A 40,914-nucleotide genomic window follows, 5' to 3' on the forward strand; every position below is an offset into this window, starting at 1 on the left:
CTGCTCGACCGGGTCGGCGTGGCCACCCAGGCGGACAAGTACCCCGCACAGCTCTCCGGCGGCCAGCAGCAGCGCGTCGCCATCGCGCGGGCCCTGGCCATGGACCCGAAGGTCATGCTCTTCGACGAGCCGACGTCGGCTCTCGACCCGGAGATGATCAACGAGGTCCTCGAGGTCATGCAGCAGCTCGCCCGCGACGGCATGACCATGATCGTCGTCACCCATGAGATGGGCTTCGCACGATCGGCTGCAAACCGCGTGGTGTTCATGGCGGACGGCCGAATCGTCGAGGAGGCTGCGCCAGACCAGTTCTTCAGCAATCCGCGCAGCGACCGGGCGAAGGACTTCCTGTCGAAGATCCTTCACCACTGACGGTTCGCCTCGCTCAGCCGGCCACCGCCGGCCCCTCTCTCTTCACCAGCCAAAGGATGTTCACCATGAAGCTCCGCAAGGTCACCGCCGCTTCGGCCGCCGTGCTCGCCCTCGCTGTGGGTGCCACGGCTTGTGGGTCGAGCGACAACAACAGCAGCAGTTCGTCCGGTGGCGGCAAGAAGATCAAGATCGGCATCAAGTACGACCAGCCGGGCCTCGGCCTGAAGGAGCCGAACGGTTCCTTCTCCGGCTTCGACGTGGACGTGGCGACCTATGTGGCCGGGAAGCTCGGCTACAAGCCGAACCAGATCGAATTCGTCGAGACCAAGAGCGCCGACCGCGAGAACGCGCTGCAGCGCGGCGACGTCAAGTTCATCGTTGCCTCGTACTCGATCACCGACGAGCGCAAGCAGAAGGTCGACTTCGCCGGCCCCTACTTCCTGGCCCACCAGGACCTGCTGGTCAAGAGCGACTCGAAGATCACCAAGGGCACGGACCTCAACGGCAAGAAGCTGTGCTCCGTGACCGGCTCCACCTCGGCGCAGAAGATTGTGAAGATCGCTCCCAAGGTCAACCTCAAGGAGAACAGCGGCTACTCGGAGTGCGTCTCCAGCCTCCAGAGCGGCGCCGTGGACGCGCTGACCACAGACGACTCGATCCTCGCGGGCTACGCCTCGCAGGCCCAGTACAAGGGCCAGTTCAAGCTCCTCGGGCTCAAGCTCAGCAACGAGAACTACGGCATCGGCGTGAAGAAGGGTGACACCGCGACCGTCAACAAGATCAACGACGCCCTGACGAGCATGGTCAGCGACGGCACCTGGAAGAAGGACGTCGAGAAGAACTTCGGCCCGGCCAACTACAAGTACGAGCCCGCCCCGAAGATCGGCGTCATCGTCCAGTAGTCCAGGAAACCGCAGCCACCGCAGGGTTCCACAGGGGCGCGCCGCCGCCAGCCGCGATCACGGCGGCGGCGCGCCACACCCTCCTCGTACGCCACACACCCGGAAGCGCGGGAGATCGTGTTCGACTTTCTTCAAGGTTATGACGTCCTGGGGGCGTTCTGGATGACGGTGAAACTCACCGCCATCTCCGCCCTCGGCTCCCTGGTCTGGGGCACCCTGCTGGCCGGGATGCGGGTCAGCCCTGTCCCGCTGATGCGCGGGTTCGGCACCGCCTACGTCAACATCGTCCGGAACATCCCCCTGACGGTCATCATCGTCTTCAACTCGCTCGGCCTCGCCGACATCTTCGGCGTGACGCTGGGCGCTTCCGACTTCAAGGTGCAGGGCTTCAGGCTGGCGGTGCTCGGATTCATCGCCTACACCTCTGCCTTTGTCTGTGAGGCGCTGCGGTCCGGCATCAACACGGTCCCGCTCGGGCAGGCCGAGGCGGCCCGCGCCATCGGCCTGAGCTTCAGTCAGACCCTCCGGCTCATCGTGCTGCCGCAGGCGTTCCGTTCGGTCATCGGCCCGCTGGCCAACGTGCTGATCGCGCTGACCAAGAACACCACCGTCGCGGCCGCGATCAGCGTGGCCGAGGCCGCCGCTCTGATGAAGACAATGTTCGAGAACGAGGCTCAGACGCTGCTCATCGCCGCGGTCTTCGCCTTCGGGTTCGTGGTTCTGACCCTTCCCACCGGCCTCATCCTCGGCTGGCTGGGCAAGCGACTGGCGGTGAAGCGATGAGCTCGGTCCTCTACGACGCCCCCGGCCCCCGGGCCAAGCGGCGCAACGTCCTCCTGTCGGTGGTCTTCGTCGCTCTACTCGCCCTCCTGGCGTGGTGGATCTGGCGAGTGATGGACGACAAGGGCCAGCTGAAGTGGTCCCTGTGGCAGCCGTTCACCACATCCGACGCGTGGACGACGTATCTGCTGCCCGGCCTCGGCAACACCCTGAAGGCCGCGGCACTCGCCATGATCATCGCCCTTCCGCTGGGCGCCTTCTTCGGCATCTCGCGTATGTCCGACCACCGGTGGGTGCGGGTGCCGGCCGGAGTGGTGGTCGAGTTCTTCCGCTCGATCCCGGTGCTCCTGCTGATGCTGTTCGCGAACGAGTTCTACGCCCGCTACACGAACGTAACCGCCGAGGACCGGCCCCTGTTCGCGGTCGTGACCGGCCTGGTGCTCTACAATGCCTCGGTCCTCGCCGAGATCGTCCGGGCCGGCATCCTGGCGCTCCCGAAGGGGCAGACGGAGGCCGCGTACGCGATCGGTCTGCGCAAGGGCCAGACGATGACCAGCATCCTGCTTCCGCAGGCGGTGACGGCCATGCTGCCGGCCATCGTCAGCCAGCTGGTGGTCATCGTGAAGGACACCGCGCTGGGTGGCGTCCTGCTCGGCTACGCGGAGCTGCTCAACGCACGCAGCACCTTCGCCGCCAACTACGCCGACGTCATCCAGAGCTTCATCGGAGTGGCGATCATCTACATCGTGGTCAACTTCCTCCTCACCAGCTTCGCGAGCTGGCTGGAGGGCAGGCTGCGGCGCAGCAAGAGGAGCACGGGCGCGGTCCTCAGCGAGGACACGGTGGAGGTCAATCCGGCCGCGGTGGGCGGTGGCTTCGGGACCGGTGGGGAAGGCGGCGGCCTCCCCGGTACCCGGACCTATCTCTGACGGCCAGTCAAACAGCACGGACGACACGGAGGCAGTGGCATGATCGCCACTGCCTCCGTCGCTTGACGCAAACCCCGCCAATGGGTTGCATACGTTCTGTGATCGTGCACCCTGCTCCAACTTCCTGTTCACATACGTCCGTCAGGACGCCGCCGCGGGCAGGGGGCGCCGCGCCGTGGACCCGGTGATCATCGTCGGAGCGGGACCCGTCGGGCTCACGCTCGCCCTGGCGTTGGCCCGTCAGGAAGTGCCCTGCGTCGTGCTGGACGAAGGCCCCGGCAAGGACGAACCACGCCCCGCGCGCACCGTGGTCCTGCGCGAGGACACCGCCGCCCTGATGGAGCGGCTGACCGGCCAGCCGCTCGCGCGGGAAGGGGCCCACTGGGCCGGATGGCGGTCGATGCGACGCAAGCAGGTGATGCGCGAAGTCACCTTCGGCGACCATGAACCCGCCCCCCTGCACATCGCCCAGCACGTCCTGACCGGCGCCCTGCGCGCCGCCCTGGCCACCGAGCCCCTCGTCGAGGTCGCCGTGGACAGCCGCCTCGACACTGTCGAGCAGGAGGCCTCGGGGGTCACCGCCCACACCCGCGGCCCCAAGGGCACCTGGTGGCGCGGCAGTTACCTGGTCGGCTGCGACGGCCCGCGCTCCACCGTGCGCAAACTCCAGGACATCCGTTTCCCGGGCCGTACCGCGGTGGAGCGACACGCCGTGGCCGCGCTGCGCACGGAACTTCCGTGGGCGGACGAAGCATTGCTCCACCGGATGCCGCCGTGGCGGACGTCCGGGCCCTCGGCCGGGGAGGTGACCGCCCGCCCCCTCCCGGACGGCGTGTGGCGCCTGGACTGGCTGCTGCCGCCGGGCAAGGACCTGGTCACGCCCGAGCTGCTGCTCGCCCGCATCCGGGAGACCCTGGCCGGCTGGACCGGGGGCCCGACGCCGCCGTACGAACTCCTCGACACCGGTGTCCACACGGTCCACCACCGTCTGGCCCGCCGCTGGCGGGTCCGCCGGGTTTTCCTCGCGGGGGACGCGGCGCACCTGCTCGGCGCGCTGGGCGCGCAGGGGCTCGACGAGGGGCTCAGGGACGCCGACAACCTGGCCTGGAAGCTGGCGCTCGCCTGGCACCACGGGCCGCACGAGGCGCTGCTCGACAGCTACCAGGCGGAGCGACGCGGCGTCGTCGCGGGCCGGCTGCGCGCGGCCGACCAGGCGTTGCCGCTGCTGCGCGGCGGCGGAGGGCTGCGCCTGCCCGGCTCGGCCCGCGGCCACGACGCGCTACTCACGGACGGTCACCTGGGACGCGGGACGCTTGGTGCGCCGGGAGCGTACGCCGCCTCCCCGCTCGCGCCCCGGCACCTCGAAGCCGAGGTCCCCGTGGACACGGCGCCCGGCGAGCCGGTCACCGATGTGCGGGTCACAGCGGAGGACGGCACCTTCGTGCAGCTGCGGGACCGGCTCGGGCGCGACGCCCTGCTGGTGGTGCTGATCGCGCCGGGTACGGGGGTGTGGGACCGCAAGCACTGGATGTCCGCCGGGATCATGCCCCGGCTGGCGGCCGCGGTGGCCGCGCTGCCGCACCACGCCGAGCTGCTGGTCGCCGAGAGCTATCCCGGTGCGGCCGCCCACACCGTGCTGCTGGTACGCCCGGACGGGCGCCTGGTCACGGCGCTGGGCGGGGTGCGCCCGGCCGACCTCTACTCGGCGGCGGAGGCGACGCTGGGAGGACCGGCGAAGGCGGAGGCCGAAGCCAAGGCCGGATCGCGCTGATGAGCCCCAGAGCATCGTCATGCGGCCGCGGCAGAATCATCAATCAGCGGCCACACTCTATGGCGAGTACTGCCCCGCGCACGGAATCAGTCCCTACGGTCCACATATTGACTGCTCCCCTCCAGAGAGATGCATGCTCCCTCAGGCATAAGTGGGGATCCCTGACTCACGCTGCCTGATCGCTCAGCGAGCGACCAGGTCTGACACGATCGACACCAGCCGGGGCCAGACCAGCCCGGACGAGCATCACGCGGGCGGAGTTCTTGTCTCTCGGTGAGACAGCGCCACACGCGGTGCATGTGTAGGTGCGCTCACCCAGCGGCAGTGCGTGCTTGGCTCTCGCTCCGCAGCGTCCGCAGTCCATCGTGGTGTGCGCAGGATGTACCAGGTGCACGGATCGCCCGTGCTTACGCCCCATCTCGATCAGAGCTGTCTTGGTAGCTCCGATGGCGGCGTCGGCGGCCTTGCGGGCCATCATCGTCTTCGAAAGGAATTTCGGCTTGAAGTCCTCGACCGCAAGGGCATCGTGATCGAGAACGACTCTCTTGGCCCATTTACGACCCGTGTCCTGGCGCTGCCGGGCGACCTTCTTGTGCAGCTTGACACACGGACGTTTGACCTTTCGGTAACCCTTGGAGCTCGCCTGCCCCCTCTTCGACTTACGCCGAGCCATCATTCGGTCGTACCGGCTCAGCTTCTCTTTAGCCTTCCTGCCGTGCGCAGGATGGGGTAGGTCATGCATGGCGCTGGTGGTGGTCGCGGTCACCCTCACACCCCAGTCGATGCCGATCACGCAGCCGGTCTCCGGCAGCGGTTGCACACAGACAGGGACGACGAACGAGCAGTACCAGTGCCTGATGCTGTCCTGATACACGCGGACGGACGTCGGTGCAGCGGGAAGGTCACGCGACCACACAACAGTCAGGATGATTCCGCCAGCGAGATGCAGCTTGCCATCCTTGAGCCGGAAACCGCGCTTTGTGTAGTTCAGCGTTGGCAGAGCTTTGCGCTTCCTCTTCCACCTCGGCATCCCTGCCCGCCGATGCATCGGCAACCGGTCCTTGATGTCCTTGATCGCCTTGGACCGGGCCTTGCCGAAGTCACGGATGAGCTGCTGCTGCGGCACGCTACTGCCTTCACGGAGCCACGGAGTGACTGCCCGCGCCTCGGTCAACATCCTGTCCAGTGCGGCCGGGCCGATCTTCTCACCGTTGGCGTACGCGTTCTTCGAGCGGGCCACGCACTCGTTCCAAATCCAGCGGCACCGGTCCCACTCACCGAGCAGGGCCGCTTGAGCGCCGCCCGACACGCGGAGCCGATAGGCGTATCGGGCATGTCCGACATCCCGGTCTGTTGGTGACGTCGCCATGATGTCAAACTAGCATCATGATTCGATTTGCGTTGCGCATTCCTGAAGATCTGCATGCCCGGCTAACTGCACGGGCAGCCGCCGACCGGCGCTCCATCAATTCGGAAATCCTGCACCTGTTGGACGCCGCTCTCAGTACTCCTACGGAGACCGCCGACGCGCCCGATGCCAAACCGACCAGTGCTCCGCAGCACGAGAACCCGGGCTCTTCACCTGCCTGAACACAGGAGACATCCCATGACGGTGAGTTGACCGCTCTGCACCGTCAATGGTGTACTCCGGATCGTGACCGACACCTTTGCGCGCCTGTGGCGGAGGGTCCATATGGACCTCGTCCGCTACGCGGGCTGCGTGTGTCGCCCGTCCTGCTGAATTCGCATCCCACTCCTTCCGCGCGCCTTCCAGTGCTGACGCGCGCCCCCGCGAACTCTTCTTCAGGACGGTGCCACGTGTCTGTCTCTCCTTCTGCCCCTCCCTCCACCGCCGCCCCCGCCCAGGTCCCGACGCAGGCGGACCTCCTCGACTTCGTACGGCGTACGGCCGCCGACGCGGAGCTGATCGCCTCACTCCCGCTCGATCCCGAGGGCCGCACCTGGGTGCGCCTGGAGGGGCCCGGCGGCAGCGAGGCCTGGCTGATCGGCTGGCCGCCAGGCACGGGCACCGGCTGGCACGACCACGCCGAGTCCGTCGGCGCCTTCGTGACGGCGGCCGGTGAGCTCAAGGAGAACTCGCTCGCCGCCCGTCTGCCCGCCGACGGCTGGAAGACCCTGGAGCTCACCGAGGGCGTGGACCGCGAGCGGCGGCTGCCGACCGGCAAGGGGCGTGCCTTCGGGCGCCATCACGTCCACGAGGTGCTCAACGAGTCCACCGACCAGCACGCGGTCTCCGTTCACGCCTACTACCCGCCGCTGCCGCAGATCCGCCGCTACAGCCGCGTCGGCCAGGTCCTGCGCCTGGAGCAGGTCGAGCGCCCGGAGGACTGGCAGTGAGCGGCGACGGTCCGGTCCGCGGGCAAGCGGGCGGTGCGGGCGATCAGCCCGTCGGCATCGACGAGCTGCTGGAGCGGGTGCGCGGGGGCTACGAGCGGATCGAGCCGAAGGAGGCGTACGACGCTGCTCGCGCCGGCGAGGCCCTCCTGGTCGACATCCGATACGCCGCCCTGCGCGAGCGGGACGGCCTCATCCCGGGCGCCCTCGTCGTCGAGCGCAACGAGCTGGAGTGGCGCCTCGACCCGCAGGGCAGCCACCGCGTGCCGGAGGCCACGAGTCACGAGGTGCGGGTCGTGGTGATCTGCAACGAGGGGTACGCCTCGAGCCTCGCGGCGGCATCGCTGCACGGCTTGGGGTTGGGACGGGCCACCGATCTCGTCGGCGGGTTCCAGGCGTGGAAGGCGGCGGGGCTGCCAGTGGCGTCATAGGCGCTCGGTCGGCCTATCGGTCGTCGCCGACGCCGGTACTCACTCGCCGTCCGACATGGCCTCGATGCGGGCGACGAAAGCACTGGCTAGAAAAGGGAACGCCGCCGGGTTCGACGGTCACGCCCTACTGAGCGTGGCAGGCATCCCGGCGGCCACGCCTCGATGGCTCCTGCCCCGTCAGAACCCCTCCTCCCCGAGGAACTCCGTGTCCTCCCCCTCCTCCTCCAGCGCTTGCCGGACCACCCGCAGCGCCATGCCCTCGGAGTAGCCCTTGCGGGCGAGCATGCCCGCGAGGCGGCGCAGCCGCTTTTCGCGGTCGAGGCCGCGCGTGGAGCGCAACTTGCGGGCGACTAGTTCGCGTGCCGTCGCTTCTTCCTGCTCCGAGTCGAGCTGGGAGACTGCCGCGTCGATCAGCGTGGAGTCGACGCCCTTGGTCCGCAGCTCCTGGGCCAGCGCCCGCCGGGCGAGCCCCCGGCCGTGGTGCCGGGACTCCACCCAGGCGTCCGCGAACGCGCTGTCGTTGATCAGCCCGACTTCCTCGAACCGCGACAGCACCTCCTCCGCGGCCGCGTCCGGAATCTCCCGCTTGCGCAGCGCGTCGGCGAGTTGCTTGCGCGTGCGCGGGGTCCCGGTGAGCAGGCGCAAGCAGATCGCCCGCGCTCGCTCCACCGGGTCCCCTGAGGACTCCTCCTGCTCGGCCCTCGACGAGGAGGAGGTGCCCCCGTCCTCACCGGACGGCTCGCCACGACGTCGCTGCCGACGTCCGCGGGAACCGCCCGCACCACGCCCCGCGCCATCACGGGCCGCGCCGCCACGACGGCGCGAGCGACCGCCGGACGGGCCGGAGCCACGCACCGAGCCATCGTCCGGCCACTCCCCGCCCCCGGACGACTCGCCCTCGCCGTACGACCGGTCGTCCCCGTACGACCCGCCGTCCCGGTATGCGCTGTCGCCGTGCGAGCCCCCCGTGCCGTACGACTCCGCGCGGCCGTGTCCCCCGTCCGTGCCGCGCCCCGCATTGTCCTCGTATGCATCGCCGCCCAGCCCGGCAGAACCCCCGTCGCCTCCCCCGCCCCGCATGCGCGGAGTGTCCTGGTCGGCGTACTCGGCCCAGTCGGTTCGCCGTGTCACGGGGTCAGCTCTTGGCAGCCGGGGCCTTGGCCTTCGCCGCCTTGGCCGGCGCCGGGGCCGGCACCTTCGCGGCCTCGTCCGCGGTGGCGGAGACGGCAGCGTCCGCGCCCGGCTCAGCGGTGGGCTCCTGCGGACGTACGCCGACGCCCAGCTTCTCCTTGATCTTCTTCTCGATCTCGTTGGCCAGGTCGGGGTTGTCCTTCAGGAAGTTGCGCGCGTTCTCCTTGCCCTGGCCGAGCTGGTCGCCCTCGTACGTGTACCAGGCGCCGGCCTTGCGGACGAAGCCGTGCTCCACGCCCATGTCGATCAGGCCGCCCTCGCGGCTGATGCCCTGGCCGTAGAGGATGTCGAACTCGGCCTGCTTGAAGGGCGGGGCGACCTTGTTCTTGACGACCTTGACCCGGGTGCGGTTGCCGACCGCGTCCGTGCCGTCCTTCAGGGTCTCGATGCGGCGGATGTCCATGCGCACCGAGGCGTAGAACTTCAGCGCCCGGCCACCGGTCGTGGTCTCCGGGGAGCCGAACATCACGCCGATCTTCTCGCGGAGCTGGTTGATGAAGATCGCCGTGGTCTTGGACTGGTTGAGCGCACTGGTGATCTTCCGCAGCGCCTGGCTCATCAGACGGGCCTGCAGACCCACGTGGGAGTCGCCCATCTCGCCCTCGATCTCCGCGCGCGGGACGAGCGCGGCGACGGAGTCGATGACGATCAGGTCGAGGGCGCCGGAGCGGACCAGCATGTCCACGATTTCCAGAGCCTGCTCGCCGTTGTCCGGCTGGGACAGGATCAGGTTGTCGACGTCGACGCCGAGCTTTCGCGCGTACTCGGGGTCGAGGGCGTGCTCCGCGTCCACGAAGGCCACCTGGCCTCCGGCCCGCTGCGCATTCGCCACCGCGTGCAGGGTCAGGGTCGTCTTGCCGGAGGACTCCGGGCCGTACACCTCCACCACTCGGCCGCGGGGAATGCCGCCGACGCCGAGCGCGACGTCGAGTGCGGTCGACCCGGTGGGGATGACCTCGATGGGCTCGTTCGGCCGCTCGCCCATGCGCATTACTGCGCCCTTGCCGAACTGCCGTTCAATCTGTGCGAGCGCGGCGTCCAGGGCCTTCTCGCGGTCGGTTCCTGCCATGGGTTCCACCCGATTTGCTTGAGTCGATCGCTTCACGTCAAAGACGCTAACGCCTGCCACTGACAATGCGCCCCGACGCCCGTCCGGCCTGTGGATAACTCGGGTACATCTCTTTCAAAACCGTGTCGAATCACCCGTGGAGAGCTTCGCCGGAGCCTCCATAAGAATGGATGTTCGATTTTTGTGTCAAGCGCCCCACGCGACACCTCCGACCCTACGTCCGCGGTCCGACAACAGGCCGGACTCCTGGCCATGCGGCCGCTGTTCGTGCCTGCGTCCCCGTTCGGCTACTCCCCGCGGCGTACGGCGGGTGTCTTCGGTCGGACGATGACCGGAGGGGGCGGTCTCACAAGGCTGAAGGCATGGAGACCAAGAAACCCGTCCGAGCGTGCGGCAGGGCAGCACGCGGAAGTCGCGCTACGGACGGGAGGGCGGGCCTGATGACAGCCTCCACGGTGCCGACGCGCCCGTCGGCCCCGGTGGCCTGGTGGTCGGGATCCCGCCCGGCGGAGCTCCTCTGCCACGCCGTCGGCCTTCTCCTGATCCTCTCCGGCCTCGTGCACCTGGTGGTGTTCGCCGTCGACGGCGGCTCCTGGGACGGGCCCGTCTCCTGGCGCAAGCCCGTCACGTTCGGGCTTTCCTTCGGGGCGACGCTGATCGCGGTGACCTGGGTGACGTCGTATCTGCGCATCGGTTCGCGGCTGCGCGCCCTGCTGCTCGTCGTGTTCGCCGCCGACTGCGTCGTGGAGGTCGGCGGCATCACCCTTCAGGCCTGGCGCCGGGTGCCCTCGCACCTCGACATGGAGACACCGTTCGACACCGCGGTGTCCATGACGCTCGCGGTGGGCGGTGGCGTCCTCGTGGTGCTGCTCACCGTGTTCGCTGTCACCTCGTTCCGCCACCGGCCCGCAGGTCCCGCGGGGATGGCGCTCGCGGTGCGCTCCGGCTTCGCGATCCTGCTCGTCGCGCTCGCTTCGGGCGCCGCGATGATCGCGCGCGGTGTCGTGCTCACCCGTACCGGCCACCAGGAGGCGGCCTACCACTCGACGGCCCCGCTCAAGCCTCTGCACGGAGTCAGCCTGCACGCGGTGCTCGTCCTGCCGGTGCTGGCACGGCTGCTGTCCGGCACGTCCTGGAGCGAGCCGGTGCGGAGGCGGATCGTGGCCGCGGCGACCGGTTGCTACGTGGCTGCCGTCATCGGCGCTGGGGTGTGGGCCGTTCTCACGTACTGAGTGAGTGGCGCCCGCTCATCGGGCCGTGCCTCAGGAGGAGGAACCCTCCCCGGCTTCCACCGCTTCGTCCTGTGCCGGCCCCGGCCGCCGTATCCACAACTGCCGCGCGCGCGTGAGCAGACCCGGCCTTGATCCGCCTCGCCGGTGCCCGTGGACACGAGGATCGTCCGTGACGGCGTACCGCTTCACATACGCCCCCAGGAACGCCTGCAACGTGGCGACCGCGGGGATGGCGATCAGCGCGCCCACGGCGCCGAGGAGCGCGGTGCCGGCGATGACCGAACCGAAGGCGACGGCCGGGTGGATGTCGACGGTCTTCGCGGTCAGCTTGGGCTGCAGCATGTAGTTCTCGAACTGCTGGTACACCACGACGAAGATCAGCACCCACAGCGCGTACCAGGGATCGACCGTGAAGGCGATCAGCATGGGCAGGGCGCCCGCGAGGTAGGTGCCGATGGTCGGGATGAACTGGGAGACCAGGCCCACCCAGACGCCGAGCACGGGCGCGTAGGGCACCCCCAGGATCTGCAGCAGGATGTAGTGCGCTATGCCGGAGATGAGCGCCATCAGGCCGCGCGAGTAGATGTAACCGCCGGTCTTGTTGACGGCAATCTCCCACGCACGCAGCACCTCGGCCTGGCGCGCGGGCGGCAGTACGGAGCAGATCGCGCGGCGCAGCCGCGGGCCGTCCGCGGCGAAGTAGAACGAGAACAGCGTGATCGTCAGCAGCTGGAAGAGACCGCCGATGACCTGGGCGGACACGTCCAGTACACCGGTGGCGCTGTTCTGCACGTAGTTGCGCAGCCAGTTGGAGCGGAGCAGGCCCTCCTGGACGTCAACGCGTCTGAGTTCGGTGTGGAAGTGCGTGTTGATCCAGTTGATGACGGAGTCGAGGTAGTTCGGGAACTCCTCGACGATCTTGATGATCTGGCCCGCGAGCATGGAACCGAGAAGGGTGACGAAGCCCGCCGCCATGATCATTACGGCCAGGAAGACGAAGCCTGTCGCCAGCCCCCTGCGTATACCGCGCGAGGCCATCCAGCTCACCGCGGGCTCGATGGCCAGAGCCAGGAAGAACGCGATGAGGATATTGATCAGCAGGCCGGTGAGCTGATGGAAGGCCCAAGTGCCCAGCTGGAACGCCGCGTAGAGGGCGAGGACGAGCACCACGGCGCGCGGCAGCCAGCGCGGCATGCTGGCGCTCGGCCCGGCGGCGTCGGCCGGGGGCCGACCGGGCGGCGTCGTGCCGAACGGGGATGCGTGCTGGGGCGTCTGCCCGGCCTCGTCAGTGGGTGCCACGGATCAAGTCTCGCCCACTGGTCTGACAATCAACTACCGTCCTGCGATCTTCGTGACCGATCAGTGCTTCTCCCGCGGAACGTCCATGACCGTGCAGACCACTCGCCACACGTCCTTGGCATCCCAGCCTGCGTCCAGCGCTCCGTGCACCGTGCGACCGCCGAGCTCCGCCATCACGTGGTCGCGTGCGAAGGTGTCGGCGTATCCCGGACCGAAGTGATCCGCCATCCGCTGCCAGAAGACCGTCAACCGCATGACTCCAGTATCCCGCCCCTGGGGGTGGGCCTGAGCCGGGACCCCTTGCCGAGACCGCTTTCCGCCCTACGGTCTGACGCATGTCCGAAACAGGAGCTTCCCCACTCCCTGCCACTCCCCCGGCACGCTCCCCGCTCTTCCGCGCCGAGCACTTCGTCTGGCTCACCGCGCGCGTGCTGGAACAGCGCCTCTTCGCGTACCACTTCCTGAACGGGGGCGCCGACCCGGTGGAGACCGCGCTGGACGCGTACCGCAACGAGGACGGCGGGTACGGCCATGCGCTGGAGCCCGATCTGCGCGGCCCCGTCAGCCAGCCGCTGCACACCGTGCACGCGCTGCGTGTTCTGGACGCCATCGGGCGCTGTGGCGGACAGCGGGTCGAGCGTGTGTGCCGCTATCTGACCGCCGTGTCCACGACAGATGGTGCCCTGCCGGCGATCCATCCCAGCCAGCGCGGCTATCCGGCGGCCCCCTTCATGCCCATCGTGGACGATCCGCCCAGCGAACTCCTCACCACGGGGCCGGTGGTGGGCCTGCTGCACCGCAACGAGGTGTGGCACGCCTGGCTGTTCAGGGCCACCGACTTCTGCTGGCATGCGGTCGAGTCGCTGGAGAAGTCCCACCCCTACGAGATCGAGGCCGCCGTGGCCTTCCTGGACTCCGCTCCCGACCGCCCGCGCGCGGAGGCGGCCGCCGACCGCCTCGGCCGCCTGGTGCGTGAACACCGGCTCGCGGCTCTGGAGCCCGACCGTCTCGACGCGTACCCGGTCGCCCCCGGATACGGGCCCGACGAGCACCACTTCCCGCACGACTATGCGAAGACACCGAGCTCTCTGGCGCGCGCGTGGTTCACGGATGCGGAGATGACGCGTTCCCTCGACTTCCTCGCGGACGCGCAGCACGAGGACGGCGGCTGGCCTGTCCGGTGGCGCCAGTGGGCGCCGGGGACCACCCTCGAGGCTCGCCCCATGGCGACGATCGAGGCGCTTCACACCCTCAGGGCGCACGGGCGTCCCATCGGCTGACCTGGGCGCCGTCACCCGCCCATGGCACGCACCCCGGCGGTCACCACTACAGCCGCCGCCACGACGAGGAGGAACGGGGCGCGCAGGACCAGCGCCAGGGCGGCTGCGGCGAGCCCTGCAACCCGCGCGTCGAGCACCAGGGCGTGCCCGTCGGCGAAGGTCTGCTGGGCCGTGAGGGCGGCGAGAAGGGCCACCGGCAACAGCGCGGCCAGACGCCTGACGAGCGGCTTCTCGAGCGCACCCGCGGGTACGAGCAGTCCGGCGAGCTTGACGGCGTAACAACCCAAGGCGGTCGCGCCGATCGCGATCCAGGTGTTCAACGGTCTTCCTCTGGTACGTCGGTCTCGTGTGTTTCCTTGCGTGACGTGCCCCTGCGGCGACCCTCCAGGCAGAGAACGGCGGGCGCTGCCAGCGCGGCCACCAGGACGGGCACTCCGGCGGGCAGCACGGGCAGCAGACCGAGCCCCAGAAGGACGGCGAGGCCGGCCACCGCGCGCTCGGTGGTGGTCTTGAGCATCGGCGCGAGCAGAGCGAGGAAGACGGCCGGCCCGGCGGCGTCGAGGCCCCATGCGTCGGTGTCCCCGATGGCGTCGGCGCCCAGTGCACCGAGGAACGTGGTGAGGTTCCACAGCAGGTACAGACTGAGCCCGGTGACGGCGAACCCGATGCGCGTACCCCGCCGCGTGGGCTGCGCCAGCGCGACCGCGGTCGTCTCGTCGATGACCCACTGGGCCGCGAACGGCCGCACCGCGCGCGGGAGTGCCAGCAACTGGGACAGCCGGAGTCCGTAGAAGGCGTTGCGCACCCCCAGGAAGAAGGCGCCCGCCGCTGCCGTGAGCGGGTTGCCCCCGGCCGCGAGCGCCCCCACAAGGGCGAACTGGGATGCGCCGGTGAACACGAGGAGGCTGAGCGCGCATGTCTGCAGCAGCGTGAGCCCGCTGCCGGCCGAGGTCACCCCGAAGGCGAAGCCGGACAGTCCTACGGCGACGCCGACTCCGAGGGCGTCCCGTACGACGGCGGAGTCCGCCTTTCCTCCGGCTTCCGGACGTTTGCCTGCGAAAGCTGTCTGTTCTGCCACGCACCGGACGGTAGGAGCAGTCGCCCCCGCGCGTCTTGTACGTTCTTGCGCTCACGCCGGTACGCCCCAGGGGGCACGCCGACGATCCGGGTGAAGTGCCGGTTCAGGTGCGGCTGATCGGTGAACCCGACGGCGACGGCAGCCTCCGCGGGCGTTGTACCGGCGTCCAGCAGCCGCCGCGCCCGCCGCACCCGCGCGTCCGTGGCATGAGGCGGCATCCCGTAGGCCTCCCGGAACGCCCGCAGCAGCGCGAACGGACTGGTGCCGAGATCGGCCGCAAGCCTCTCCAGAGTCGGAGGCTCGGCCAGCCGCTCCTCCAACACGGCACGCGCGCGTGCCGCCATCCGGGCACCCGCCGTCCGCACCTTGCGCTGTGGCAACGACCCACCATTGAGCCGTAGGAGCCTCGTCACAGCGACCCGCAGCAGCGTGTCGGCGGCCAGGGCATTGCCGTCCTCCGCGGCCCGCAGCACCTGATGTACGAGCGCCCCGGTGTACGAATCGTCGAGCACTGGCAGGACAAACCCCGGCGTCCCGCGGATGAGAGTGGTCTCAGCCGCGATCCCGGCCACCACCTCCGGCGACGGATACACGGCCCCGTACCGCCACCCCTCAGGCACCCCGGCCCGCCCGGTATGCGGCGTATCAGGATTGACGAGCGCGAGCGCCCCCGCCCCCGCGTACTGATCGGCCCCGCGATGGTGAAAGACCTCGACCCCGTCGGCGATGGCGGCAATGACGAAGTTCTCGTGCGTGTGCCGCACGAACTCCTTGCGGACGTACCGGGCGCGCAGCAGATCGACCCCGGGCAGTTCGGCGTACTGCCAGTGCCGAGCCAACTCCTTTTCCGACCCCGCCATACCTCCATTCTCCGCCAGCCCGATACAAAGCAGCCCTCACGTCCGCACCCACCCCCACCCACCGCAGCCGCCGACGCACGGGAGCGGGTCGCGGCGGTGCGGCGCAGCCCGCCGCTTACTTCATCCCGCCGCCGGCGCCCTCGGACGCCAGGCCGATCTCCCGCGGGCGGCGGGCTCGCCGCACCGCCGCGACCCCGACCCACGACGAACCACATCGCGCCCGGCCCTGACCCAGCACAGGGCAGCGCCACGCAGCGAACCCGCAGGCCAGAGCCATTGTCAGTGGCCGGGTGCAGGATGGACGCATGGTCAGCTCCGCACACCGAGCCCTCGACGGCTTCTCCCCCGCGACCCGCGGCTGGTTCACGGGGGCCTTCTCCGCGCCCACCGCGGCCCAGGCGGGCGCGTGGCAGGCCATCAGAGAGGGCTCGGACGTGCTGGTGGTCGCCCCCACCGGTTCCGGGAAGACCCTTGCCGCGTTCCTCGCCGCCCTGGACCAGCTGGCCTCCACACCGCCGCCCGCAGACCCCAGGAAGCGCTGCCGCGTCCTGTACGTGTCGCCGCTCAAGGCCCTCGCGGTCGACGTCGAGCGCAACCTCCGCAGCCCCCTGACCGGTATCCGCCAGGAATCCGTGCGCCGGGGCCTGCCCGAGCCCGAGGTGAAGGTGGGCATCCGCTCCGGCGACACCCCGGCCGCCGAGCGCCGCGCCCTGTCCACCCGGCCCCCGGACATCCTGATCACCACCCCGGAGTCGCTGTTCCTGATGCTGACGTCGGCCACGCGCGACGCGCTGACCGGCATCGAGACGGTGATCCTCGACGAGGTGCACGCGGTGGCGGGCACCAAGCGCGGCGCGCACCTCGCGCTCTCCCTGGAGCGGCTGGACGAGATCCTGCCGAAGCCGGCCCGCCGCATCGGCCTGTCGGCGACGGTCCGCCCGGTCGACGAGGTCGCGCGCTATCTGTCACCGCGCCGCAAGGTGGAGATCGTCCAGCCGAAGTCGGGCAAGGAGTTCGACCTCTCGGTCGTCGTCCCGGTCGAGGACCTGGGCGAGCTGGGCGGCTCCCCGGTCGCCGACGGATCGGAGGGCACGGAGCGCCCCTCGATCTGGCCGCATGTCGAGGAGCGGATCACCGACCTCGTCCAGGCCCACCGTTCCACGATCGTGTTCGCCAACTCCCGCCGGCTCGCGGAGCGTCTGTGCAACAGGCTCAACGAGATCGCGTACGAGCGGGCCACCGGCGAAACCCTGGACGAGCACCACGCCCCCGCCGAGCTCATGGGCGGCTCCGGAGCCGCCCAGGGCGCACCACCCGTCATCGCCCGTGCCCACCACGGCTCGGTCTCCAAGGAGCAGCGTGCCCTCGTCGAGGAGGACCTCAAGGCGGGCCGCCTGCCCGCCGTGGTCGCCACCTCCAGCCTCGAGCTGGGCATCGACATGGGCGCGGTCGACCTCGTCGTCCAAGTGGAGTCCCCGCCGTCCGTCGCCTCCGGCCTGCAGCGCGTGGGCCGCGCGGGCCACCAGGTGGGCGCGGTCTCCACGGGCGTGGTCTTCCCGAAGTACCGAGGCGACCTCGTCCAGGCGGCGGTGGTCACCGAGCGCATGCGCACCGGCTCCATCGAATCCCTGAAGGTCCCCGCCAACCCTCTGGACGTGCTGGCGCAGCAACTCGTGGCGATGACGGCCCTGGACACCTGGCAGGTCGACGACCTGCTCGCCACGGTCCGCCGGGCCGCCCCCTTCGCCTCGCTCCCGGAGTCGGCGTTCACGGCGGTCCTCGACATGCTCGCGGGCCGCTACCCGTCCGACGCGTTCGCCGAGCTGCGCCCGCGCGTGGTGTGGGACCGCGTCGCCGGCACGGTCACCGGCCGGCCCGGCGCTCAGCGCCTCGCCGTCACCTCCGGCGGCACCATCCCCGACCGGGGGCTCTTCGGGGTCTTCCTCGCCGGAGCCGACCCCAAGAAGGGCGGCGGCCGGGTCGGCGAGCTCGACGAGGAGATGGTCTACGAGTCGCGTGTGGGCGATGTCTTCACGCTCGGCACCAGCTCCTGGCGCATCGAGGACATCACGCGCGACCGCGTCCTGGTCTCCCCCGCGCCGGGCGTACCGGGCCGGCTCCCCTTCTGGAAGGGCGACCAGCTCGGCCGCCCGCTCGAACTGGGCCGCGCGGTGGGCCAGTTCCTGCGCGAGGTCGGCTCGCTGCCCAAGGAGGACGCCCGCCTGCGTCTCCTCGCGGCGGGCCTGGACGCCTGGGCCGCGGACAACGTCCTGTCCTACCTGGACGAGCAGCGCGAGGCCTGCGGCCATGTCCCGGACGACCGCACCATCGTCGTGGAGCGCTTCCGCGACGAGCTCGGCGACTGGCGGGTCGTCGTCCACTCCCCCTTCGGCGCCCAGGTACACGCGCCGTGGGCACTCGCCCTCGGCGCCAAGCTCTCCGAGCGGTACGGCATGGACGCCCAGGTCATGCACGCCGACGACGGCATCGTGCTGCGCCTCCCGGACGCCGATCTCATGGGCCTGGACCTGCTCGACCAGGAGCCGATGAAGGCGGGCACGGAGTACGACGCAGATCAGGCACCCGTCGGCGCCGCGGACGTCGTCTTCGACAAGGGCGAGGTCGACCAGGTCGTCACCGACCAGGTGGGCAGCTCCGCCCTGTTCGCGTCCCGATTCCGCGAGTGCGCAGCTCGCGCGCTGCTGCTGCCGCGCCGCAATCCAGGCAAGCGCACCCCGTTGTGGCAGCAACGCCAGCGCGCCTCCCAACTGCTCCAGGTGGCCAGCGAGTTCGGCTCGTTCCCGATCGTCCTGGAAGCGGTCCGCGAGTGTCTCCAGGACGTCTTCGACGTCCCCGGCCTGGTCGAGCTGATGGGCGACCTGGAGTCCCGGAAGGTGCGCCTGGTCGAGGTCACCACCCCCGAGCCCTCCCCCTTCGCCCGCTCCCTCCTGTTCGGGTACGTCGCCCAGTTCCTCTACGAGGGAGACTCACCGCTCGCCGAGCGCCGCGCCGCCGCGCTCTCCCTGGACTCGCGGCTGCTGGCCGAGCTGCTGGGCCAGGCGGAGCTGCGCGAACTGCTCGACGCCGAGGTGCTGACCGAGCTGGAGCGGGAACTCCAGTGGGTCACCGAGGACCGGCGTGTCAAGGACGCCGAGGGTGTCGCCGACCTCCTGCGCCTGCTGGGCCCGTTGACCGACGCCGAGCTGGCCGAGCGCGGCGCCGAGCCGCACTGGGCGCAAGAGCTGGCCGGCGCCCGCCGCGCGATCAAGGTCCGCGTCGCCGGCGCGGACCACTGGGCGGCGATCGAGGACGCGGGCCGCCTGCGCGACGCCCTCGGCACTGCCCTGCCAGTCGGCGTCCCGGAGGCTTTCACAGAGCCGGTGAAGGACCCCCTCGGCGACCTCCTCGCGCGCTACGCCCGCGCCCATGGCCCCTTCACATCGGCCACAGCGGCGGCTCGCTTCGGCCTGGGCGTGGCCGTGACGGAAGGCGCACTGCAGCGCCTCGCGGCCAACGGCCGTGTCGTGCAGGGCGAGTTCCATCCGGCAGGCATCGGCCAGGAGTGGTGCGACGCGGCAGTGCTGCGCCGACTGCGCCGTCGTTCCCTGGCGGCGTTGCGGCACGAGCTGGAGCCGGTGGCACCGGCGGCGCTCGCCCAGTTCCTGCCGCAGTGGCAGCACATCGGCAAGGGGCACGGGCTGCGCGGTGCCGACGGACTGGTGCGTGCCTTGGAGCAGTTGCAGGGTGCATCCGTGCCCGCGTCGGCCCTGGAGAAGCTGGTGCTGCCGTCCCGCGTCGCCAACTACACGCCCGCGATGCTCGACGAGCTCACCGCCGCCGGAGAGGTCGTCTGGGCCGGCGCAGGCGCCCTTCCGGGCAAGGACGGCTGGGTCTCCCTGTACTTGGCGGACGCTGCTCCCCTGCTGCAGCCCCCACCGCACCCTCTGGAACTGACGGCGCTCCACCAGTCCGTACTGGACGCCCTCTCCGGGGGCTACGGCCTGTTCTTCCGCCAGATCGCCGACCAGGTCCGCGCGACCACCCACCCCGACGTCACCGATCCCCAACTCGCCGACACTGTCTGGGATCTGGCCTGGTCCGGACACCTCACGAACGACACGCTGGCCCCCATGCGCTCCCTGCTGGGCTCGGGCCGCACCGCGGGCTCCACGGCCCACCGTGCCAAGCGCAGCGTCCCTCGTGGGCGTTACGGCTCCCTGACCGCCGCGGCCCGGCCCGCCTCCCGCAGTGGTCCACCGACCGTCGCCGGCCGCTGGTCCCTGCTCCCGGCACGCGAGGCCGACCCGACGGTGCGGGCGCACGCCGTCGCCCGCACCCTCCTCGACCGGCACGGCGTGGTAACCCGGGGCGCCGTCTCCGCGGAAGGCGTCGAGGGCGGCTTCTCGGCGACGTATCGCATCTTGTCTGCCTTCGAGGAGAGCGGCCAGGCACGGCGCGGCTATGTGGTGGAGGGGCTCGGCGCGGCGCAGTTCGCGATGGACGGCGCGGTGGACCGCCTGCGCGCGGTGTCCAACGCCCGCGACCGCGGCGAAACCCTGCCGCAGCCGTCGGCCGACGGCACACCGAGCGGCTTCCCCGCCGACCCCTTCAGCTCGTCCCACGCCTTCACCTCGCCTGGCGACCCAAGCGCCGGAACGCCCCACGGCCACACACCCCACGGCTCCGACGATCCCGACACCTTCGACTGGACGGACGGCTTCGACTCGGGGAGCGGCACCGCCCGGAGCGGGGACCGTGCCCGCCGGGACCGGCCCGAGTTCGACATCACCGGCTTCGAGGACGACTTCGGCCTCCCGCCCGCTCGCGCCTCCCGGGACGAATACGTCTCGCCCCGCGACCTCGCGCTCCCGGGCGCAGGCGGCCCCCGAAGCGGCCCCGGCTCGTACGGCTCCGCCTTCCCCGATCGCCGGCTCCGCCCCACTCCCGACTCCCGTGCCGTCGTCCTCGCCGCAGCCGATCCGGCGAACGCGTACGGCGCGGCGCTCCCCTGGCCGGAGCCCCCGACCGGTGCGGGGCACAAGCCGGGCCGAAAGGCGGGCTCCCTGGTGGTCCTCGTCGACGGTGAGCTGACTCTCTACATGGAGCGCGGCGGCAAGACACTGCTGGCCTGGCCCGCCGACCCGGAAGGCACCGCCACCGACGACCCCCGCCTGCAGGCTGCCGCGCAGGCACTGGCCGCAGCCGCCAAAGCGGGCTCTCTCGGCACCGTCACGGTGGAGCGGGTCAACGGCGCCTCGGCCCTGACGTCCCCCATCGGCACCCTCCTGGAAGGAGCAGGCTTCATCGCAACCCCACGAGGCCTGCGGCTGCGGGCCTAACCGCAAGGGCCCCGCTCTCCGAGCCCACGTGCGCCCACCCGTGACACCCTTGACGCATGCCCGAAGGAGACACGGTCTGGCAGACGGCGAAACGCCTGCATGACGCCCTCGCCGGCAAGGTGCTGACCCGTAGCGACTTCCGGGTGCCCAAGTACGCCACGACCGACCTCACGGGCCGTACCGTCCTGGACGTCACCCCGCGCGGCAAGCACCTCCTCACGCGTGTCGAGGGCGGCCTGACGCTCCACTCCCACCTGAGGATGGACGGCTCCTGGAAGGTGTACGCGAACGGCCGGCGCTGGACCGGCGGCCCGTCCCACCAGATCCGCGTGATCCTGGGCAACGCCGACCGCACAGCGGTCGGCTACCGCCTCCCCGTCCTCGACCTCCTGCGCACGACCGACGAACAGCGCGCCGTCGGCCACCTCGGCCCCGACCTCCTCGGCCCGGACTGGGACCCGGAGCAGGCCCTCGCCAACCTCCTGGCCGACCCCGCCCGCCCCCTCGGCGAGGCTCTCCTGGACCAGCGCAACCTGGCCGGCATCGGCAATGTCTACAAGAGCGAGCTCTGCTTCCTGCTCGGCGCCACCCCCTGGCTGCCCATCGGCGCGCTGCCCGCCGACCGCGCGGCGAAACTGCCCGCGCTCGCCAAGAAGCTCCTGGAGGCCAACCGCGACCGCCCGGTCCGCACCACGACGGGCCGCCGCGGCCAAGACCTGTTCGTGTACGGCCGCGCGCCCCGCCCCTGCCTGCGCTGCCACACCTCCGTCCGCGTGGCCGACCAGGGCGACGGCTCCCGCGAACGCCCCACCTACTGGTGCCCGAACTGCCAGACGGGACCGGCGCCGAGTGCCGCTCCACTCCGCGGAACTCCACGCCGCACAACCAATTGACGATCCGTCAGAAACCCTCGTACCGTCCCTTCATGCCCGTCAAGGCGTACGAACTCACCGGACGCACCGCATTCGTCACCGGAGCGGCCGGCGGCATCGGGCGCGCGTCGGCCGTGCTGCTCGCCGAAGCAGGCGCCACGGTCCACTGCGCCGATCGCGACGCACAGGGCCTGCACGAGACGGCGACCCTGATCAAGGACGGCGGCGGCACCGCCCGTGTCCACCACCTCGACGTCACCGACCGGGAGCAGCTCAGACAGGCCGTCGAGTCCTGCGGGCGCCTGGACGTGATGGCCGCGGTCGCCGGGATCATGCACAGCAGCCCGGTCCTGGAGACCCGTGACGAGGACCTCGACCGGGTCCTGAGCGTGAACTTCAAGGGAGTGCTGTACGCCTGTCAGGAGGCCGCTCGCCTGATGCTGGAGGGGAAGACCGGCGGCAGCATCATCACCATGGCCTCGAGCGCCGTCGACACCGGCCGTCCCGGCCTGCTCTGCTACGGCGCGGCCAAGGCGGCCGTCGTCCAGCTGACGAAGACCCTGGCGAACGAGGTCGGCCGGCACGGGATCCGGGTCAACGCGATCGCCCCGGGCTGGATCCGTACCCCCATGACCGACCGCCACGAGGCCGAGGCACAGGCGCAGACCGAGGCGCTGATGGCCCGGATGTCACCGCTGGGCCGGGTCGGCGAACCGGAGGACGTCGCTCACACCGTGCTGTTTCTGGCCTCCGACGCCTCGTCGTTCACGACGGGCCAGATCCTGCGTCCGAACGGCGGGGTGGCGATGCCGTGGTGACGCGGGCCGTCCGCCAGGCCACCCGCCACCGCCCTGCCCCCACGGCGCCCGTCGCCCGCGCCTTCGGCACACAGTGCACCGGCAGCAGACCCAGCCCCCAGCCCCCGGCAGCGACCGCCCCCTCCAGCACGCCGGCCCCGGGCGCAAACACAAGCCGCAGCACAGCCCACCACCACAGCACCCCGAGCCCGAGAAATGCCCCCCAGCGCACTATCGGCCGTGCCATGGACGCCACCTCCGGCCCCGAAGCTAGACCGCCGCCTTCACCCCCAGAAAGGGCGCACCGACGGCACACGGGCGCAACGCATCGCAGGCATCCACCATGACCGCCCCGAGCCGCACCGGCAAACGGACCCGGGCAGCCGTACCAGGCACCCCGACAACACGAAAACCCCGACCGCACCTCCCCAGTTCTCCCTGGGGAAGCCCCGGCCGGGGCCTTGCACGTGCACGTCGGCTCACGCAGCCACGCGCGTGAACGTCACGCGGCGACCACGTCCACCGCCTCTGCGGGCGCCTTGATGGTCACCCGTTCCGGTGGCACACCGGTCACCGACACGGAACCCAGCATCGGACGAACCGGCGCGGGTACAGGCTCGGTGGCCGCAGCAGACTGGGCCAGCTCGGCGAGGGCGAGCTCGTCGCTCACTTCTCGCATGAGCTCGGACATCCGTACGTCCAGCGCGTCGCAGATGGCGGAGAGCAGCTCGGAGGAAGCCTCCTTCTGCCCCCGCTCCACCTCGGAGAGATAGCCGAGTGAGACTCGGGCGGACGAGGAGACTTCGCGCAGAGTACGGCCCTGGCGCTGGCGCTGCCGACGCAGCACGTCACCCAGCAGGCGACGGAGCAGAATCATCGGTGGCTCCCTCCTCGGACCGCGTAGCCGCATCCTTCACGCCCCACCGTACCGCCTCGCGCTGCGGCCGTGCGGGGAGCGATGTCGTGTTCACTCAGGGCTGCAAACATCAAAACCCCCCGTTCTGTTCCGTATCCTGTGCCAGCTCATTCCCGGACTGTTCGCTCGCAAGCTCCTTCAGGAGCAGTGCGAGTACGCTCCGTACACTCTCCATACGAATTTCCGCGCGGTCGCCGTTCAACCGCAGGGCCTCGACTTTTCCGCCACCGGCGGAACCGGAATCCGCTCCGAGGGGGCCTTCCACGGCCACGAAAACCGTCCCGACAGGCTTCCCGTCCTGCGGTTCCGGGCCGGCGACACCGGTCGTCGCGATGCCCCAGTCGGCGCCCAGCGCCTTGCGCACCCCGACCGCCATCTGGGCCGCGACCTGCGGATCCACCGCTCCGCGCTGTGCCAGCAGCATGTCGTCGACGCCCAGCAGCTCGTGCTTCAACTCGGTGGCGTAGGCGGTCACCGAACCACGGAACGCCTTGGATGCTCCTGGGGCGGCTGTGATTTCCGCCGCAACCAGCCCGCCGGTGAGCGACTCGGCGACCGCGAGGGTCTCGCCCCTCACCGTCAGTAGTCGCACGACGTCGGCGGCCGGAGAATTCACGCTTCCGTCTCCTCCAACGCGGCCTTGCGCTCGGCGATTCCCTGCCTGCGCAGCACAATGGCCTGTCTTACATAGTCCAGTCCGGTCGCCACGGTCAGGACGACCGCCGCCGCCATCACCCAGAACCTCAGGGTGGCCAGCCAGCCCGTCAGCGCCAGGACGTACATCCCCACCGCCACGCCCTGCGTGAGCGTCTTCAGCTTGCCGCCGCGGCTCGCCGGGATGACGCCGTACCGGATGACGAGGAAACGCAGCAGCGTGATCCCCAGTTCCCGGCCCAGGATGACGATCGTCACCCACCACGGCAGGTCGCCCAGCGAGGAGAGACAGATCAGCGCCGCGCCCATGATCGCCTTGTCGGCGATGGGGTCGGCGATCTTTCCGAAGTCGGTGACGAGGTCATAGGTGCGCGCCAGATGACCGTCGAAGAGATCGGTGATCATGGCGACGGCGAAGGCCGCCCAGGCGAAGGAGCGCCAGGCCGGGTCGTACCCGCCGTCGGCCAGCATCAGCGCGACGAAGCCGGGCACGAGGAGCAGCCGGAGCATGGTGAGCAGGTTGGCGATGTTCCAGACGCTGGCCTGGTTGACGGCCGCGGCGGCCAGTTTCCCGCCCCGCGGGCCCCTCGCGCCTGCCTGCGCGTCGGGATCGGCGGGGCCGACCGGCGGGGAATCCGCCTTGGAGGAGCCGTTCGCCGCCGATGCCGGTACTCCGGTCATCTGCCCGCCTCCTCACTACACCCGAGCGAACCCGTCAGCGGCTCGGCCACCAGGTCGACACCTTCCGTACCGACCACCTTCGCCTCGACCATACGGCCGACGCTCAGGCCTTCGCCGCTCGTGAGCAGCACCTGGCCGTCCGTCTCCGGTGCCTGGTGCGCCCCGCGGCCGTACACGCCGTCCTCGTCCACGGACTCCACGAGCACGTGCACGGTCTCGCCCAGGCGCTCCTCGGCACGCTGCGAGACGAGCTCCTCGGCCAGCCGGGAGACACGTGCCAGCCGCTCTGCGACGACGTCCTCGTCCAGCTTGTTCTCGTACGTCGCCGCCTCCGTGCCCTCCTCGTCGGAGTAGCCGAAGACGCCGATGGCATCCAGCCGCGCGCCGTTCAGGAACCGCTCCAGCTCCGCCAGGTCGTCCGCGCTCTCGCCCGGGAAGCCCACGATGAAGTTGGAGCGCACGCCCGCCTGGGGGGCCTTGCTCCGGATGGTGTCGAGCAGCTCCAGGAAGCGGTCGGTGTCGCCGAAGCGGCGCATCGCGCGCAGCACACCCGGGGCGGAGTGCTGGAAGGACAGGTCGAAGTACGGGGCGATCTTCGGCGTCGAGGTCAGGACGTCGATCAGCCCGGGACGCATCTCGGCCGGCTGGAGGTAGCTCACGCGCACCCGTTCGAGGCCGTCGACCTCGGCGAGCTCCGGCAGGAGCGACTCCAGGAGGCGGATGTCGCCGAGGTCCTTGCCGTACGAGGTGTTGTTCTCGGAGACCAGCATGATCTCCTTGACGCCCTGCTCGGCCAGCCACCGGGTCTCGTTCAGCACGTCGCTCGGGCGGCGGGAGATGAAAGAGCCGCGGAAGGACGGGATGGCGCAGAAGGAGCAGCGCCGGTCGCAGCCGGAGGCGAGCTTCACCGAGGCTACGGGGGCGCCGTCCAGCCGGCGGCGCAGGGGCGCACGGGGTCCGGAGGCGGGCGCCAGCCCGTCCGGCAGATCCACCGGAGCGTGCCCGGGCAGCGCGACCTCGGCCGCGGAGTCCTGGCGCTCCGCGGGGCTGATCGGCAGCAGCTTGCGCCGGTCGCGCGGGGTGTGGGAGGCGTGGATGCCGCCGTTCAGGATGGTCTGCAGACGGTCGGAGATGTCCGCGTAGTCGTCGAAGCCGAGTACGCCGTCGGCCTCGGGAAGGGCCTCGGCGAGCTCCTTGCCGTACCGCTCGGCCATGCAGCCCACCGCCACGACGGCCTGGGTTCTGCTGTGGCCCTTGAGGTCGTTGGCCTCCAGGAGGGCGTCGACGGAGTCCTTCTTGGCGGCCTCGACGAAGCCACAGGTGTTGACGACGGCGACATCCGCTTCCGCGGCGTCCTCCACGAGGTCCCAGCCGTCCGCCTCCAAGCGGCCTGCGAGCTCCTCCGAGTCCACCTCGTTACGGGCGCAGCCAAGGGTGACGAGTGCGACGGTACGGCGTTCAGGCATGCGCTCAAGACTACTTTGTCTCACTGACAGCCCACGTCGACGGGGTTGGCCGATCTTGGCCAACCCCGTGTGGACATGCCCCGTGCCGGTCGGCTGTCAGCCGACCTGGGGGTCGCCCTTCGTGTACGTCAGGCGCTCGACCGCGCCGGGCTGGAAGTCGTCCTCGATCTTCTTTCCGTTGACGTAGAGCTGGATCGCGCCGGCGTCGCCGAGGACGAGGTTGATCTTCTCGCTGTCCTGGAAGGTCTTGGAGTCGCCCTGCTTGAGGAGTCCGTCGAAGAGCAGCCGGCCGTTGTGGTCCTTGGCCGAGATCCAGCTGCGTCCATCGGCAGCGCTGACCTGTACGGTCACCTTGTCCTGGGGCGCAGCCGCGATGGCGCTGTCCGAGGGGTTGGACTTGGGGTTGTCGGACTTGCTGCTCTTGGGCGTGGGCGAGGCGGACTTGCTGGTCGAGGGCGTGGATCCCTCGGCGACCTGGGTCTTCGCACCGTTGTCGTCGCCGCCCTTGAACGCGGTGAAGCCGACGAAGCCGATCACGGCGACGATCGCGGCGACCATGGCCGCGGTCCAGTTGGGTCCGCGCCGCTCGGGGCGGATGCGTTCCGCCTCGAAGAGGGGGGCCGCCGGGGTCGGGGCGGGGCGGCCGCCGTGCTCGGCGTCGTACCGCGCGAGCAGCGGGGCCGGATCGAGGTGGACAGCCTTGGCCAGGGTCCGGATGTGGCCCCGGGCGTAGACGTCGCCACCGCAGGGGGCGAAGTCGTCCGCCTCAATGGCGTGCACGATGGCGATGCGGACCCGGGTGGCGTTGGTGACGTCGTCGACGGTCAACCCGGCCTCGATTCGTGCCTGCCGGAGGGCGTGGCCGACGGAGAGGCGGGCTGCCTCGCGATCGTCTTCGAACGGACGCTCGTCTTCAGGGGAGTTGCCGATGGACACGGGGGCGCCTTTCGAGCGTTTAAGCCACCTGTGCTGGAGGTTCAGTCTATGGGGGGTGCGAAAGGGTGGGGCAACCGGGCGGTCGGACTTTGTAGCCCATCGGAATGGCCGGACACGCCGATGGTGGGGTGCGCGATTGTCGCTTCGCTCAACTTGACGTACGGGGAAGGGAAACGGTTGCTCAATGATCCCTTACGGGTGAGTCACGATCGGGCATCGGCGGCCCACCCGCGCGAGCCTCTTTCTCAAGCCTCCCCGCGGATCACCGCGAGCACGCCGTCCAGCTCGTCAGCCTTCACAAGAACGTCACGAGCTTTCGACCCTTCGCTCGGTCCGACGATGCCCCTGGACTCCATGAGGTCCATGAGCCGTCCGGCCTTGGCGAAACCGACGCGCAGTTTGCGCTGGAGCATGGACGTCGACCCGAACTGCGTGGACACCACCAGCTCGGCCGCCTGGCACAGCAGGTCGAGGTCGTCGCCGATCTCCTCGTCGATCTCCTTCTTCTGCTTGGTGCCCACGGTGACGTCGTCCCGGAAGACGGGCGCCATCTGGTCCTTGCAGTGCTGGACGACGGCCGCGACCTCCTCCTCGGTCACGAAGGCGCCCTGCATACGGGTCGGCTTGTTCGCGCCCATCGGCAGGAACAACCCGTCGCCCTTGCCGATGAGCTTCTCGGCACCGGGCTGGTCGAGGATGACGCGGCTGTCGGCCAGCGAGGAAGTGGCGAACGCGAGCCGCGAGGGCACGTTCGCCTTGATCAGACCGGTGACGACGTCGACCGAGGGCCGCTGCGTGGCGAGCACCAGGTGGATGCCCGCCGCGCGCGCGAGCTGCGTGATGCGCACGATCGCGTCCTCGACGTCCCGCGGCGCGACCATCATCAGGTCTGCGAGCTCGTCGACGATCACCAGCAGATACGGGTACGGCTGCAGCTCCCGCTCACTGCCTTCGGGCAGCTTCACCTTGCCGTTGCGGATGGCCGCGTTGAAGTCGTCGATGTGCCGGAATCCGAACGCGGCCAGGTCGTCGTACCTGAGGTCCATCTCCCGTACGACCCACTGGAGCGCCTCGGCGGCCCGCTTCGGGTTGGTGATGATGGGCGTGATCAGGTGCGGGATGCCCTCGTAGGCGGTCAGCTCGACCCGCTTGGGGTCGACGAGGACCATACGGACGTCCTCGGGAGTTGCGCGGACCATGATTGACGTGATCAGGCAGTTAATGCACGACGATTTACCGGAACCGGTGGCTCCGGCCACGAGGACGTGCGGCATCTTCGCGAGGTTGGCCATCACATAGCCGCCCTCGACGTCCTTGCCGAGCGCGACCAGCATCGGATGGTCGTCCTCGGCCGCCGCCGCCAGGCGCAGCACGTCTCCGAGGTTGACCATCTCGCGGTCGGTGTTCGGGATTTCGATGCCGACCGCGGACTTGCCGGGGATCGGGCTGATGATCCGCACGTCGGGGCTGGCGACGGCGTACGCGATGTTCTTGGTCAGCGCGGTGATCCGCTCGACCTTCACCGCGGGGCCGAGCTCGACCTCGTAACGCGTGACCGTCGGTCCTCGGGTGAAGCCGGTGACGGCGGCGTCCACCTTGAACTCGGTGAAGACGTTGGTGAGTGAGGCGACCACTGCGTCGTTGGCCGCGCTGCGCGCCTTGCCGGGGCCGCCGCGCGTGAGGAGGTCGAGCGACGGCAGGGAGTACGTGATGTCGCCGGAGAGCTGAAGCTGCTCGGCGCGGGCGGGCAGGTCGCTGGGCGCCTCGGGGGCGGGCTTGGTGAGATCCGCGACCTCGACCTTCAGCTTCTCCTGCTTGGGGCGCGCGGCCGGCACGGCCTTCGGTGCCGGCGTGGGGGTCGGTGTGCTCTCCTCGCGGTCTCCGACGCTCACACCCTGGGTGAGGTCGGCGACGATCGGCGAGGGCGGCATACCGTGCATCACGGCACCGTCGAGCGCGGCAGCTGCAGCGGCTGCGACGTCCACGGCGTCCATGGGGCGCTGCATGTCGGGCTGCGGCACCGCCGACCTCCGCGGGCGGCCACGACGCCGCGAGAGGGCCTCCTGCTCCGCGCTGTCGGGGTCGTACGACTCCGGGGCCGAACCACGCCTGCGCGTGCGCGCCGGCAGCGCCTCGCGCCACTGGTCGTCGTAACGCTGCTCGTCGTCGGTGAACTCGTCCTCCTCCGGATCGTGGAGGATCCCCAGCTTCACGCCGAGCAGCCGCAGCCGCTGCGGAATGGCGTTGACGGGAGTGGCCGTGACGACGAGCAGCCCGAAGATCGTCAGCAGCACGAGCAGAGGTACGGCGAGGACGTCGCCCATGGTGTACGTCAGCGGGGTTGCCGCCGCCCAGCCGATGAGGCCGCCGGCGTCCCTTATCGCCTGCATGCCGTCACTGCGGGCGGGTGCCCCGCAGGCGATGTGGACCTGGCCGAGCACACCGATGACGAGAGCGGACAGGCCGATCACGATGCGGCCGTTGGCCTCGGGCTGCTCGGGGTGGCGGATGAAGCGCACGGCGATGACCGCGAGCAGTATCGGCACGAGCAGGTCGAGGCGGCCGAAGGAGCCGGTCACCAGGATCTCGACGAGGTCGCCCACGGGCCCGCGCAGATCGGCCCAGGTGCCCGCGGCCACGATCAGCGCGATGCCGAGCAGCAGCAGGGCGACGCCGTCCTTGCGGTGTGCCGGGTCGAGGTTCTTGGCGCCGTTCCCTATGCCCCGGAAGACGGCGCCGACGGCGTGCGCGACGCCGAGCCAGAGGGCGCGGACGAGCTTGTAGATGCCCCCGGTCGGGTTCGGCGCAGGCTTCGGCGGTGGCGCCGACTTCTTCGCCGCGGCTTTCCGGGCCGGGGCTTTCTTGGCCGGGGCCTTTTTCGCAGCGGCCTTCTTCGCCGGAGCCGCCGCCTTCTTCGCGGGCTGCTTCTTGGCAGCGGAGGGACGTGAGGCCATAGAGGTGAGGTTACCGGTGGAGGCGACAGCGGACACGTGTGCCTACTGCTTCACCCGTTCGTGTCGCCCTGAAGCGGGCGCGGAGCTGACGCGTCCTCATGCGCAACTGGTCTACGCCCGGAGGTCAGTTCTGCGAGGACACCGAGGACGCGCTGCCGGCGCCCGGTTCCAAGGCGTCCAGCGCCCGCCGCAATCCGGTGAGTTTGCGTTCGAGATGGGCCGCGGTCGCCACGGCCGCCGCATCTGCCGACTCGTCATCGAGCTGCTTCGACAGCGCCTCGGCCTGCTCCTCGACCGCCGCGAGCCGCGCCGACAGCTCGGCGAGCAGGCTGGCGGGCTCCTTGGTCTCGCCGACCGCGGCCTTGCCGCCACCACCCTCCAACTGGAGCCGCAGCAGCGCCGCCTGCTCCCGCAGCTGGCAGTTCTTCATGTACAGCTCGACGAACACCGAGACCTTCGCGCGCAGCACCCACGGGTCGAACGGCTTGGAGATGTAGTCGACCGCACCCGCCGCATACCCACGGAAGGTGTGGTGCGGGCCGTGGTTGATCGCGGTGAGGAAGATGATCGGGATGTCCCGGGTCCGTTCTCGCCGCTTGATGTGCGCGGCGGTCTCGAAACCATCCATTCCCGGCATCTGAACGTCCAGCAGAATGACCGCGAAGTCGTCCGTGAGCAGTGCTTTGAGCGCTTCCTCCCCGGACGATGCCCGCACCAGCGTCTGATCGAGCGCAGAGAGGATGGCCTCCAGCGCAAGCAGATTCTCCGGCCGGTCATCGACCAGGAGGATCTTGGCCTTCTGCACCATGGCCCGCCCTCCTCGCCCCGGATGTGCACCGGGTGCCGCCCCTGGGGACGACTCCCTTTCGCCGCCCGTCCTTGTGCCGGTCATCGTAGCCGCACCCCGCCTGTCGACACACCCTGTCACCGCGATGTCACTGTGCACGTAGCAGAAACGTAGCGGGAGACCAGAAGGTTCCCCGAATCCCGTACTTCTACACGGCTTCGGCCACACTGAGTCAGCAACTCCGCGTGAACATCGATGGTTCCCGTCACTCCCCCCGCATCCACTGCTCCATCACCGACAGCAGGTGATCGGGATCGACCGGCTTCGTCACGTAGTCGGAGGCGCCCGACTCGATCGCCTTCTCCCGGTCGCCCTTCATCGCCTTCGCCGTCAGCGCGATGATCGGCAGGCCCGCGAACTGCGGCATCCGGCGGATCGCCGTGGTCGTCGCGTAGCCGTCCATCTCGGGCATCATGATGTCCATCAGGACGACCGCGACGTCGTCGTGCTGTTCCAGGACCTCGATGCCCTCGCGGCCGTTCTCGGCGTACAGCACGGACAGCCCGTGCTGCTCGAGCACACTGGTCAACGCGAAGACGTTGCGGATGTCGTCGTCGACGATCAGCACCTTCTGCCCGCCGAACCGGATGCCGCGGTGCACCTGAGGCGCAGCGTCCTGCTCGGCGGCCGACCACTGCTCCTGAGTCGCCAGGCGCTGGTCGGCGTCGAGTCCGTGCCTGCGGCGGCGCCTGAAGAGCGCGGCGGCGCCGTTCTGCGTCTCCCGGTACGACTTCACCTCGGCCGGCGTCTCGATCTCCACCTCGGCGAGATGGGCGAGGTCCGAGGCTGCCACCAGATCGCCGGCGTTCAAGGTGGGCAGGGCCTGCTGGTAGCCCTGCGGCGGCAGTTCGCTGGGGTGCAGCGGCAAATACAGCGTGAACGTCGAACCGCGTCCCGGCTCGCTCTGTGCATGGATCTCACCGCCGAGCAGCTGCGCGATCTCCCGCGAGATCGACAGCCCCAGACCGGTACCGCCGTACTTGCGGCTCGTCGTGCCGTCCGCCTGCTTGAACGCCTCGAAGATCACGCGCATCTTGCTGGCGGCGATACCGATGCCGGTGTCGGTCACCGAGAACGCGATCAGGTCCGCGTCCGGGTCGCTCATCGACCCGGCCTCGAGCAGCTGCTCCCGGATCGCCATCGGCACCTCCCGGCCGGCCGGCCGGATGACCAGCTCCACGGCCCCGGAGTCGGTGAACTTCACCGCGTTGGACAGCAGGTTCCGCAGCACCTGCAGCAGCCGTTGTTCGTCGGTGTGCAGCGTGGCGGGCAGCTCAGGCGACACCCGTACGGACAGGTCGAGGCCCTTCTCCGCGGTCAGCGGCCGGAAGGTGGCCTCCACGTAGTCGACGAGCTGGACGAGCGCGATACGCGTCGGGGAGACGTCCATCTTGCCCGCCTCGACCTTCGACAGGTCGAGGATGTCGTTGATCAGCTGAAGCAGGTCGGAGCCTGCGCCGTGGATGGTCTCGGCGAACTCGACCTGCTTCGGGGTGAGGTTGGAGTCCGCGTTGTCGGCGAGCAGCTTGGCCAGGATCAGCAGCGAGTTGAGCGGTGTGCGCAGCTCGTGCGACATGTTGGCGAGGAACTCGCTCTTGTAGCGCATCGACACGGCGAGCTGCTCGGCGCGCTCCTCCAGGACCTGCCGCGCCTCCTCGATCTCGGTGTTCTTGACCTCGATGTCGCGGTTCTGCTGGGCCAGCAGTTCGGCCTTCTCCTCCAGTTCGGCGTTGGACGCCTGGAGGGCCTTCTGCCGGTTCTCCAACTCGGCCGAGCGCTCCCGGAGTTGCTCGGTCAGCTCCTGCGACTGCTTCAGCAGCTGCTCCGTCTTGGTGTTGACGGAGATCGTGTTGACGCTGGTCGCGATCATCTCGGCGATCTGGTTGAGGAAGTCCTTCTGGATCTGCGTGAAGGGGTTGAAGGAGGCCAGCTCGATGACACCGAGCACCTTGCCTTCGAACAGCACCGGAAGGACGATCACCTGTGCGGGCGGCGCCTCGCCGAGGCCGGAGGAGATCTTCAGATAGCCGCTCGGCGCGTTCTCCACCAGGATCGTGCGCTTCTCCTCGGCGGCAGTCCCGATCAGCGCCTCGCCCGGCCGGAACGACGTCGGCATGGAGCCCATCGAATAGCCGTACGACCCCAGCATGCGCAGTTCGTACGCGTCCTCGCTCTCGGCGTTCAGGTCCTTGCCGTCCATCAGCGGCATGGCCACGAAGAACGCGCCGTGCTGTGCCGAGACCACGGGCGTCAGCTCGCTCATGATCAGGGAGGCCACGTCCTGCAGATCGCGGCGGCCCTGCATCAGCGCGGAGATACGGGCGAGGTTGCCCTTCAGCCAGTCCTGCTCCTTGTTGGCGATCGTGGTGTCACGCAGGTTGGCGATCATCTTGTTGATGTAGTCCTGGAGCTCCTGGATCTCGCCGGACGCATCGACGTCGATCTTCAGGTTCAGGTCACCGCGGGTCACCGCGGTCGCCACGCGCGCGATGGCGCGCACCTGCCGAGTAAGGTTTCCTGCCATTTCGTTCACGGACTCGGTGAGGTCGCGCCAGGTGCCGTCGACGTCACGGACGCGTGCCTGACCGCCCAGCTGTCCTTCCGTGCCCACCTCGCGGGCCACTCGGGTGACCTCCTCGGCGAAGCTGGACAGCTGGTCGACCATCGTGTTGATCGTCGTCTTGAGCTCGAGGATCTCGCCGCGGGCGTCAATGTCGATCTTCTTGGTCAAGTCACCCTTGGCGATGGCGGTGGTGACCATGGCGATGTTGCGCACCTGGCCGGTCAGGTTGGACGCCATGCCGTTCACGGAGTCGGTGAGGTCCTTCCACGTACCCGCCACACCCGGTACGTGCGCCTGGCCACCGAGGATGCCGTCCGTGCCCACCTCGCGGGCCACCTTGGTGACCTGGTCGGCGAACGAACTCAGCGTCTTCACCATGGTGTTGAAGGTGTCGGCGAGTTGCTGGACCTCGCCGCGCGCCTCGATCGTCACTGTCCGCGTCAGGTCGCCGTTGGCGACGGCCGCCGCGACCTGGGAGATGTTCCGCACCTGCATGGTCAGGTTCTTGGCCATCAGGTTCACATTGCCGCTGAGGTCCTTCCAGATGCCCGTGACGCCCGGTACGTGCGCCTGGCCGCCCAGGATGCCCTCGGTGCCCACCTCACGGGCCACCCGGGTCACCTGCTCGGCGAAACTGGACAGCTGGTCAACCATGGTGTTGACCGTCGTGACGAGTTCGAGAATCTCGCCCTTCGCGTCAACAGTGATCTTCTTGGACAGGTCGCCCTTGGCGACCGCCGTCGTGACCTCCGCGATGTTGCGCACCTGGATGGTCAGGTTGTTCGCCATGAAGTTCACGGACTGCGTGAGGTCCTTCCAGGTGCCGGAGACACCCTGCACCTCGGCCTGACCGCCGAGCTGCCCCTCCGTGCCCACCTCGCGGGCGACCCTGGTGACCTCCTCCGCGAACGACGACAGCTGGTCCACCATCGTGTTCAGCGTGTTCTTGAGCTCCAGGATCTCCCCGCGCGCGTCCACGGTGATCTTCTGGGAGAGGTCACCGCGGGCTACGGCGGTGGCGACCTGGGCGATGTTGCGCACCTGGGCCGTAAGGTTTCCTGCCATTCCGTTCACGGAGTCGGTCAGGTCGCGCCACACGCCTGCCACGCCGGGCACCTGCGCCTGCCCGCCGAGGCGGCCCTCGGTGCCCACCTCGCGGGCGACCCGGGTCACCTGGTCGGCGAACCCGGAGAGCTGGTCGACCATCGTGTTGATGGTGTTCTTCAGCTCCAGGATCTCGCCGCGCGCGTCGACGTCGATCTTCTGGGACAGGTCGCCCTGAGCGACCGCAGTGGTCACCTGGGCGATATTGCGCACCTGGGCCGTAAGGTTCCCGGCCATTCCGTTGACGGAGTCGGTGAGCTCCTTCCAGGTACCGGCCACACCCGGTACGACCGCCTGACCGCCCAGCCGGCCCTCCGTGCCCACGTCCCGGGCCATCCGCGTCACCTGGTCGGCGAAGGACGACAGCTGGTCCACCATCGTGTTCACGGTGTTCTTCAGCTGGAGCATCTCGCCGGAGACGTCCACGGTGACCTTCTGCGACAGGTCGCCGTTGGCAACCGCCGTCGTCACCTGCGCGATGTTGCGGACCTGCCCGGTGAGGTTGCGGAACGCGGTGTTGACCGAGTCGGTCAGATCCTTCCAGGTACCGGCCGCGCCCGGCACCTGCGCCTGCCCGCCCAGCTCACCCTCGACACCGACCTCGCGCGCCACGCGCGTGACCTCGGAACCGAACGACGACAGCTGATCCACCATGCCGTTGACGGTGTTCTTCAGCTCGAGCATCTCGCCGGCCACGTCGACGGTGACCTTCTGGGAGAGGTCACCGTTGGCCACCGCCGTGGTGACGGCCGCGATGTCCCTCACCTGAATGGTCAGATTCCGGAACACCGTGTTGACGGAGTCCGTCAGGTCCTTCCACGTACCCGCCGCGCCCGGCACGTTCGCCTGACCGCCCAGCTGCCCCGCGGCACCGACCTCGTTGGCCACGCGCGTGACCTCGTCCGCGAAGATCCGCAGCGTCTCGGTCATCTGGTTGATCGTGTCCGCGAGCTGCGCCACCTCGCCGCGCGCCGACACGGTCACCTTCTGGGACAGATCACCATTGGCGACCGCTGTGGTGACCTGGGCGATCCCGCGCACCTGGGCCGTCAGGTTGCCGGCCATGAGGTTCACCGAATCGGTGAGGTCCTTCCACACACCGGCCACACCCGGCACCTGCGCCTGCCCGCCGAGCTCACCCTCGGTGCCCACCTCGCGGGCGACTCGCGTCACCTCGGAAGAGAAGGACGACAGCTGGTCCACCATCGTGTTGACGGTGTTCTTCAGCTCCAGCATCTCGCCGGCGACATGGACGGTGACCTTCCGCGACAGATCACCCTTGGCCACCGCGGTCGTCACCAGCGCGATGTCCCGCACCTGAGCCGTCAGCCGGTACGCCATCGTGTTGACGGAGTCCGTGAGGTCCTTCCACGAACCCGACATGCCACGCACGCGTGCCTGCCCGCCCAGCTTGCCCTCGGTACCCACCTCGCTGGCCACGCGCGTGACCTCGTCGGTGAAGGTCGACAGCTGGTCGACAAGGTTGTTTACCGTCCGCCCGACCTTGAGGAACTCCCCGCGCAGCGGATGCCCGGTCCCGTCCGGCGCCTGCGTCCGCAGCTCCATACGGGGCGAGAGATCGCCCTCTGCGACCGCGGACAGCACCCGGCCGACCTCGGAGACGGGCCGTACGAGATCGTCCACGAGCGCGTTGGAAGCCTCGATGGCGGCCACCCAGGAGCCCTCATAGGCACCCGTCTCCAGCCGCTCGGTGAGCTTGCCCTCACGGCCCACCATGCGCCGCACCCGCGACAGCTCACCCGTCAGATGGAGATTCCGGTCGGCCACCTCATTGAAAACCGCCGCGATCTCCGACATCACGCCGTCCCCGGACACCGTGAGCCGCTTGCGGAAGTTCCCGTCGCGCATCGCCACGAGAGCCGCCAGCAGCCGGTTCAAGGACGCCGTGTCCACCGCGGTGGTCCCGCCGCGCGGTTTGCGCTGGTTGTTCAGGGACTGTCCGCCTTTCGCGCGCGTCTTAGTGCCCCGCGTCGCTGCGCCAGACTCCACTGTGTCCCTCCCGCAGGGGTCGACCGTTACTGCTGTGCTCCGGTACTACTGCCGGACGTACCAGTTACTGCTGCCTGTTTCTGCCCGATGTACCAGGCCGCACCACGGGCTGCTGCCCACTGCACGCGGAAGCCACTCGGCCTGTCCGGACCTTCACAAGAAGCTTGCCCAGTGTTTCACCCTGCCTGAACCCGGCCATAACAGTTCGGCAGCTTCGCACATCGTCCGCACACCCTCTGGGCGGAAACACTGCAGACCGGCATCCGCATGGCCGTCGAAGGTAAGTAACCTTGCATGCGGCTGTCCAGCCGCGCCGGTCCGTCCGGCCTGGGCGGTGGCACGAGAACGAGCGGGCATCGGAGGGGCGGCCGCACACATGACCACCGGACTGATCCCGGGGGGACAACCCCCGGACCCCCGGCCGACGGGCGGTCTGCCGCATCAGCGGCACGAGCCGGTCGGCCAGGCAGCCCTGCCCGTCGACAACCGGACGAGGAGTTCTGTGATCACCGCGCGCGCGGCCGCCAGCTTCGAGCCCGTCGGACGATCGGTAGCGACCGCCCGCTCCTTCGTTCGCGACACCCTCCAGGGCTGGGGCTTCGCCGACATCGTCGACGACGCCGTGGTCCTCACCAGCGAGCTGGTCACCAACGCCGTCGTCCACGCGGGCACCGCCGCAGACGTCCTGTGTCTGCGCAGCGACGAAGGCGTACGGATCGAGGTGGCCGACCGGTATCCGGAACGCGAGATCCCCCTCCAGGGCCACCCCGTCAACATGGGCAGCCCGGACCGCGAGGGCGGCCGGGGACTCCAGCTGTGCGCCGCACTCGCAGGCCGCTGGGGTGTCGAGTACACGCCCACCCACAAGCAGGTCTGGTTCCAGCTCGACCTCCCCGAGCGCTCCGTGGGCACCCGCGCCGCCGGCCCGTCCCTCCCCGCCGACCTCCTCCCCCTCGCCGACGGCCGGGTCCGCGTCGCGGTCGTCCAGATCGACCGCAGCGGCTCCATCACTTCGTGGAACGAGGACGCGGAGGAACTCTTCGGTTACCCCGCCGAACAGGTGATCGGAAAGCCCCTTACCGATCTCGCCGCCTGGCCGCACACCCCGGGTACCAGCACCGGTATCGCGGAGGCACTCCAGCTTTCGCGCTGGGAGGGCAGCTACGGCATAAGGGGCGCCAACGGCCGCGTCACCCCGGTGTACGCCTCCCACCTCCGCGTCCGTGACACGGGCGGCGAGCCGTCCACGGTCTGCCTCCTCGTCCGGGACCACGAACGGGCCGTCCTGCAGACCCCGCTGCGCATCCCGGCCTCCGACACGGCACCCGCCGCCGACGGCCAGAGCAACGACCCCTTCGAGGTGTTCATCGGCTCTCCGGCCCCGGACGACCTCGACGGTCTCCTCCAGCGCACGGTGGAACGCGCCCGCGACATGCTCGATGCCGACTCCGCCTTCCTGCTCCTCGCGACCGACGACGAGACGGAGTTGGAGGTCCGCGCCTCCACCGGCCTGCCCTCCGCGCGCCAGCGCTTCGCGCGCGTACCCGTCGAGGCAGGCCCCGGCCGCTACGGCTCGGCCCGCATGCCGGCCGTCCACGACGACCTGACGGCCGTACCCGGCGCCGTCCCGCTCCTCAGCGGCACGGGCATGCGCTCGGTCGTCACGGTCCCCCTGAAGGTCGAGGGCCGCCTCACCGGCTCCCTGGGAGTGGCGGCCGAATCCCCCGGCAGATACTCGAACGAGGAGGCCCTCCGCCTCCAATTCGCCGCCGACCGCATCGCGTTGGCCGTCGAGTCGGCCCGCCTCGGCGAACTGGAGCGCCTGCGCCGAGGCTCCCTGAGCTTCCTGGTCGAGGCCTCCGACCTCCTGGCAGGCACCCTGGACCGCGACCAGACCCTGGCCCTGATGGCCCAGATGACCGTCCCCACGCTCGCCACCTGGTGCGCCGTCTACACGATCGCCGACCAGGCCTCGGAGCCGTATCTGTCGTACGTCCTCCACGAGGACGAGGAACTCATCGACGGCATCAAGTCGCTGCTGTCGAAGGTCCCCCCGCCCGACCCGGTACCCACCCCCGGCGCCCGCGTCTGGTCCGCCCCAGGCGAGGTCGCCCACCAGGCGGCTTTGCGCAGCTCCATGCGCAGCCTCGGTCTGAGCGGCGGCCCGACCCGCCAGATCGCCTCCGGCATCGGCCCCACGCTCGCCACCGCCTCCGCGGTGGGCGGCGAGACGGTCGTACTCCCTCTGGTGGCGCGTAACCGAGTCATCGGCATGCTGACCCTCGGCAAGCCCACCGACGAACACTTCCGCCAGGAAATCCTGGAACTGGCCGAGGACCTGAGCCGCCGGGCCGCCCTCGCCCTCGACAACGCCCGCCTGTACTCGGAACGCACGGCCATCAGCCAGTCCCTCCAGCGCAGCCTCCTGCCCCCGGAACTCCCGGAGATCGACGGCGTGGAGGTCGAGGTCATCTACCGCGCGGCCGGCGAGGGCAACGAGGTCGGCGGCGACTTCTACGACCTCTTCCCGATCAGCCACGGCGCCTACGGCTTCGCCATCGGCGACGTCTGCGGTACGGGCCCCAACGCGGCGGCGGTCACGGGCCTCGCCCGGCACGCGCTCCGCCTCCTGGCCCGCGAGGGCCTCAGCGGCCCGGCGGTCCTGGAGCGGCTGAACTCGGCCATTCTCGACGAGGGCGCCCGCAGCCGCTTCCTGACCCTCCTCTACGGCGAGCTACGGCCGCAGGAGGACGGCAGCGCCGAACTGAAGGTGGTCTGCGCCGGCCACCCCCTCCCGCTCCGCCTGCGCCAGGACGGCACGGTCGAACCGGCCGCCGAACCCCAGCCGCTCCTGGGCGTCATGGAAGATCTGGAGCTCTACGAGCAGACGGTCACCCTCGACCCGGGCGATGTCCTCCTGTGCGTCACTGACGGCGTCACGGAACGCCGCGAGGGCACCCGCATGCTCGGCGACGACGGCCTCACCGACGTCCTCACCACCTGCACGGGCCTGACAGCCGGCGCGGTTGCCGCCCGCATCATGCGTGCGGTGGAACGCTTCGCGTCCGACGCCCCGTCCGACGACATGGCCATCCTGGCGATGCGGGTCCCGGGCCTCCACAAAGACTGAGGGCCCCACGAGTACGAAAAAGGCCCCGCCCAATTGGGCGGGGCCTTTCGACTGGAGCCCCCAAACGGAATCGAACCGTTGACCTTCTCCTTACCATGGAGACGCTCTGCCGACTGAGCTATAGGGGCCTGTCACCTTGGGGAGTTTCCCCCGCGGCAACGGAATAGATCATACCCCGAACAGACAGGTGCTCCCAACCGCGTCCTGCAGTTCCGACCGCCGCTCAGAAAGCAGGCTGAAGCAATCCACCCAGTGCATTGCACGCGCCCACGATCCGCTGCATGTCCCGCTTGGTCAACGCGGCGTCCACGGGCAGCGCGAGGGTCTCGTCGGCGGCCCGCTCGGTCTCCGGCAGCGACACGCACCGGCGGAATTCCGGCAGCCGGTGCACAGGCGTCTTCACCGGCACCCGGCACTCAACTCCCCTGGCCCGCACGGCCCGAGCGAAGGCATCCCGATCCGGCCGCCCGTTCCCCGGCACACGCACGACGTACTGCTGATAGGTGTGCCCGTCACCGCCGTCCGGCGTCCGCACACCCCTCAACTTGGCGTCGAGATAGGCGGCCCGCTCCCTCCGCTGAGCGATCTCGTCGTACGGTGCCTCGGACTCCCCCTGCTCCAGCACCAGAAGCCCGTGCCGCTGCCCCACACCGTGCAGCCGGGCGATGTCGGCCGGCCGACCGAAGCGGTGTACGACAACGACCGCCGCCGTCCGCGAAGTTATGGCTGCTTCGACAGCGGCCGGGTCGAGGCAGTACGTCAGCGGATCTATGTCGGCGAACACCGGCAGTGCGCCGGCGAGGGCGACGGCCCCGGCGACCTCGGAGTTCCCGAAGGCCGGCACGACAACCTCGTCACCGACTCCGACGCCGGCGGCCCTGAGCATTGCAGCAGTACCCATGCTTCCGATGGTTGTTGCGCAACGTGAACTCCAAGTGACGGAGAACAAAAAAGGGTTGGACCCTGAACCGAAGTTCAGGATCCAACCCTTTGAATAATTGTTCGGCGGCGTCCTACTCTCCCACAGGGTCCCCCCTGCAGTACCATCGGCGCTGTAAGGCTTAGCTTCCGGGTTCGGAATGTAACCGGGCGTTTC

At 69.7% G+C, this 40,914-nt stretch carries 33 protein-coding genes, 1 tRNA gene and 1 rRNA gene (1 of these 35 cut by a window edge); 15 read left to right on the forward strand and 20 right to left on the reverse strand.

The window, feature by feature from the left end; genetic code table 11:
* From IH68_RS0142570 to IH68_RS0142590, 5 genes are all read left to right on the forward strand, one after another.
* Window positions 1-372: the 3' end of an amino acid ABC transporter ATP-binding protein gene (locus IH68_RS0142570; protein ID WP_030947272.1), read on the forward strand. 405 nt of this gene lie to the left of the window's left edge; the window shows 372 of its 777 coding nt (coding positions 406-777); its start codon lies beyond the left edge, outside the window; the stop codon is at window positions 370-372.
* Window positions 373-437: 65 nt separating this feature from the next.
* On the forward strand, window positions 438-1,274 hold the full coding sequence (locus IH68_RS0142575) for a glutamate ABC transporter substrate-binding protein (protein ID WP_030947273.1): 837 nt from the start codon (window positions 438-440) through the stop codon (window positions 1,272-1,274).
* 117 nt (window positions 1,275-1,391) lie between these two features.
* Entirely contained in the window at window positions 1,392-2,057 is a 666-nt protein-coding gene (locus IH68_RS0142580; RefSeq protein ID WP_030947275.1) for an amino acid ABC transporter permease, read from the forward strand.
* Window positions 2,054-2,983 carry an amino acid ABC transporter permease gene (locus tag IH68_RS0142585; RefSeq protein WP_030947277.1) on the forward strand — a complete coding sequence of 310 codons (930 nt, stop codon included), beginning with the start codon at window positions 2,054-2,056 and terminating at the stop codon, window positions 2,981-2,983. Before IH68_RS0142580 ends, IH68_RS0142585 begins: the two co-directional genes overlap by 4 nt.
* Before the next feature lie 175 nt (window positions 2,984-3,158).
* Window positions 3,159-4,754 carry an FAD-dependent monooxygenase gene (locus IH68_RS0142590; RefSeq protein ID WP_030947280.1) on the forward strand — a complete coding sequence of 532 codons (1,596 nt, stop codon included), beginning with the start codon at window positions 3,159-3,161 and terminating at the stop codon, window positions 4,752-4,754.
* Between the two features lie 166 nt (window positions 4,755-4,920).
* Here the strand turns inward: IH68_RS0142590 and IH68_RS0142595 are convergent, their stop codons facing one another.
* Window positions 4,921-6,123: an RNA-guided endonuclease InsQ/TnpB family protein gene (locus tag IH68_RS0142595; protein ID WP_030947285.1), complete on the reverse strand. Its 1,203-nt coding sequence runs from the start codon at window positions 6,121-6,123 to the stop codon at window positions 4,921-4,923.
* Between the two features lie 17 nt (window positions 6,124-6,140).
* Between IH68_RS0142595 and IH68_RS59575 the strand changes: the two genes are divergently transcribed.
* The 4 genes from IH68_RS59575 to IH68_RS0142610 all read left to right on the forward strand — a co-directional run bounded on the left by IH68_RS59575 (window position 6,141) and on the right by IH68_RS0142610 (window position 7,540).
* A complete protein-coding gene (locus tag IH68_RS59575; RefSeq protein ID WP_078912862.1) occupies window positions 6,141-6,344 on the forward strand; it encodes an Arc family DNA-binding protein in 204 nt (67 codons plus the stop codon).
* 103 nt (window positions 6,345-6,447) lie between these two features.
* Complete coding sequence (locus tag IH68_RS60000; protein WP_309506048.1) at window positions 6,448-6,495, forward strand: hypothetical protein; 48 nt, start codon at window positions 6,448-6,450, stop codon at window positions 6,493-6,495.
* A 77-nt stretch (window positions 6,496-6,572) separates the two neighbouring features.
* Window positions 6,573-7,112 carry a cysteine dioxygenase gene (locus IH68_RS0142605; RefSeq protein ID WP_030947288.1) on the forward strand — a complete coding sequence of 180 codons (540 nt, stop codon included), beginning with the start codon at window positions 6,573-6,575 and terminating at the stop codon, window positions 7,110-7,112.
* Window positions 7,109-7,540, forward strand: a complete 432-nt coding sequence (locus tag IH68_RS0142610) for a rhodanese-like domain-containing protein (protein WP_030947290.1) — start codon at window positions 7,109-7,111, stop codon at window positions 7,538-7,540. The genes IH68_RS0142605 and IH68_RS0142610 overlap by 4 nt, the downstream gene beginning before the upstream one ends.
* Before the next feature lie 177 nt (window positions 7,541-7,717).
* On the opposite strand, the gene recX is transcribed toward IH68_RS0142610, so the two are convergent.
* Window positions 7,718-8,671, reverse strand: coding sequence for a recombination regulator RecX (recX, locus tag IH68_RS54355; RefSeq protein WP_199931982.1), 954 nt, complete (start codon window positions 8,669-8,671; stop codon window positions 7,718-7,720).
* 4 nt (window positions 8,672-8,675) lie between these two features.
* The gene (gene recA / locus IH68_RS0142620; RefSeq protein WP_030947296.1) at window positions 8,676-9,800 is read right to left on the reverse strand and encodes a recombinase RecA; all 1,125 of its coding nucleotides are present in this window, start codon (window positions 9,798-9,800) and stop codon (window positions 8,676-8,678) included.
* A gap of 440 nt (window positions 9,801-10,240) precedes the next feature.
* Between recA and IH68_RS0142625 the strand changes: the two genes are divergently transcribed.
* Window positions 10,241-11,032 (forward strand): hypothetical protein, encoded by a 792-nt coding sequence (locus IH68_RS0142625; RefSeq protein ID WP_051833999.1) that lies wholly within the window; start codon window positions 10,241-10,243, stop codon window positions 11,030-11,032.
* A 30-nt stretch (window positions 11,033-11,062) separates the two neighbouring features.
* Here the strand turns inward: IH68_RS0142625 and IH68_RS0142630 are convergent, their stop codons facing one another.
* A complete protein-coding gene (locus tag IH68_RS0142630) occupies window positions 11,063-12,331 on the reverse strand; it encodes an AI-2E family transporter (protein WP_199931983.1) in 1,269 nt (422 codons plus the stop codon).
* 60 nt (window positions 12,332-12,391) lie between these two features.
* Entirely contained in the window at window positions 12,392-12,586 is a 195-nt protein-coding gene (locus IH68_RS0142635; protein WP_030947308.1) for a DUF3046 domain-containing protein, read from the reverse strand.
* An 80-nt stretch (window positions 12,587-12,666) separates the two neighbouring features.
* Here IH68_RS0142635 and IH68_RS0142640 point away from each other — a divergent pair, with 80 nt between their 5' ends.
* Window positions 12,667-13,611: a hypothetical protein gene (locus IH68_RS0142640; protein ID WP_030947312.1), complete on the forward strand. Its 945-nt coding sequence runs from the start codon at window positions 12,667-12,669 to the stop codon at window positions 13,609-13,611.
* A gap of 11 nt (window positions 13,612-13,622) precedes the next feature.
* Here IH68_RS0142640 and IH68_RS0142645 read toward each other — a convergent pair whose 3' ends face one another.
* From IH68_RS0142645 to IH68_RS0142655, 3 genes are read right to left on the reverse strand one after another with little or no spacing between them, the layout of a single operon-like run.
* A complete protein-coding gene (locus IH68_RS0142645) occupies window positions 13,623-13,931 on the reverse strand; it encodes an AzlD domain-containing protein (RefSeq protein WP_030947314.1) in 309 nt (102 codons plus the stop codon).
* Window positions 13,928-14,689 (reverse strand): AzlC family ABC transporter permease, encoded by a 762-nt coding sequence (locus IH68_RS0142650; RefSeq protein ID WP_051834000.1) that lies wholly within the window; start codon window positions 14,687-14,689, stop codon window positions 13,928-13,930. Before IH68_RS0142650 ends, IH68_RS0142645 begins: the two co-directional genes overlap by 4 nt.
* Complete coding sequence (locus IH68_RS0142655; protein WP_030947318.1) at window positions 14,590-15,549, reverse strand: AraC family transcriptional regulator; 960 nt, start codon at window positions 15,547-15,549, stop codon at window positions 14,590-14,592. The genes IH68_RS0142650 and IH68_RS0142655 overlap by 100 nt, the downstream gene beginning before the upstream one ends.
* A 305-nt stretch (window positions 15,550-15,854) precedes the next feature.
* Here IH68_RS0142655 and IH68_RS0142660 point away from each other — a divergent pair, with 305 nt between their 5' ends.
* Genes IH68_RS0142660 through IH68_RS0142670 form a run of 3 tightly spaced genes read left to right on the forward strand, consistent with a single transcriptional unit; the run spans window position 15,855 to window position 22,578 of the window.
* The gene (locus tag IH68_RS0142660; RefSeq protein ID WP_030947320.1) at window positions 15,855-20,888 is read left to right on the forward strand and encodes an ATP-dependent helicase; all 5,034 of its coding nucleotides are present in this window, start codon (window positions 15,855-15,857) and stop codon (window positions 20,886-20,888) included.
* A 56-nt stretch (window positions 20,889-20,944) separates the two neighbouring features.
* Complete coding sequence (locus tag IH68_RS0142665) at window positions 20,945-21,781, forward strand: Fpg/Nei family DNA glycosylase (RefSeq protein WP_030947323.1); 837 nt, start codon at window positions 20,945-20,947, stop codon at window positions 21,779-21,781.
* A 32-nt stretch (window positions 21,782-21,813) separates the two neighbouring features.
* Entirely contained in the window at window positions 21,814-22,578 is a 765-nt protein-coding gene (locus tag IH68_RS0142670) for an SDR family NAD(P)-dependent oxidoreductase (RefSeq protein WP_030947326.1), read from the forward strand.
* Here IH68_RS0142670 and IH68_RS58690 read toward each other — a convergent pair.
* The 9 genes from IH68_RS58690 to IH68_RS0142710 all read right to left on the reverse strand — a co-directional run bounded on the left by IH68_RS58690 (window position 22,526) and on the right by IH68_RS0142710 (window position 36,688).
* Window positions 22,526-22,804 (reverse strand): hypothetical protein, encoded by a 279-nt coding sequence (locus IH68_RS58690; protein ID WP_078912863.1) that lies wholly within the window; start codon window positions 22,802-22,804, stop codon window positions 22,526-22,528. The two genes, IH68_RS0142670 and IH68_RS58690, sit on opposite strands and share 53 nt — an antisense overlap.
* A 255-nt stretch (window positions 22,805-23,059) precedes the next feature.
* Window positions 23,060-23,434 carry a helix-turn-helix domain-containing protein gene (locus tag IH68_RS0142675; RefSeq protein WP_030947329.1) on the reverse strand — a complete coding sequence of 125 codons (375 nt, stop codon included), beginning with the start codon at window positions 23,432-23,434 and terminating at the stop codon, window positions 23,060-23,062.
* 109 nt (window positions 23,435-23,543) lie between these two features.
* Window positions 23,544-24,089, reverse strand: a complete 546-nt coding sequence (locus tag IH68_RS0142680; protein WP_030947333.1) for a CinA family protein — start codon at window positions 24,087-24,089, stop codon at window positions 23,544-23,546.
* The gene (gene pgsA, locus IH68_RS0142685; RefSeq protein WP_030947335.1) at window positions 24,086-24,808 is read right to left on the reverse strand and encodes a CDP-diacylglycerol--glycerol-3-phosphate 3-phosphatidyltransferase; all 723 of its coding nucleotides are present in this window, start codon (window positions 24,806-24,808) and stop codon (window positions 24,086-24,088) included. The genes IH68_RS0142680 and pgsA overlap by 4 nt, the downstream gene beginning before the upstream one ends.
* Window positions 24,805-26,274 carry a 30S ribosomal protein S12 methylthiotransferase RimO gene (gene rimO / locus IH68_RS0142690; protein ID WP_030947338.1) on the reverse strand — a complete coding sequence of 490 codons (1,470 nt, stop codon included), beginning with the start codon at window positions 26,272-26,274 and terminating at the stop codon, window positions 24,805-24,807. Before rimO ends, pgsA begins: the two co-directional genes overlap by 4 nt.
* Window positions 26,275-26,370: 96 nt before the next feature.
* A complete protein-coding gene (locus tag IH68_RS0142695; protein WP_030947343.1) occupies window positions 26,371-27,210 on the reverse strand; it encodes a helix-turn-helix domain-containing protein in 840 nt (279 codons plus the stop codon).
* Window positions 27,211-27,455: 245 nt separating this feature from the next.
* Window positions 27,456-30,164: a DNA translocase FtsK gene (locus IH68_RS0142700; RefSeq protein WP_051834001.1), complete on the reverse strand. Its 2,709-nt coding sequence runs from the start codon at window positions 30,162-30,164 to the stop codon at window positions 27,456-27,458.
* Window positions 30,165-30,288: 124 nt separating this feature from the next.
* The gene (locus IH68_RS0142705; RefSeq protein ID WP_030947348.1) at window positions 30,289-30,972 is read right to left on the reverse strand and encodes a response regulator; all 684 of its coding nucleotides are present in this window, start codon (window positions 30,970-30,972) and stop codon (window positions 30,289-30,291) included.
* Between the two features lie 244 nt (window positions 30,973-31,216).
* Window positions 31,217-36,688 carry a HAMP domain-containing protein gene (locus IH68_RS0142710; RefSeq protein WP_107057626.1) on the reverse strand — a complete coding sequence of 1,824 codons (5,472 nt, stop codon included), beginning with the start codon at window positions 36,686-36,688 and terminating at the stop codon, window positions 31,217-31,219.
* Window positions 36,689-37,064: 376 nt separating this feature from the next.
* Here IH68_RS0142710 and IH68_RS0142715 point away from each other — a divergent pair, with 376 nt between their 5' ends.
* Window positions 37,065-39,818, forward strand: a complete 2,754-nt coding sequence (locus IH68_RS0142715; RefSeq protein WP_030947353.1) for a SpoIIE family protein phosphatase — start codon at window positions 37,065-37,067, stop codon at window positions 39,816-39,818.
* Between the two features lie 52 nt (window positions 39,819-39,870).
* Here IH68_RS0142715 and IH68_RS0142720 read toward each other — a convergent pair.
* The 3 genes from IH68_RS0142720 to rrf form a co-directional block, all read right to left on the reverse strand.
* A tRNA-Thr gene (locus IH68_RS0142720) sits at window positions 39,871-39,946 on the reverse strand.
* Window positions 39,947-40,041: 95 nt separating this feature from the next.
* Window positions 40,042-40,704 (reverse strand): DegT/DnrJ/EryC1/StrS family aminotransferase, encoded by a 663-nt coding sequence (locus IH68_RS0142725; protein WP_030947355.1) that lies wholly within the window; start codon window positions 40,702-40,704, stop codon window positions 40,042-40,044.
* A gap of 114 nt (window positions 40,705-40,818) precedes the next feature.
* Window positions 40,819-40,914, reverse strand: a 5S ribosomal RNA gene (gene rrf, locus IH68_RS52125); the annotation flags it as partial.

It is taken from the genome of Streptomyces sp. NRRL S-646 (assembly GCF_000720765.1).
In the GTDB taxonomy this organism is placed as follows: Bacteria; Actinomycetota; Actinomycetes; order Streptomycetales; family Streptomycetaceae; genus Streptomyces.

Coding starts and splice junctions, on each gene's coding strand:
- IH68_RS0142670 (WP_030947326.1), top strand. CDS start 21,814: ATGCCCGTCAAGGCGTACGAACTCACCGGACGCACCGCATTCGTCACC.
- IH68_RS58690 (WP_078912863.1), bottom strand. CDS start 22,804: ATGGCACGGCCGATAGTGCGCTGGGGGGCATTTCTCGGGCTCGGGGTG.
- IH68_RS0142640 (WP_030947312.1), top strand. CDS start 12,667: ATGTCCGAAACAGGAGCTTCCCCACTCCCTGCCACTCCCCCGGCACGC.
- IH68_RS0142675 (WP_030947329.1), bottom strand. CDS start 23,434: ATGATTCTGCTCCGTCGCCTGCTGGGTGACGTGCTGCGTCGGCAGCGC.
- IH68_RS0142625 (WP_051833999.1), top strand. CDS start 10,241: ATGACAGCCTCCACGGTGCCGACGCGCCCGTCGGCCCCGGTGGCCTGG.
- IH68_RS0142705 (WP_030947348.1), bottom strand. CDS start 30,972: ATGGTGCAGAAGGCCAAGATCCTCCTGGTCGATGACCGGCCGGAGAAT.
- IH68_RS0142635 (WP_030947308.1), bottom strand. CDS start 12,586: ATGCGGTTGACGGTCTTCTGGCAGCGGATGGCGGATCACTTCGGTCCG.
- IH68_RS0142655 (WP_030947318.1), bottom strand. CDS start 15,549: ATGGCGGGGTCGGAAAAGGAGTTGGCTCGGCACTGGCAGTACGCCGAA.
- IH68_RS0142700 (WP_051834001.1), bottom strand. CDS start 30,164: ATGGCCTCACGTCCCTCCGCTGCCAAGAAGCAGCCCGCGAAGAAGGCG.
- IH68_RS0142725 (WP_030947355.1), bottom strand. CDS start 40,704: ATGCTCAGGGCCGCCGGCGTCGGAGTCGGTGACGAGGTTGTCGTGCCG.
- recA (WP_030947296.1), bottom strand. CDS start 9,800: ATGGCAGGAACCGACCGCGAGAAGGCCCTGGACGCCGCGCTCGCACAG.
- IH68_RS0142575 (WP_030947273.1), top strand. CDS start 438: ATGAAGCTCCGCAAGGTCACCGCCGCTTCGGCCGCCGTGCTCGCCCTC.
- IH68_RS0142715 (WP_030947353.1), top strand. CDS start 37,065: ATGACCACCGGACTGATCCCGGGGGGACAACCCCCGGACCCCCGGCCG.
- rimO (WP_030947338.1), bottom strand. CDS start 26,274: ATGCCTGAACGCCGTACCGTCGCACTCGTCACCCTTGGCTGCGCCCGT.
- IH68_RS0142665 (WP_030947323.1), top strand. CDS start 20,945: ATGCCCGAAGGAGACACGGTCTGGCAGACGGCGAAACGCCTGCATGAC.
- IH68_RS59575 (WP_078912862.1), top strand. CDS start 6,141: ATGATTCGATTTGCGTTGCGCATTCCTGAAGATCTGCATGCCCGGCTA.
- IH68_RS0142595 (WP_030947285.1), bottom strand. CDS start 6,123: ATGGCGACGTCACCAACAGACCGGGATGTCGGACATGCCCGATACGCC.
- IH68_RS0142660 (WP_030947320.1), top strand. CDS start 15,855: ATGGTCAGCTCCGCACACCGAGCCCTCGACGGCTTCTCCCCCGCGACC.
- IH68_RS0142585 (WP_030947277.1), top strand. CDS start 2,054: ATGAGCTCGGTCCTCTACGACGCCCCCGGCCCCCGGGCCAAGCGGCGC.
- pgsA (WP_030947335.1), bottom strand. CDS start 24,808: ATGACCGGAGTACCGGCATCGGCGGCGAACGGCTCCTCCAAGGCGGAT.